Origin of the sequence: Bacillus sp. RIT 809 (assembly GCF_016892495.1) — a bacterium.
In the GTDB taxonomy this organism is placed as follows: domain Bacteria; phylum Bacillota; class Bacilli; order Bacillales; family Bacillaceae_G; genus Bacillus_A; species Bacillus_A cereus_U.
Genome location: NZ_JAFEMR010000026.1, coordinates 1 through 57,671, shown reverse-complemented (window position 1 = coordinate 57,671; position 57,671 = coordinate 1). Strand labels below are relative to the sequence as shown.

Genomic DNA, 57,671 nt, shown 5'->3' with positions numbered 1-57,671 from the left:
CCTTTATCTACTTTCAGTAACGACTGATTCGCTTCTTTAAATGAACCCATTGCTGCTTTATGCTGCGTCGCTAATTGATTTAATTCATTTGAAAGGACACTTAATTGCTTCTGAGCTTCTTTTGTAATTCCTAATGTTTGCTGCACATTAGGATCATTTGCTAATTCTGGTTTTGTTTGAATGAAATTGTTCATTAACGTTTCAATTTGTTCATATCCTTTTTTCGCACCATCAATCGCTTGAGAAATACTTCCGAAATATTGATCATACGAACTTAAACCTTTTTCTAACTGAGTATACCCAGCATGAAGCTGAGAAGTTGCATTTGAAAGGGCATTGATATTTCCGTTTAATGATGCTAGCCCATCCTCTATTTGCTTCGCCCCTTGTGCCCCATTGTTTATTCCATTCGATAATTGATTTAAAGCTGTTCCTAATGCTGTTACGCCATTTTTCGCCTCATTTGTTCCATCAATTAACTTTTGAACATTTGCGAGACTATTTGAGTCATTACCACCCATTTTGTCTTTCGCATCAGTTAATCCGTCATTAATTTCTTTTATACCACCATTTGCATCTCCTAAGCCTGTATTCAATTCTCCGGCTTGTTTATTTATATATAATTCTTTAATCTTATCTCCAGTTGGACGCGTCGGTGAATATACTTCTGAAACCCCTTTAACTTTCGAAAGTTTTTCAGTTAGTTCATCTAAAGTTTGTAGAGAAGTCGCTTCATCTAGCTTTTTGTCAGATTGAATAACTAGCGTACCCGGTGAAGAGAAACCAGGCGGAAAATGCTCTTCTATTACATTAATCCCCATTTTTGATTCATACTTATTATCTACTTCAAATAAATCATTGTAATTATGCGTGTTAGAATATTTTAATACGAAAGGAATCGATATCACAAACACAATAATTAAAGCAACAAATGGTCTTGCTACCGAGTTTTTCGCAAAGAATCCCCATAAACGACTATCCTCATGTCCTTTAAATGTTTTAACTGGATAAAACATTCCTTTTCCTAATAGCACCATGAAAAATGGATTTAACGTAGTTAATACGAGTAGTAATACTGCAACACCAATTGCTACCGCTGAAGTAGATTGATATAATTTAAAACTCGCTAATGCAAGAGATGCAAAACCGATTAGTACTGCAATTCCGCTATATAAAACGGTTTTACCTGCTGATTTAAATGTTTCTTTCGTAGCTAAATACGCATTTTCTTGTTTACTTAATTCTTCTTTAAATCTCGTATATAATAAAATGTTATAGTCTGTTCCTACTCCAAACAGGACGACAACTACAAACACTTGTGTAAAGTTTGAAAATGGAAAATTAAATTGATCAACCAAATGAGCAATAATTCCCATTGAAACTAAGTACGATACCCCAACTGTAAGAAGTGAAACGATCGGAACAATTGGTGAACGAAATACAATGATTAATACTACAAGAATGAAAATGATTGAAATAACTTCTGTCTTTTGCACTCCCTCTTGAGAGGATTTAAGAAAATCATCTCCGATTAAGTCACTTCCTGTTAAGTACGTTGTAACTCCTTTCGTTTGTACTTTTTTATGAAGATTATTTACAATTTTTGGTATTTTACCATGTTTTTTATCTACCGATATTTGCGTTAAAATAGTCGTATTATCTTTAGAAACTAATTGTTTCTCCAGTTCTTTATTATCTAAATGTGAAACGACTTCCTTAATTCCTAATTGCTCTTTTTCATTTTGCAGGGCATTGATCGTTTTCGTTATTTCCTCTTTTTGCTCATTTGTTAAAGCCTTCTTACTTCCACTATTAAAGACAGCTATAATTTCATACTTTTCAGCCCCTTCTTTATCCATCTCCTTTATCATCTTGTCAGCAATACTGCTTTGTTCTGTATTAGGAATCGTAATTTGCCCTTTTTCTTTCACTAACTTATCCATATTAGGCATCGTTACGACCATTGTAATAGTAATAACTACCCATAATAGAAAAGATAAACTTCTCCAACTTTTTAATTTGCTCATATGAATCATCTCCTACTTTTAGAATTTCATGTTGCATTCGGAATGAACGTTCATTCCTATTATTCTATTAAATTATTTTTAAATCTATTTACCTACCTCTATCGGAATGAATATTCATTCCTTTAGTTGTACAGATATATCATCTCCTGTTCTCATTTTATAAATCTATTTCGGAATGAATGTTCATTCCTATCCTTATAGAGCTATAGAATCAAATGATTCTAATAGCATTCCAAGAGCTTTCTTCCAATTCTTTTACTAATTGTTTTGAGTATTCTAATTGCCCTGTTGCCATTACTTTAGTTAATTTTTCTAGCGGTTGATATACAATAATAATTAAAGCAACTGGAGGCAATGGACGGAGCAAACCTTTTGCGATTCCATCTTCTATAATATTCATAAAGAAGCCTATAAAATCGTCAAATATTTTGTTACTCTGTTCATCAAGAAAATAACTATCACAGTGAGAATTTGTAAAAAGAAAAGCATCCACATTGTTTCTCGCAAATTCAAATAAACGGTTATAAATATGACTAAACTGTTCACGAATATTTGCTTCAACAGGAAAATCAGTTTTTATTGTTTCAGATAGCTGTAGCATGCTTTTTGAAAATAATGAGTTAACGAGTGCCTCTTTATTTTCAAAATAGCGATAAATAGTACCAGCGCCGACATTTGCTTTTTCAGCGATCATCGGAATTGTCGTACCATCGTAACCACGCTCTGCGAAAAGTTTTATAGCAGCATCAAAAATATCCTCTTGCTTATTTTTAGCCATTTTTCTCACCTCAATTTTCAGGAATGAAAATTCATTCCGTTTATAATTATAAATTACATGAATTAAAAGTCAAGGGGTTAACATTCATAATGCTTCGTTAAAAGCAGCAATGTACTATAACTAATTATGTTTAATTATAGTACATTGCTATTTACACATTAGTATGCCGCACAAAGCTTTACAAAATTAAAAGAAATCATAAATAAACGGCTTACGCACCGGCACTACATTCTCAAATGCACGTATCTCCTCTTCGCTACCGCTTATTAAGTCTATTTCATTTAATTCTAGCGGTCGCTTGTAACCAAACATAATAGTAGATAACGCATTAATATCGATTTGAATTCCATTTTCTTTTGCTGTTTCTTCTTTAACGATTGTTATTTCATTATTTTTAAGTTGAACCGTTACGTTATTCCACGGAGCAAATGAATCTGTAATCTGTAAGATCACTTCTTGCTGCGCATTGTTCCAATTAAACTCATATTGCTTTAAAAACTGCTCCACATCTACAATTCTACCCATAAAATATGGTTTAATTTCTGCCTTCACTCGTGGCTCTTGCAATGTGTAAAGAAGTGGTTCTGCCTCACTTAGTATCATTTCTAGATCTTTTATCATAGAATCATGTTGGCAGATGAAGTTCCAAAGACCCGTTCTTGCTTCATTATGCAGTGGAACAAATTCTTCTACTGTCATTTTAGAGTTCTCAATTTTATATAAAATGTAACCCGACGCATTTTTATTTCCATCATAGTAAACAGCCAATGTTAATTCATGATATACCGCTTGTAGCCACCATTTAGACCCTCGAACTAACATACCAGAAAAACGTTCTGCAAATGTTTCATAGATCTTCTCGACCTCTTCTGGGTGATTTTCTTTATTGAATCGTTTCACAGTACCATTCACTTGTTTTTTCATAACTAAATCGCTCTTCGTCATATGACATGTAAGGCGATTCGCACAAAGTTCCCAGCCGTATTTACGGTAAAATGAAACGGCAAATGGATGTAGCATCGATACACTATATCCATCTTTTTTCATCGTTTGAAGGGAGTGCTGAAGCAACTCTTTTACATATCCGCTTCTTCTATACTCTGGGTACGTCGCTACCCCTGCAACACCGCCCATTTTAAACTTTTCTTTTCCTATGTAAATATGAAACGGAATAAGATGAAGTTTTGCGGCTAATTCTTCACCCTCCATAATGCCGTATATTTGATGGCTTTCTTTCATTCGTGTAATTTTCTGCTCTGCCCATTCTTCATTTGCTTTATATTGAAAAGCATATTCTGATAAACGTAATGCTTCTCTAAACTTATCTTCTTTTAATTGTATAACGTTCATATATTTCTCCTCCATTCCTTGTTTGAATTGTACCATAATTCTTAATATTCCAGTACAGTGAATGAAATTATATCGACGCTTCGACAAAGAATATCGACACCTATCTTATATAAAAAAGCAGATACATTACGCATCTGCCTCTCATCAATTTATTTAGCTAATATTTGAAGCTCTTCAAAAAATGTAGGATACGATACACCTACTGCTTCTGCATCTTCAATTGTTGTTTCTCCTTCAGCAATGCAGCCAGCAATCGCAAGCATCATTCCAATGCGGTGATCACCGTGACTATGTACTGTAGTTCCTTTTAGCTTCGATTTACCGTAAATAATCATTCCATCGTCGGTCGCTTCAATGCGAGCTCCTAGTTTCGTTAGTTCAGCAACGACTGTATCGATACGATTCGTTTCTTTCACTTTTAGCTCGTGTGCATCTTTAATGACTGTAATTCCGTCTGCTTGTGTTGCTGCTAAAGCGATAATTGGAATTTCATCGATTAATCTTGGGATAATATCTCCACCAATTTCGATTCCTTTTAATGAAGATGTTTCGATTTTAATATTTGCAGCAGGTTCTGATGCATCTTCGTTAATTGGCTCCCCAGTAAACGTAGCCCCCATTTTCTCAAGAACATCAATAATACCTGTACGAGTCGGATTCATTCCTACATTTTGTAATAATAGTTTACTATTTGGAATAATTGCACCTGCTACTAAGAAAAATGCCGCAGATGATACATCACCCGGAACTTGAACGTCTGTTCCTTTTAGATTTTGTCCACCAGCTAGTTTTACAGTTTTCCCTTCGCGAGTTACTGTAACGCCAAACGCCTCAAGCATTCTTTCTGTATGATCACGCGAAACGTGAGGTTCTGTAACAGTTGTTACACCTTCAGCACGAAGACCTGCAAGTAAAATAGCTGATTTCACTTGCGCGCTTGCGACAGGTGAGGTATATTGGATCGCTTTTAAATCTCCTCCGCGTATTGTAAGCGGCGTAAACGTTCCTTCTTCTCGGCCATCAATATTTGCGCCCATTTGCTTTAGTGGATTTGTTACACGTTTCATTGGTCTTTTTGCAATAGACTCATCGCCTTGTACACAAGAAAAGAATGGTGTGTTTGCAAGTATTCCTGACATTAATCGGATCGTTGTACCAGAATTACCAACATCTAATACAGCTTTTGGTTCTTGCAAACCTTCTAATCCTTTTCCAATTACCGTAACTTCGTCTTCATTTTGCGTAATCTCTACTCCCATTTCTTTAAAACAAGAAATCGTACTTAAACAATCCGCACCAGGAAGAAATCCTTTAATTGTTGTTTTTCCATCTGCAATTGCGCCAAACATGACAGCGCGATGCGAAATTGATTTATCACCCGGGATTGTAATTGTGCCATTCAATCCATTAGTTACAGGTTGTATTTTTGTTCCCTTCACGTTCTCACCTTCTTTTTTAAATTGTTTCATACGTTTGGTATTCTTCTTTTCCTAGCGCCAGCTTTGCCTGCATGCGGTCTTCTTCTCTTTGGAAGCTAATTCTAAGCACCCCAAGCAATCCTTCGCGCGCTTCTAATATTTGCAAGTTTGTAATGCTAATTTCTTCTTCTGCTAAAATACTCGTAATATGAGCTAATGCCCCTACTTTATCTAAAACATCGACGTATAAGTCGTGATAGGCAGGAATTGCGCCTCTCTTTCGCACTGGTAAAGAGTCACGGTATTCTTTCGCATCTGCAAAATAGCTTTGTATTTCACCTGCATCTCCTTTAGAAACCGTCTTATATAACTCTTCCATTTCTGAGATCCATTCTTCTAATAGTTCCAATAAATGTCCGCGATTTTGCTTTACGATATCACTCCACATTTTCGGACTACTTGATGCGATACGCGTTATATCTTTAAATCCACCTGCCGCTAGTTGGTGAATAAGCGGGTTATCCCCTGCATGTTTCTCAACTTGTTTTACTAATCCTGCTGCGATAAGATGCGGAAAATGACTAACAATGCCAGTTACATAATCGTGTTCTTTTGTATTTAAAACGAGAAAATGCGATCCGGTTCCTTTTAGCCATTCTTTTAGCTCATCTACTTGATCAGCCTGCACGTGATTCATTGGCGTTAAAATGTAAAATGCGTTTTCGAAAAGGTGCGCCTTTGCACTTTCAACACCAGTTTTATGAGAGCCTGCCATTGGATGTCCACCGATAAAAGAAACTTTCTTTGATAATAAAGCTTCCGCTTCATTCATAATTGTCCCTTTCGTACTTCCTACATCGGTAACAATAACATCTTCTCGTAAATGAAATGATGCAAGTTTGTGTAATAACTTTTTCGTTTCTTCAACTGGAGAGGCAAAAATAATTAAATGTGCCTCCTCACATGCACGCTGTAAATCTATTGCTACTTCATCAACTACATGTAATTCTTTTGCGCGCTCTACTTGCTCTTTAAATATGTCATAGCCGGTAATCGTTACATCGTGCTCTTTTTTTATCGCTAATGCAAGTGAGCCTCCTATTAATCCTGTTCCAATTAATACTACCTTTTTACACATTTGCCTCATCTCGAGACTTACTTTTTTTATTTTCAAAGTGTTGTTTTAACACTGAAATCACTCCCTCATTTTGTTCCCTTGTTCCAATTGTAATGCGCACGCCATTTGGAAACGGCCGAATAATAAAACCAGCGTGCGCGCAAGATTCATAAATTTCTCCAGCATCATCTACTGGTAAGAAGATAAAGTTCGTTTGCGACGGATAAAACGGGATTTCATTTTCTGTACAAAAACTTTCGTACTGTTGTAATCCCTCTTTATTAACACGTACTATTTCCTCAATAAACGCTTCATCACTAAAGGCAATCGTTGCCGCTTTTTGCGCTAATGAAGATACGTTAAATGGCAAACGGACAACATTTAATTTCTCAATTAACTCTTCCTGTCCAATTGCATATCCGACGCGGAAAGAAGCTAATCCGTATGCTTTAGAAAATGTTCTAAGTACAAGAATGTTTTTATGCTTTTCCAGAAGTGGTAATATCTCTGGAAAATCTTTTGCTGTTACATATTCATAGTACGCTTCATCAATGACAATTAACGTATTTTCACTAATACCTTCAATAAATTGAGTCAATTTTCGCTCATTCACATATGTGCCTGTCGGGTTGTTCGGATTACAAATCCATACGATTTTTGTATGTTCATCAACTGCTGAAGAAACTTCGTCTAGATCATATACACCGTTATTTAAAGGAACTTCTTTCACTTTACATCCTTCAATAACCGCATGATGGCGATATTGAGGGAATGTTGCACCAGCAGTAACAATGTTATCTCCTGCTCTGAGCACTGCACGGCTTATAATTTGAATGACTTCATCGAGCCCACTACCACAAAGCACTTGTTCCATTTGCACTTGTAATTTCTCTGCAATCGTTTGACGGAGCGTTGTAGCTCCGCCATCTGGATACAATGCATGTTCCTGCCACGATTTTTGTAATTCTCCTAAAACACGAGGTGAACAGCCAAATGGATTTTCATTTGATGCTAACTTAACAAATGAATGATTCCCGTATACTTCTTTCATTTGCTCTGGTGATTTACCTGGTTTATACGGTTGTAATGATGATAATTGATCTTTTACTCGCATGTTAACCCCGCCTTTTCATTAAAATTCTTTTGCGTATTTGTTGTGTTGCGTAATGTTTTGCTTTAGTAATTTCATGCGGTCTTTTCCGAATTGTTCGACTAGTGCATCTGCAAGTTCCCACGCCACAACAGCTTCAGCTACAACACCGGCTGCAGGTACTGCACAGCTATCAGATCTTTCAATACTCGCTTGGAACGCTTCTTTCGTATCAATATCTACGCTTGCTAACGGTTTATATAATGTAGGAATTGGCTTCATTACACCTCTTACTACAATTGGCATACCTGTTGTCATACCGCCTTCTAAACCACCCGCATTATTTGTTTTTCTCGTGTATCCTTTTTCTTCATCCCATATAATTTCATCGTGCACTTTACTTCCCGGCTGTCTTGCCGCTTCAAAACCAATTCCGATTTCAGCACCTTTAAACGCATTCACGCTCATAATAGCCCCGGCAAGTTTTGCATCTAATTTACGGTCGTAATGAACATAGCTACCAACTCCAATTGGCATACCTTCTGCAATTACCTCAACAATGCCACCGATTGAATCTCCGCTACTTTTCGCATCATCAATCGCATCCATCATCTCTTGTTCTACTTCTTTATCTAAACATCGAACAGGTGAGTTTTCAGTAATCGTTTGAATTTCTTCTATCGGCAACTGAGTAATAGGCTTCGCTTTTACACCGCCAATTTCAAGAACATGTCCTGCGATTTCCACACCTAGTTCTTTCAAAATTTGTTTCGCAACTGCACCAGCCGCAACTCTAACAGTCGTTTCTCTTGCAGAAGAGCGCTCTAATACGTTTCTTATATCACGATGACCGTATTTAATGGCCCCGTTTAAATCCGCATGTCCTGGACGTGGTTTTGTAATCGTACGCTTCATTTCTTTACTTTCTTGCTCTGAAATTGGTTCTGCACCCATTACTTTCGTCCAATGTTTGAAATCATCATTTTTTACGATTAACGTAATCGGTGAGCCAAGTGTCATCCCGTGACGTACACCACTTACAATTTCAACTGTATCTGTTTCAATTTGCATGCGTCTTCCGCGCCCATGCCCTTTTTGTCTTCTTAATAATTCTTTATTAATATGTTCCGCTGTTAATGTTAAACCTGCTGGTACACCTTCTAAAATAACTGTTAACTGCGGCCCATGTGATTCTCCAGCTGTAATGTATCTCATTTCTCTTGCCCCTTTACTATTTTTTTGTACAAAAAAGTCCCTACTGAGCGCTCAGTAGGGACGATGTTTATCGCGGTACCACCCTAGTTGTAGACTTCTTTCGTCTACCTCTCTTCTTCTTTAACGATCGTTTGACCGTCTTTCTCTCCAAAAGTTGGCGGGAAAGATGCTCCAAGGCTGTAATTCATGCTTATCTTTGTACTGATTTACACCGACCATCAGCTCTCTTTAACAGTGAGATAAGCACTACTGTTTTCCTCTTCAGCGCATATATGATATGGAATTAAGATAATTTATTTTTGAAACCTTTTAACTCATCCATGAATCTATGGAATTCTGGAATGTCCATTTGTTGCGCAGAATCTGATAACGCAACTGCTGGGTCCGGATGTACTTCCGCCATTACTGCATCTGCTCCAATTGCAAGTGCCGCTTTCGCTGTTGGTAATAATAAATCTCTACGTCCAGTTGAATGCGTTACGTCAACGATAACTGGTAAATGTGTTTCTTTCTTTAAAATCGGTACTGCTGAAATATCTAATGTGTTACGTGTCGCTCTTTCGTATGTGCGAATACCGCGCTCACAAAGAATAATTTGGTCATTACCTTGTGCAATGATGTATTCCGCTGCATTAATGAACTCATCAATTGTTGCTGCTAATCCACGTTTTAGTAATACTGGCTTATTAACTTTACCTACAGCTCGTAGTAAATCGAAGTTTTGCATGTTACGTGCTCCAACTTGAATTACATCAACGTATTCTAGCGCCATTTCTACGTCATTCGGATTTAAAATTTCACTAATAATCGCTAAGTCGAACTCATCTGCTACTTGGCGTAAAATTTGTAAACCTTCTACTCCTAAACCTTGGAAATCGTATGGAGATGTTCTCGGTTTGAAAGCACCGCCGCGCATTAATTTAAGTCCTTGATCTTTCATCGCTTGCCCTACTTGGCGAACTTGCTCTAAACTTTCTACCGCACAAGGTCCCATAATGAACGTTTGTGTTCCGTTTCCAATCAATTCACCTTTCACATTAACGATTGTATTTTCTTTTTTCTTTTTACGTGAAACTAGTAATGCTTTACGGTTATCATCTTCTTGCAATTCTAAGCTTGCTTTGAAAATCGTTTTGAAAATATGTTGAACCGTTGACGTTTCGAATGGTCCTTCGTTATGCTCTGCAAGCATATCAAGCACTTCACGCTCACGTACTGGATCGAAGCGTTTCGTACCTTGTACTTGTTTTTGCTCTCCAATTTTTTGAACGATTTCACCGCGTTTGTTTAAAAGGTGTAATAGTTGTAAGTTAATTTCATCTACCTGTTTACGTAATTGATCTAATTCATGATTTGCCATTTGGAAATCCTCCTCTAATGTTTTAAAAGTATAGTAAGAGAATGTAAAATTCTCTATTTTCTGAACTGATAAATTATACAATTTCTTCGTGGAATCGATACCTCTTCTTATTTTAAACTAATAATTACCATAAAGACACTATCTACTAGTTAAAAATCACTTTTTTTGTACAAAAAATCCCTACTGATTCAATCAGTAGGGACGATATTTATCGCGGTACCACCCTAGTTGTAGACTTCTTTCGTCTACCTCTCTTCATTGTTAACGATCAATATGACCGTCTTTCCCTTCATAAAGACAATAGTATCTTTACTACGAAAAAGATGCTCCAGGACTGTAATTCGCTCTTGTTTTTGTACTGGTTCGCACCAACCACCAGCTCTCTGTTACAGGGAAACAACAACTACTCCTTTTCCTTTCAACGCATATATATTTTATTTTCAAGTTGGACCATTAAAATACAAAAAGTCCCTACTGAATAAATCAGTAGGGACGATATTTATCGCGGTACCACCCTAGTTGTAGACTAACTTTCCGTCTACCTCTCTTCACTGTTAACGATCATTTGACCGCTCTTTCTTCATAAAGACAATACTATCTTTACTACGAAAAAGATGCTCCAAGACTGTAATTCATGATTATCCCTGTACTGGTTCACACCAACCACCAGCTCTCTGTTACAGTAAGACTAACCACTACTGTGATCTCTTCATTGCACTTTGTTTATTCAAATGTTTTTGAAATTGAATAAGTATGATTCGTATTATAGAACGCTTTTCAAAACACTGTCAATAACTTTTTATTTTTTTTAAAAAAATTCCACTTCTGCCCTATAATTCCCCTTGTAAATTCCCCATTACAATTCCGATACGAATCATCTCATTTTCAATTAAGTTTAATACATGTTTTTCTACTTCATACTGGATTAATAGTTCTTTTATTTGTATGATTTCATTTTCAAGTAAATCAGCTTCTTGACGTGTTTGAAGTAAAATGAAAAACACATTTGCATACTGTTCTTTATACGCTTTCATGCTATCCTTCTTTTCAAGCATCTCAATAAATAACTGTTTCATTTCCTCTTGATTGCATTGCCCTTCTACACCTAGAAATTTACTCGAAATCATACAAAGCCCTTTTTCTAAAATCTCATCCATACATAATACAATACGTAAAAGCATCATATATTCTCTCGTTGATATTACGCCCATTTTCGGACGTTCTCTTAAAAATACATGTAGCCACGCTGTCCAAAATTTTTGTTGTTCTTTTCCGCTTAACGTTTTTACGTAGTAGCATACATACTGCATAAATTTAATTTTATTCTCTTCGTTTTCTTGCATTAAAAGTGGATATAACCAATCTGTTTTTTGCTCCCAATACAGCACACATTTAATAAATACAAAACTAAGCCATTTTAAAAACGCTTCTCTCGTATACGGATGTAGCAGCTCTAAATGCTCTACCGCATATTTAATATATCTCTTCATCTCTGTAAATAAAGGTACATTAATTTGCGTATAACATAATCCCGCCCACGCATACTTGGTCAACTCATTTTCTTTCTTTAAATCTAAGTAAGGTAATACATATTTTCGGCACCATTGCTTCTCAATATGGTATAAAAACGTAATATCTGCTGTTAAACGGGCTAACATAAAGTTCGTTCTTTCCGAAGTAACCCTTACCTGTTCCTCAAATAAAAATAAATATTCATACACATTACGATCATATAAGTGATCGTATGATAACAGTTTTAGTAATACAGCGGTCATCTTCCCAACAGGATGCTGTATAGACTCATTGTAAAACTCTTGTTTTCCAATTTTAAAATCCGTTTCCCCTCTCATAACTTGTGGAAATACTGAAAAAGCAAAGCGTTTTATAACCCGTATACTATTCTCTTCTAGCTCTTCTAATCGATTGCTAATTTCATATAGAAAACTACTAATTAACCAATGAAAAGTAGTATTTCTAACAAACTTCTGCAATAATGGAATGATCCTTTGAATCTGCTCACTCGTTAAATTCCTATTATTTCTCCACTCTCTAATACAAACAAACCAAACTTCATTACTAATTTCATGTACGCCTACTAGTTGATAAGCAAACGAAATACTCCACTCTACATTTAATTTACATGCTTTTGATAACATCTCTACAAAATGGCGTTGTTCAAAAACACCATCTTGAGAGAACTGCCGAACTTGCTTCATTATTTCATCGTCTTTCAGCTGTAGTAATCCATCAGCTGTTACATTACAAGTTATGCTTTGTTCAATATATTCTTTCTTTGGAACACTGTATCGATCAGAAGAAAAATGAGGGTGCTTCTGTTTCATTAATTCATATCCTTCTATCGTGCATCGACTATTCGAATCACATGCAAATAATGTATCTAGAACGAGACAAGCATCAAACGCCCTCTCTTCTGCAAGATGTTCTAATACAGTTTGAATAATTTCCTCTTTTGTTTCTTCTAAAGCATCTGCATAATAATTCTTTAAAAGTTGAAACACTTCATGTTTATATGTGACATCTAGCAGAAGACCTTCATGTAGTAACCACTTCAGTTTGGCATCCGCAGTAACGAATACATTTTTACTCATTGCTTCAATCGCAATTCGCTTTTGAAGTACACTATCTGTTTCTATCATTTCTGTAATATAATAATTCGCTTTTTTCTCATTGTTTTCACATAAATATGTAAGACACTCTTTTACAATTTGAATTAAAAACGTAAAATCATTTTGCTGTAACTCCTGCTCTGAAATTTCTCTATCTCTTCTTTTCAGTGCATTTTGTCTTAATGACAATAGTTGTATTTTTTCTAACCCCGTAACCATAATTGGATTTGCGTAGTAAGTAATATGTGGTCTCATTTTCTCTTTCCAAATTCGCTCCACATGAGAAAAAATAGGCATTGGTATACGACTCGATTCCTCGAGTTCAATCGACTCTTGCGTATCATTTCCCCATCTTCTTACACGCTTCAATTTTAGTTTTCCATCTAAAATAAACGTTAACAACAACAAGCCAATTTCTTTATGCTCAGGGAAAGAACATTTTTGCAATAAGTATGAAATCATTTCAATAGAGCTACTATCTTTTTCTGCCGTTTCTAATACAAGCAATGCCCATTTTGCAAATAACAAAGGATCCATTGTTTCCTTCGTTTCGTTCAAATAAGTACAAATTGTTCGCCACAATAACGGGGATATTTTAGAGTGATTTTTAAAAATCAATTGAAATAGTTCTTTTTGATGACTAAATAGAAATTGCTCCACTAACCATTCTGCAAGCAATTCATCTACTTCATCATAATTTGCTGTAAGCAAAAATAAATTTCGTAATTTCCCTTCCGCTTCAAGCCATTCTACCCATTCGTAATCACGAGCAAATTCAACGAAGTACCGAACGGTTTCAATTTTTTTTATTGACTGTTTTATATAGGATAATTGCTCCTGCTCCACTGATGGAGGTACGGTTACAATATCACGAATACGCATTCTTTTCGTAATATAATTATCCCCCATTAATTCCGCCCACCGCTTCACCGCTTTCACAAGTGCCTGATGATTATTTGCTTTATTCGGATACACAATCGGTCTTATCCCTAAATGCTCCCAATGATATGTATTATCCCCTTGTGCGACGAAAGCATAACGCCTTGTACTCGGTGGTAAGCCTGTTGCTAAATATTTCATTACAGGATCATTATGACTATACCCAACGAATAAAACAGTGTAATTTGAAAATAAATCAACTAAAAATCGTCTCGCCCATCCTTCTGTTAAGTAAGCCCTTCCAAAATCACCATCCGTTAAAATTAAAGCTTCTTTCTCTTGTTCTATATTCCCATGTATGTAAGCCAACCCTTTAAACGCTCTCCCTGTCGGTAAAGCAGGTGCATAATAAATATTCAGCTCTCTATTCATTTCTGTAATTACAGACGTAAAATGTTGATCAAAGTTTGTCGTTACAATTCGAACATCCGTATCTAACGGAAACAACCTTGGAATTGCGTAGTGTAATGGATTTGGTTTTGATTTTTCTATATTGACGAGGTCTCTTGCAACTTGATGCACATCTTTCGTTTTCGCAATTTTACCGAGATAATAATCGTGGGGTTCTGTCATCTCACGCCTTTCGACATATAAAGCTTTCGAAATTTCATCAACTAAATCATCGAAATTCGGTAAGTTTGATTTCCCCTTCATAGAAACTCCTGCTCCAACGAATAATACTAACTTCCCTTGTTCAAGGTGATCGATTAACTCATCTGGAATTTCTACTTCTGAAGTAATCCACATCCCGGATTCCCCCTTACCTAAAAATATCATACGCTCTCATTTTACTATAACATTTTTTAGTTGTTTTTTTAATATTTAGACAAAATTTCAATGTGATAAAGTTTTATATAAATTAAACCGTTCCAATGTATGAACTCCTGAATTTATTGTAAAACTATGTATAAATGGGAGGTGTAAATATTGAGTGATATTACTGTAATACTTATTAAATTTATATCATGCATCATCGCTTTTAGTATCGGACTAGCTCTATTTTTCCCAGCAACGCTCGTCCAAATCATTTCTTTTAGTCTCTTCGTCACAATCGTTTCTTATATGTTTGTTGATAAAATTATTTTAAATCGAATTGGCAATTCCGCTGCCATTATGACGGATTTCTTACTTACGTATTTAAGCGTTTGGATTTTCGGTAATATTTTATTAGACAACTACATGCAAATTGCATGGGGCAGTATCCTTTCTGCCATCGTCTTTACATTATCAGAAGTAATCGTCCATCGCTTTTCTAATTCCCACTCAAGGCACAACAATGATAACATTCGAATTAATCGCCGGTTTGCATATGGTACGGAGTTTGCTGAAGAACAGAATGTGTTGGATAAAGATAAGAAGAAATAAAGCCATAATTACTGGTGCAAAAAAGGAGCTGTCTCATCAGTCGAATTTTTGACGATGTGGCGCTCCTTTTTGTTTTTTTATGATATCAATACGGTGAATGAAATTATATTAATGATTTTTTGAATATATCAACGATTCGACAAGGAATATCGATTTATCGACAATGTTTTACGGCCTATCCGCAAATAAAAAACTGCCTCCATTTAGAGACAGCCACTTCAATACTTACGCTTCTACTTTTAAATCTTTTAACGCAATAACATCCGCAAATGCTCCAAACACTGCGTTATGATGCTTCACAATATCTTCAGCACGCAATACATCTGTATCAAACGTACTATGCGCATCACTCACTAATGTTACTTTATATCCTTCACTAAACGCTCTGCGCGTTGTCGTATCAACACAGTACTCTGTTTGCATTCCTGAAATAATAACATGCTCAATCCCTTTTTCTTGTAACACTTCGTTTAAGCTCGTCTTATGGAATGAATCTGGCGTCGTCTTTTCAACGATATTGTCCCCCTCTTGCGGAGCAATCGCCGCATGCACTTTCCAACCATCTGTCCCTTTTTCTAAAGGATGATCTTTTGGCCCGTTATGTTGTACATAAATAACCGGAATACCATTTGAACGACATCCCCCAATAAGCTCTTGCAACGTTTCTAAAAACTTTTCCCCATTATGTACTGGGATTCCTGCTGTATACATACCCGCTTGCACATCAATAACTAGTAATGCCTTTTTCATTTCACACAGCTCCCTTTATTTTTATAAGCCCCTGCATATTTATCCCGCATTAACGGGCAGTAAGACTCCCACCTCAAAATTCAGCTGTAAAGCAAAGAAGTTAGGTGGGAGATCAACTGCTGGTAAAAGCCCGATTGGTTAGGGTTGATTAAAGTTTCACTTTATTATAATTGTTTAAATTCCACCATCCAACAATCTTCTAATTTCCCTTCATGCAGTTCATGTTCCTTTAAAATCTTCACTTTTTTAAATCCGCATTTTTCATAACACTTTATCGCACGTTCATTATTTACTCTTGGGTCCATTGCGATTGCTTCCGCTCCTAAACTCTCTATAATGTATGTAATGGCTGCTTGAACGAGATTTGTTCCAATTCCTTTTCCCCAAAAGAGTGGTTCACCGATAAATTGGTCCATTCCCCATACATTTTGTGATTCCTCATATCCATATAACGCTTTCCATTCAGAATCAACAGGGTACATTTGTATGTAACCAATCGGCATTTCATCAAATTCTACTAAACATCTTTTTTCATTACTGTTTGGATGATGTATAAAATGCTCGAGTACCTTTTCTACAGATTGCGGATTATCTCTTCCTTCGTAATACTGTAAAACTTCTGGATTTGTTAACCATTTTGAAATGATAGGTGCATCGTCTTTTGTTACATATCTAACTAATAATTGTCCATTTTGGAATAACATAGGTCCCCTCCTTATTAGTTACTCTTATAATAACTTTTCTATATGTAGATAGTAAATTTTTAAAACAGCTTTACTTGCATAATCCCACAATAAGAAATTATTCTGTTCAACTTATACTGAGTATCATAAACTATTACTTAACTAACTAAAAGAATGTTTCCCATAATGAAGTTCTTTTGTAACAAGACCTAAAAAACTAAAACAATTTGGAGATGAGACTTTGAAATCAACATTAATCATCCTTCGGGGAAACTCCGCAAGCGGCAAGACAACTATCGCAAAAGAACTACAAGAACATTTTGGCCAAGGTACATTACTAGTCTCTCAAGATGTCGTGCGCAGAGATATGTTAAAAGTTCACGACACAATAGGAAACCTATCTCATGATTTAATGTTTGAGATTACGAAGTACGGAAAAGGAAAATGCGAATTTGTTATTTTAGAAGGAATACTAAACAGTCGTAGGTACGGTGATATGTTAAGAGAATTAATATATTTTTTTGAAGGAAACGCTTATACATATTATTTTGACTTATCACTTGAAGAAACGATTAAACGTCATAATACGAGAGAAAAACGACTTGAATTTGGAGAAGATTTATTGAGTAAATGGTATAACCCGCACGATACAATTGCAGTTGATAAAGAAACTGTTTTTACAGATGATTTCACGCAAAAAGATATATTTCATGCGATTGTTAATGATGTGACGCATCAAAAATAAGACTGACAGAATGAGTCAGTCTTATTTTCATTATGTTCCTTGTATTTCAGTTTTGATAACTGAACAATCTTTACATAAGTAATAATATATATTCATTTTAAATTTAAATACCAATAAATCGCAACTTCATCATTTTGCTCATTTATCCCTTTATAAACAAGAAAATCAAATCCCCCTATTACAAATCCACATTTCTCATAAAACTTACACGCTGTCACATTATTATTTTGTGTTTCAAGCATAACGCCTGGCATATTACCATCTTTTGCCCACTGCTTTGCTTGCTCTATTAATCTTCTACCAATTCCAAGTGCTCGGTATTCTATGTCCACCTTGATATCTTCTATATAAGCATAGCGATTCCAATTCTTTTTCAATATCATAACTCCTACGATTTGGTTATGTAAAAGTGCTATGTAAATTATTTGATTAGGATTATTTATATATTCATTGTACGCTAGCTCTTCATCGTCATCATACCTATCTTCTAAATAACTTTTTTCATAGCTAGGTACTTTTTCGACTGTATATTCTATTTTGTTATTTATTTTTGAAACAGAAAGAACTAACCGGGCATTTACTGTAAAACTATCATCAATTTCAGGTAAATAGTTTAAATCATTTATTTCTAATTTTCTAATCAAAAGGCTCATTATTTATACTCCTTTAAGTATAAGTATTAACTTTTCATCCCCCTCTACCTTATACTAAATAGTTGTCGCAATTCCTGCCACAAATAAACTTATTATTGCTAAAAATGGCGTTCCGACTATCGCTCCTCTTAAGTGAAATATATAGTCTTTATACCCTTTCATCTCTTCTGTACTAGGAATAACAACAAATCTTGGAGTAATCCAGCAAAATATAAGCCAATCAATTATAAATAAATCTACTAAATTGAAAGTCATTACAATCCCAAAAGTATGTAAATAGGCCTCAATATACAATAATTTTTCATGTTGATGTAGTATATACGTAGAAACTAAAGGCGTTCCGAAGAGAATAATATTGTAAATAATTCCGAAATAATACGTTTGCTTTTTTTCATTTATCGATTTTGGCAAAACTACTTTTTGAATATCTTTCGGATAATCATTTAGCCAAAGACGAGGATTATAATATAAAGACCCTAATGTCATAATAGATAGTATAAAAGACATAGAAATGCCGACAATCATCATTTGTTCAATTTGCCCCACAAATTAGTCCCTCCTTATTTGCAATTGTTACGTACGTAATTCACTTAATTAGACATTGTATGCATGTTGTGACCTGAAAATTAACAAACTCCTTTAGTAAAATCATTATCATTTGATTTCTCCTAACGCCCATTCTTATTTCTTGCAATATGGTTGCAAATTTAATACAGTGAACATCTAATTAGTGTCATTCACCTTCTCTAATTATTTCAGAGTAAATATTTATTAATTTACATAAAGATAGGATCGGTGAAACGAATGAAAATCGAACATATAGCAATTTGGGTATATAACTTAGAATTAATGCGTACTTTTTATACGAAGTATTTCAACGGCAAAGCAAACTCTTTATATCATAACGAAGCAAAACAATTTGAATCTTATTTTATTACGTTCGAATCTGGAGCAAGGCTTGAACTTATGCGTAAAAAAGGTATAGAAAACGAACCTAACCTTAATATAACTGGCTATGCACATATGGCATTCTCTGTCGGTAGTGAAGAACGTGTAAATGAATTAACTTCAACATTAAAAGATGAGGGTTATCCTTTATTAAATGGACCACGTTTCACTGGAGATGGTTATTACGAAAGTGTAATAAGTGATCCTGAAGGTAATCAAATTGAAATTACGATTTAACTTATCTTTTTCTTTTCTGAAGAACAAATGAAAATTAGTTTGGAGGAATCATATGCATAAGCTACATTTCAAAAAATTTGAAACAACAGACTTTAATCAATACTTTCAGCTCGTATCAAACGAAAAAGTGATGGCACAAATTACTGAACGCGCCATTCCTTTAGAGGAAGCACAAAACGACTATAAAAAATTATTAATGCGCAATGGAAAACATAAACTGTATGGATCTTATAAAGTTTATAACAGTGCAACAAATGAATTTATCGGACTTGGACATATAACAGTAAATGAGGATGATTTTAAAGAAGCTGAACTTGGTTATATGATATTGCCGGAGCACTGGGGAAAAAGATATGGTAGTTGTATCGCAAGAGAATTAATTGAAATAGCGAAGCAGACAGATGTAAACGTACTAAAGGCAATTATCGATCCAAACAATATCCCCTCTCGAAAAATATTAATAAACATCGGTTTTACATCTGAGAAAGTTTGTGAGATTGATGGATTACCTGGGGAGATATTGAGTAAATATATTTAACTATGTAAAAAAGCAATGCTACATTTGAACTAACAGTAGCATTGCTTTTATCTTTTATTATTATAAAAGTCCCATTTTCACTTTAATACGAACTAAATCATTATTTCTTTATCTCATCTACTACACTTTGAACTAAAGAGATAAGAGCTTGCTTTGTATCCTCATCTGTAACTTTTGCATCATCACTAAATTTAGTGCGCACAGATGGGATTAATAGCGAACCATTTTGAACGACAATTGTATCTAGCATACCTAGCGTAAGTAATAATGATTCATGAGCTTTATCCCCTCCAGCAATCGACGGTGAAGCTGTTATAATAGCAACTGGCTTTTTATAAAGTTCCGCTGATGAAACAAGCCACTCTAATGCATTTTTTAAAACTCCTGGTATACCTTTTGCGTACTCTGGTGTACAAATAATAAGTGCATGAGCTTCACTTAATGTCTTTCGAAATTCTTCAACAACAACCGGTGCTCCAACTCGATCTACATCCGGATTAAAATGAGGAAATTCCTCTATTCCATTATAAATAGTGTAATCTATACCTTCTGGAATAAATGCTGCTAAAGTTTTTAATATGTTTGTGTTGGATGATCCTTCCTTAATACTTCCTGAAATCGCTATGATTTTTTTGTGTATACTCATATGATCCCCTCCTACAAACATCATACTTATGCAGCCATAGAAAAATCAAAAATATTGAACTATTTAACAAGCTGTACATTCATCAATTTTTTTTACATAATAATATTATGGTTTATTTTTAACCTTTTATAAAATAGGTAAGGAAACTCCATATTTGTTATCCTATTTGAGAACGGACAAATCATGTTTGTAAATGGTTTTCACGACTATTATGAATGTTGGTCAGCTGGGGTCCAATGTGAGGATTTGCTTGTAGTTGCTGCACCTGTTATCAAAGGTGCAAAATGGGTCGTGACGCAATGGATGAGAAGAAGAGCATTGTTGTAACAATTAAATTTGCCGACTTTATCATTTTAACCGAGAAGACCCCGTCTCTAAACCAAGTGGATAGTTCAATTCCAATCTACAATTGAAGTTTTTTTGTGAAATTCATTGAAAACATACAAACAGCCATCATTTCATGGAATGATGGCTGTTTCTGTTTACCATTATACATAATCTTAACTTGATGACTGCGTTATTTATAACAGCCAAGCAACCTCCCTACTATACAATAGAAAACATCATATACACTCCAACAACGAAGAAAACGGCTAATGTCTTAATTATCGTAATACCAAAAATCTCTTTATAAGCTTCCCGGTGCGTTAATCCTGTAACCGCAAGTAAGGTTATAACTGCCCCGTTATGAGGTAAAGTATCCATACCTCCTGCTGCCATTGCAATTACACGATGCAGCACATCTAACGGAATATCAAAGTTCGCTGCCGCTTCAATATATTTATCTGCCATTAAACCTAATGTAATACTCATTCCACCCGAACCTGATCCCGTCAGGCCGCACAAAATATTCGTCATGACCGCTCCGCTAATTAAAGGGTTTGAAAATGTACCTGTCAAAGAATTTTGAATCATGACAAATCCGGGTAAAGCTGCTATAACGGCACCAAATCCATACTCGGCTGCAGTGTTCATGGCAGCTAAGATTGAACCACTTACGCCCACGCTTGTAATAGATTGAAACTGTTCTTTTACCGCTTGGAAGTTTAATAATATAGCAGCAAGTATTCCGATAAGAAGTGCCATTTCCACTGACCAAATACCTACGACTTGTCCCATATCAATCGCTCCGTACTCCTTCAAACCTATAGATGCAAAATCAAATCCCTTTGTATACCAAACTGGGATGAATTCTGTAAAGACTTTATTCATCACTCCGACCAGTATAAGCGGAAGAAAAGCTACCCAATAACTAGCTGGAATAACCTCGCTGGAAACAATAGGCGCTTGCACCAATTGCGCACTAGTTGTGGCAGCCAGTTCAGAAGTGGCACCGCTTTTTCCGAAGTACCCCTCTCCCTTAGCGGCAGCCTTCTTCCTGCACCTTTCCAAATACATCATGCCACATATAAAGATAAACAGTGCTCCGATAATCCCTAATGTAGGAGCTGCATAAATATCTGTTTTAAAGAACGTAGTTGGAATAACATTTTGGATTTGAGGTGATCCAGGAAGTGAATCCATCGAAAACGTGAATGCACTGAATGCAATTGTCGCTGGAATGAGACGTTTCGGAATATCCGCCTCGCGAAATAATTGCGCCGCAAACGGATAAATCGCAAATACTGCGACAAATAAACTGACACCACTGTATGTAAGAATCGCTCCCATTAACACGATGGAAAGCATAGCTCTTTTCACGCCTATAAAATGGATGATAATTTTCGCGATTTTTTCTGCTATTCCAGTGATTTCTACCACTTTACCGAATATCGCTCCAAGCAAAAATACAGGAAAATATAATTTTATGAATCCGACCATCTTCGCCATAAAAACATTAGAAAAGAATGGTAAAACATTCGCCGGTTCCGTTAAAAATACAGCCAACAAAGCACATAACGGAGCGAATAAAATGACTGAGAATCCTCGGTAAGCTACAAATATAAGCAAGCCAAGCGATAGCAATACAATCAATAAATCCATAACCGCATTCCCCCTCAATAAAATAGATTCTCTTAAATTTACTTTACACCCTTTTATATTTATATATATTATTGCAACACCTGCCAAAGGCAGGCATTACTTTTTGTTATTTTATTTATGATGAAAAAGCGGTACCCTCTTTTCTATAAAAGACTCCACTCCCTCTCTTACATCACTCGTTTGAAATACATGGCCGAAATTCTCAGCTTCTATTTTTAGCCCGTCCTCAAGAGAAGAAGATAATCCCTTATTGATAGATTGCTTCATCAAAGATAAAGCAGGAAGGGAAAATTGAGCCATCTTCGCGGCTAGTTCCTTCGCCTTATTCAGCGCTTCGCCACGCGGAACAACATGATTCACCAAACCAACTCGCCAAGCTACCTCGGCAGTGAACGGTTCACCAGTGAACATCATTTCTTTCGCACTTGCAGTTCCTATCAATCGAGGCAAACGTTGCGTGCCTCCCGCACCTGGAAACAATCCTAACTTCACCTCTGGAAGTCCGATTTGGGCATGTTCTTCTATAATCCGTAAATCACATGATAAGGCTAATTCACACCCGCCCCCAAGCGCTAATCCGTTAATAGCAGCGATTACAGGCTTCGACAATCTTTCTATTTTATTTAATGGATTCTGAAGCCACAATGATTTTCCCTCTGCATATTCATTCCCTTTCCCAATCCATTCCGGAAATGACTTGATGTCTCCTCCTGCAACGAAGGCCTTTTCTCCAGCGCCAGTTAGAAGTACAGCAATTACTTCATCATCCCGTTCGATTTCATCGACCACCACCGTCAGTTGCTCAACCACAGCACCGCTCAATACATTCACAGGAGGATTATCAATGATGATTGTCGCGATTCCTTTTTCTTTGGACCATGTAACAACCCGCTTATTTTCCAATTCAATCCCTTCTTTCCAATATGTAATGAGATAAAAAGCAAACTGTTTTACTCCCCTTCAGCACATCAACTCGTTCTTTTAATTACATAGCCGACCTGTTCGCGATCCCAAGCAGTACTGATTCCTTCCTCCTTCAGCTTGAACTTCTGAATCCGTTCCGTCGCGGTTTTTGGGAAAGTTTCACTGAACTGAACATATCGCGGCACCATGAAGTAAGCCATACGTTCTTGACACCAATCTATAATCTCTTCATGGGACATCGTTTCTCCTTTCTTTACAATCACATATAATTTGACATCCTCTTCTCCCACTTCCGATGGAACACCGATGGCCGCTGATTCAAGTACTTTCGGGTGATTATTCACTACCTTTTCGATTTCCCAAGAGGAGATATTTTCTCCACGCCTCCGGATACACTGTTTGATTCGATCGCAAAAATATAAGTAACCTTCCTCGTCTAGATAACCGCGATCTCCTGTATGGAACCATCCCTCCTTCATCGCCTCTTCTGTTTTATCCCGCATTTTATAGTAGCCTTCCATGAATGCTTGTCCCTGTAAGGAACGTATAAAAATCTCTCCAATTTCACCAGTCCGCGCTTCATTTCCATCCTCATTGACAATCTTCGTCTCTACGTAAGAATAAGGCTTTCCAATAGAAGGCGGCTTATTGGCATTCAATGGATTCGTTACACAAAAACCCGTCGTTTCCGTTAATCCGTAACCTTCTACAATCTGGACGCCAAACCTCTCCTCAAACGGCTTCCAAAATTCCTTAGGCGTAGCAGCACAAGCCGTCACCCTTACAAAATTTTCATTATCGTTTTCCTTTTCTGGTTGCTTGCAGAGAATAGGAATCATAGATCCTAAAGAATTAAAAATGGTTGCGCCATGACCACGAATTTCATCCCAAAATCTAGAAGCACTAAACCGCTTGCCAAGAGCAATTGTCGCATTGGAAGAAATAGCACCGAGTACTGTATGGGCCTGGGCGTTAATATGGAATAACGGCAGCGCTGTAAATAAAATATCTTTCGAACTTGCGCCAACCATATAGGTGGCAAATGACTGCGCAGAATTTACATAGGCAGAATGACTTAACATGACCCCTTTAGGTAATCCAGTCGTTCCAGAGGTATAAAGAATACTGTTAATAGAAGAGGAGGAAACAAATTCAGTTGGAAGGTGATGATTATTTGTATTCAGTACATCTTTCAATTCGATTACCAGCGGTTCTTTACCATCGTTCAAAATGATTGCGCTTTCATCATTTCCGTAAACGACAATTTGAATGTCCCTTTGTATAAATGGCAAACAAGAAGCAATTTGAGGAACAAATTCCTTATCAACGATAATCAGCTTGCAATCAGAGTGAGATAAAATATACTGTAGGCCCTCTCCTTTTAAATGCACATTCAGAGGCACTGCAATTGCTCCCATAAAAGATAAAGCAAACCATACATCCAGATATTCAGGAGCGTTATGAAGCATAATACAAACCTTATCCCCTTTTTGAATACCGAGCTCACAAAATCCCGCTGCAGCTTTTGTAATTCGATGATAGAGCTCCTCATACGTAACTCTTTGTTCTTCAAATTGTAAATAGACCTTACTTGGTGTTTTTTCAATACTTTGCATAATAAAATGTGGCAAACTGTGATTTTCCAGCATTGAATTCCATCCCTTCTTGCTATAATCTTTTTTATTTATATAGCAAGAAACATGCCAAAAATCGACTCATTCTCTATTCCCTTATTCCTTCAGGGATATACCCAAGTCTCCCTTACATGTCCACCTTCACATGTCGCATTTGCGCTACAAATGATTACGATCATGTCGCATCTATAAGAAAGTGTCGCAAAAAAGAGACAGTATGTATTACTGCAAACCAAACAAAAAAAGGGCCTGTTTGCCCTTTGCTTCCTTTCACGAAATTCCATATTTTTCTATTTTACGATATAAGCTAGCCCGATGAATCCCTAAAAGCTTGGCTGCCTCTTTTATATTTCCAGCTGTCTTTTCCAAAGCCCTTGTAATCGCCCGTTTTTCAGCCGATTCCACTTCCTCCTGCAGTGAATAACTCATCTCATTCTTCTCTTGATCCACCGCAAATATTTCATGATATAACTCTTCTTCCAAATCTTTTTTCCGCAAATATACAGGAAGATGATGCACTTGAATAATCATTCCTTCTATAACATTCATCGCTCGTTCTAACACATTCTCTAGCTCCCTAATATTGCCTGGCCAATCATACTCCATGAATATATCCCTTACTCTCTCATCCAATGAAAGAACGCTACTACCCAGCTCCCCATTCAATTTCCGAATTAAAAATTCCATTATATGTATCATATCTTCCTTTCTCTCTCGTAACGGAGGAATATCGATCGCAAACACATTCAACCTATAATATAAATCCTCCCTAAATTCCCCTCTTTGCACCATTTCACGAAGATTTCGATGTGTCGCCGCAATGAAACGGACATCAATCTTTTGAATTTTCGTACCACCAATTCTTTCAATCTCTTTCTCTTGCAACACACGCAGCAACTTCACCTGCATGTCCAAAGACATATCACCGATTTCATCTAAAAACAACGTTCCCTTATGGGCCAACTCAATCTTCCCAGGCTTACCACCTTTTTTCGCTCCTGTAAAAGCCCCCTCTTCGTATCCAAATAATTCAGCCTCCAAAAGATCCCTCGGAATCGCAGCACAATTCAAACGAATAAATGAACCCCTAGCACGCGGACTTGCACGATGTACCGCATGCGCAAAGAGCTCCTTCCCTGTACCGCTCTCTCCTCTTATCAAAACAGTAGACCGACTTTTAGAAACCTTCAAGGCCATCGTTTTAACTTCTTTCATTTTCGCACTCTCTCCTATAATACTTTGAAAGGACAACCTACCTTCTTGCAACCGCTGTAATTCAGTTTGATAGTAAGATAACTTTGATTCCATTGCACTAATCTGATCCCCCAAAGCTTTAAACTGCTGTATATCATGAAACATAATTTTACCAATCGCACCAATAACCTCACCGTCCTTAACAATAGGTATGCGAGTTGCGATAATATTCCGATTACTTATACGCTGGATATGCCCAATTTCCACCTGTCCCGTCTTCACGATAATATGCATCCTCGTATTCTCAACAACCTCCGTACAATGCTTACCTATCGCTTCCTTTGGATCATCAATCCCTAAAAATTGTGCATAAGAACCACTTAAAAAATTGACAATCCCTTGTTCATTTACCCCTAGAATACACTCCGACAGTAAATTCAAGGCATTTTCATACCGACTGATGATACTTTCCAAGGACTGTATACTTTTTTCCTTGTTTTCCAAAATGGCAATTGATCCATCTTCTTTCCCGCTCTGATATACACGGGATTCATTCATAATCAATACTTGGTTGCCCACCTTACACTCGTACTTGTACAAACTATCATTTTGATTCACTACTAGCTTTTTACGATCAGGAATAATCGTTGATATATGCTTACCTATTATTTCATTTTCTTTTTTATGTAACATGCTGCAGAATGGTTGGTTGCTGAATGTGATGATTCCATCATGACTTATGACAGCAATTCCGTTATTCATTACCTGAAGAGCCTGGCTTGTTAACTGCAAATTCATTCTTTCATCCATATGCATTTGGAAGCCCCTCCTATCAAATTGTGCTCTTTCTCGCATGTATTATATATTCATTTTAAACATTTACTTTCCTTCGGCTCTTCCGTTTGAAGTAATAATTTCTTGAACCAGTAATATAGCTGATTAACCGGTAGGTTCTTTTTTGACACCTGTCAGGTTTTAATAATCCAATTTCTTTAATCCTTGGATGTAAGAAGATGAATCTCATGGGCTATTTACAACTTGTAGGTGAGGAATATTTGACGCTTATCTTAGATACCTAATGAGTTTTATGAAAAGTAAAAAACAGTTGATGGAGTGTCTTCCATCAGCTATTTTAATTACGAATTTTGGTGATGAAACCCATAATTATTAGATTTACTTTAGCATAGCTTCTTATCCCCCAATCCCCAACTAAACCATCTCCCATGCCCTTCCGTTTCCCCAACAGTTTCACAATATTCGTTTCCGTTAATATAATAATCAATATGAAGGTCCCGGTCCCACATATTGTTATATAGGTGGAATACATCACGTTTTGCACCGATTTCTTTAATTTGTTTTTCTAGCGCATGTTTTACTTGCTTAGGTATTTGATTTGCGACGTGTGTATGGAAAATGCAGATAACAGCATCTTCACTTATTTGTTCAATAATAGATGGCAACAGCTCTACACCGTCTCCTTCTATTAATCGGACGGATTCATTTTTAACTAAAGATGCTGCTTGATCGAACAGTTCAAGTCTTGCTTTATGTTCTGGCCAAATAAGCGCGCGTAACCATAAATAATCTTCTTCATCATTTAAATTATTCACATGTAAATCTAGTCCGATTCTTTCTAGAACAGGTGGACTATGTTTTAGAAAGTGCGGTACATTCTCCCCTCTTATTTCAGAGGTTAAATTGACATTCGAATTTATATTTCCATACACTTCATCCGTTCCGTATGAATAACGATATTGATCCCAAAACAGTTGTAACCCTGCACTTGTACCAATCTCAATTAATGCTAACGGTTTGTTCACTTTGTTAAATATGTAACAGAAACTTGGATATAAATAGGCACATCGTCTTACTTCATTCGTTTGAACAAGTTTCGTTTGTAATAAAGAGATAATTTCTTCTCGATATACACGGCAAAAATCTTTAAATTGGTAAAAGGCATTTTCAAAATTTATATCAGCATTTTCAACTAAACTTTGATAATACTTTTTTAAACTGTGCTCTTTTCCTTTTAACAATAAATAATGGACCGCACCTAATAATAAGTTCGGGATTGGCTGACCAGGTTGTGCATTGAAAGCTAACGTAAGAACTTCCTCATCTTCAGAAATTTTTATTGATAAGTATTCGTATAAAGGACTCGATCCTTTACATTCATTCACAGAAAAATCCCGAAATAAGTTTACGACTTGTTCTTTTGTAAGCATTGGTATCCCTCCTGTTTTATTTTCAGAATAATCTTATCATTTATTTGTTATTTACTCTATTTTTTCAAATTAGATGTTACAAAAATAGAATTTTACTAGTTTCCAAAGATAAAACATAAAAATAGAAGTTTTTTTGGGATAACATCAAAATGGAATTCTTCTCCAAATTCCGCTTTACTACTATGCTTTTTACCCTTATGACAGAAGAATTCTATGAAATAAAACGTTAAATAGTTTAAAATTATCAGATAACACTAGATATTTTAGTCTATTAATTATTATAATAGACTATGAGATGGTTATATAATTGAGACAAAAAAGGTAAATACCTAGGTGGGGCCTAGGCGGTGTTTTCTTTTTACGGCTTAGATATAAAAACACCTACTCTTTTTTGCCAATATAGGGGATGGAGAGATTATCATGAGCAACATGCAGCAAAAAACAGACGTTATCTTAATTGGCGCTGGAATTATGAGCGCAACGTTAGGATCATTACTTAAAGAATTGGCACCTGAATGGGAAATTAAAGTATTTGAAAAACTCGCTAATGCCGGAGAAGAAAGTTCTAACGAATGGAATAATGCTGGTACAGGACATTCTGCGCTATGTGAGCTTAACTATACGTCCGAAAAATCTGACGGGTCTATAGATATTGGTAAAGCTGTAAAAGTAAATGAGCAATTTCAACTTTCAAGACAATTTTGGGCGTATCTTGTTAAGAGAAACTTAATTCGTAATCCACAAGATTTTATTATGCCACTACCTCATATGAGTTTGGTGCAAGGAGAAAAAAATGTGGAGTTTCTAAAAAATCGTTTTGAAGCGCTTTCAAAAAACGCTCTATTCCAAGGAATGGAATTTTCTGATGCTCCTGATACATTAAAAAAATGGCTTCCACTCATTATGGAAGGTCGTAACTCTAATGAACCGATGGCTGCAACGAAAATTGATTCTGGAACAGATGTTAACTTTGGTGCGTTAACACGCATGTTGTTTGATTACTTAAAAACTAAAAATGTCGAACTAAACTACAAACACAGTGTTGAAAATATTAAACGTGCGAAGAACGGTTTGTGGGAAGTGAAAGTACACGATATGAATAGTGGTAAAATCGAACACCATACTGCAAAGTTCGTCTTTATCGGCGGCGGTGGTGGTAGTCTACCTCTACTTCAGAAGACTGGTATTCCTGAATCAAAACATATTGGAGGATTCCCAGTAAGTGGACTATTTATGGTATGTAAAAACCAAAAAGTTGTAGAGCAGCATCATGCAAAAGTATACGGAAAAGCTAAAGTTGGCGCTCCGCCAATGTCTGTACCTCACCTTGATACAAGATATATAGACAACAAAAAATCTTTACTGTTTGGACCATTTGCAGGCTTCTCACCTAAATTCTTAAAAACTGGCTCAAACCTTGATTTAATTGGATCTGTAAAACCGAATAACGTCTTAACGATGTTAGCAGCCGGTTTAAAAGAAATGGGATTAACAAAATACTTAATCCAACAAGTTATGTTATCACACGAAAAGCGTATGGAAGAATTACGTGAGTTTATTCCGAACGCTAAAAGTGAAGATTGGGATACTGTCGTTGCTGGACAACGTGTGCAAGTAATTAAAGATACTGATGCAGGTGGTAAAGGAACACTTCAATTTGGTACAGAAGTTGTTAGTGCAAATGACGGATCAATCGCTGCGTTACTTGGCGCTTCTCCAGGTGCTTCTACTGCGGTTCACGTTATGCTTGAAGTATTAGAAAAATGCTTCCCAGAACGTATACTAGCATGGGAGCCAAAAATAAAAGAAATGATCCCTTCTTATGGCGTATCACTAACGGAAAATCCAAGACTGTTCCAAGAGCTTCACGCTTCAACAGGACGCACACTTGGGTTAAATGAAAAAGAAGCTGTTCACAATTAATGAATAGATTAAAAAAACGACAAAATAAAAACGTCCGATATATTCGGACGTTTTTATTTTCTACTAGAAATTATACTTATCGATATTATCTTTCGTAAATACAACTCGTTCAGGTAATACGATAATACCATTTCCTTCTGCCTCATAGTCATACCCTTGAATAGAGTTCGGCTCTACTTTCACTTTTCCAATTCCTTTTACTTCAAAGCTATCCCCGACTTTTAACTTCTTCCCTTTTACAACAATTTCATTTGCAACATAAGTTGCTAGTGCACCTTGTTGTTTTACATCCCATAATCCAAATTGTTGTACTGTTCCTCGTTTCACATAATCACGCATAACGTTCGGTGTCGAAAACCCCGTTACGACTACTTTCTTATCCATTTTCAAATTCTCAGCTGCTTGTGCCATTGCTGGTAGTGCTGTTGCATCTGGACATATTACTGCGTTAATATCTGGATACGTTTTTAAAATACTCTCTCCAACTGATAAAGATTTTTGCGCATTATTTTCACCGTATTGCGTCGTTACAATTTCCCAATTCGGATATTTCTCTTTAATAATCTCTTTCGCCTTCGTTACCCACTGATTTTGATCTGTTACAGTCGGGCTTGAATAAAAGAATGCTACTTTTCCTTTATCTCCAATTTGCTTAGAAGTCATTTCAATTAATAAGTTTGCAAGTTGATCTGGTGTACCTTGGCTAATATAAAACGAACGGTCTTTCGGATTCACATCAGAATCCCACGTTAATACTGTCATCCCTTTTTTCTTTGCACGTTGTAATGATTGCGAGAGACCATCAACTGACGTAGATGAAACCATAATTGCATCATAGTTTTGGTTAATAAAATTGTTTATATATTTTACTTGCCCTGATACACTTGCCTCAGACGGTCCATCGTACTTCACTTGTACACCTAACTTATCTCCCATCTCTTTTGCACCTTCACCACCTGATGTGAAGAAACCAACTCCCGTTAATTTCGGAATGAACGCAAATTTTACATCATCTGCTTTTTTCTTATCCGCAGTTTGGCTAGAACAAGCAATTAAACCGATTAAACAAATACACATAATAATAACAATCCCCAGTTTTCTCTTCATGACATTTCCCCCTTATGCAAATTCCTTCTTTTCCCCGTAGTGAATCGTTGTAATTTGAAATGTCTCATAGTAACAGAAACAATAAGGATAATACCTATTACTACATTAGATTGTTCATTCGTTAAGCCCGTCATTTGCAAACCGTACTGCATGAGTCCTATAAAAACACTCGCTAGTACTGTCCCAATAATACTCCCTTTTCCGCCTGTAATTAGTGTGCCGCCTAATACAACTGCCGTAATAACTGGCAAAATGGTTTCACTTCCAATATCAGCACGAGCAGAACCGAAATACGCTGTTAAGAAAGCTCCTCCTAATCCACCTCCTAACCCAGAAAGTACGTAAGCAGTAATCACTACTTTCTTCGTTCGAATTCCGGAATATTTCGCCGTACTTTCATTTGCGCCAGTTAATTTTGCGTGGCGACCGTATGTTGTACGGTGAAACAATATCGTAAATACTATCGTTAAAATGACAAGGAGCCATAATAAATTAGGTATACCGATAAAACTACCATTTGCCAGTTGCACATACGAATCTGGTAAACCACTTATTCCTTCATAGCCCGCTGCACCCGAACCACCTGAAATAACAAGGGCGATTCCTGCATATAAAAACATCGTTCCAAGTGTAACGACAAGAGGTTCTACATCTGTCATTTTTATAATAAGTCCATTTAATCCGCCCGCTATGCAACTTATTACGAGCGCAATGATAACGGCTAACAGTATAGGCATGCCATTCATCCAAAGTACTCCGATAAGAATCGAAGTAAGCCCCATAATAGATCCTACTGAAACATCAATTCCGCCAGTTACAATGACAAATGTCATCGGAATAGCCGCGATTGAAATAATGAGGAAATCGTTCATACTAAAAAGGAGGTTACTAATGTTTAAGAAATCACTATTTATGAAACTAAAGAGAATGAATTCTACGAGAAGCAATATGAGAAGAACCCCTTCCCATCTATACAAGCTACGTATTCCCCTCATAGATTCACCCTCCTTTCTTCTAATTGCCGGAGTTTCTTCCATTTTTTTAAGACACTATCTAATATGATGATGAGTAAAAGTAAAAATCCTGAAATAGCACTATTCCAAAATGCAGGTATTTTTAAAAAGACGAGTGAACTGCTTATCACTTCTAAGAAGAATGCACCTAATGCCGCTCCAAATATAGAACCTGTTCCTCCTTTTAAATGAATACCACCTAAAACAGCAGCAGCGATAACTTGCAATTCTATCCCTGTACCTGTTTGATTTGGAACGAATCCAATATTCATTACGAATATACATCCAGCGAACCCAGCGCTTATGCCTGATATGATAAACGCGTATATTTTCACTTTATCTACATGTATTCCAATAAGCCTTGCACCATCTTCATTATCACCGACCGCATAAAAATATCTTCCAATTTGAACTTTCATTAAAAAGAAATATAGCAGCAGTAATATGATAAGAACGGTCCATACCGTTATCGGAATCCCTAACATCATAATAGAAGAAATTTGTTTATACTCATTCGGAATATCTTCAATCCACTTTCCGCCCGTAAATATTAACATTACGCCTCTAATAATCCCGAGCATTCCTAATGTCATAATGATAGCTGGCACCCTAAATTTCGTAACGCCAATTCCGTTTACCATACCAATAAGGGCGCTAAGTATAATTGCCGCAAATATTGAAATAAAGGCACTGTATCCATCTGTTAACAACATCCCGCAAACCGCAGCGCTTAATCCCATAATAGATCCTACTGATACATCTATATTTTTCGTAAACAATACGAAAGATTGACCAATTGCCAAAACAACTAAAATAACGCTTGATTTCATAATTAAAGATAAAGAGCTAAACTGAACAAAACTAGGATTCATTACTCCAACGAAGGCTATGTAAAGAAGTAATAAAATAATAATAGACGTCTCATGCATTTTAAATAAACGGTTCACTCCGTTACACCTCCCTTTCCTCCGTACGCAAGGCGTGTAACTTCATCAATACAAATTTCCTTCTTCTCCAAATGAGAGACGAATTCTCCGTTTCTCATCACATAAACACGATTCGCTAATTGAACGATTTCTTCCATATCTGAAGAAATTAATATGATCGCAAGTCCCTCTCTCTTCAAACTTTGTATCGTTTCGTATACTTCTAGTCTTGCTTTCGCATCAATACCACGGGTCGGTTCATCAAGAATAATCACTTTCGGATTACATGCAAGATATTTCGCTAACACGACCTTCTGTTGGTTCCCACCTGATAAAGACGTCATTTTCTCATTCATATGAGGGACAACAATTCTAAACTGTTTTATATACAACTCTGATAAAGCGCTTTCTTTTTTGTTATTTAAAAAGAAGCTACTCATACTGTTTAAAGATGCAGCTGTTATATTTTCTTTCACAGACGCAATTGAAAAAATGCCATTCCCTGCCCGGTCCTCCGGTACATACACCATACCTTCCTTTATTCGCTTATGTACCGAATACTTCGTAATGGATTTTCCCTCTAATAAAACAGAACCTGATTTCAAAGGCATTAATCCAAATATTGATTCAGCTAATTCAGTCCTACCTGATCCGACGATACCTGCAATCCCGACAACTTCTCCAGCATGTACAGTTAATGATACATTTTGAAACGCATAACTAGACGCATTCGTGACATCTAATACTTTTTCCGAATGCTCTATTTCTTCTTGCGTGATTTTTTTCTTCTCCTCAAGTTTATAACCTTTCGGTAATAACCCCTCCATTAGCATGTCATATGTATAGCTTGATACATCCCCTTGACTTACAATCATTCCGTCACGCAAAATTGCTACTTTATTCGCAATTTCAAAGATTTCTGGAAAACGATGCGTAATGTAAATCATGCCAATTCCTTTTTCTTTTAAACTTTTCATCAACACAAAAAGACTCTTAATTTCGTGAGTTGTTAATGTCGATGTTGGCTCATCTAAAATAAGAATCTCAGCTTCCCTTATTAATCCCCTCAATATTTCTACTAATTGTTGCTGGGCAATGGATAACGATAACCCTAGCTCATGAAGTTGAATGTTCCAACCTAAGCCTTCTAGCAACTTATTAATTTTATTTCGAAGTTCTTTCTTTTTCGCTTTCATTCCGATACAAATGTTCTCTTCAATTGTCATATGCGGAAAGATGAGTGGCTCTTGTGGTATTAAATATATGCCATGTTGATGTGCTTCTGCTGTGTTTGAAAACTGTTGTATTTCCCCTTTCACATACATCTTGCCAGCATCGTATGAATACAAACCCGTTAATATTTTCATTAATGTTGATTTCCCGGCACCATTTCCTCCGACTAAAGCGTATACATCTCCACGCTCTAATTGTAAATTGACTTCTTTTAATACGAGTTGACCTGAAAAAGATTTACTCATTTTTGTAACTTCTAATAAGGGCACGTTCTCCACATGTTGTCACCTGCCTTTATGCAGAACATTTTTTGAGAAAATGATTTTTTGTTCTACTTGTTTTGTAGCATTGTATATTTATTTTTTCATATCTAGAACACTTTTTTCACTGGACTATTTTATCGCTTCAACTGGAATAAACAAAATAACGAACACATATGTTTAAGCAGTGGTCAATTGTTGAAAGGGATGAAGAGTATGTCACAGCTCAACTTTGAAGACAATTTGTTAACAAAAGTAGCTTGGTACTATTATAAAGATCAATTAACCCAGCAAGAAATTGCTTCACTTCTTCACATTTCAAGAAATAAAGTCGTTCGGTTGTTAGATAAAGCACGGACGGAAGGTGTCGTCACATTTCACGTAAAAGGTACTGGTTTGCACTGTTTAAGCATCGAACGTGACCTTATGAAAAAATTCCATCTAAAAGATGCTTTCGTTATTCCAACGCCAACTGAGGATTATGCATTTTCACTCGGAAAAGCTGCCGCACAATATTTAGAAACTCATCTGCAACAAGGAGATTTACTTGGGATTGGCTGGGGAGAGACGATAAGTAAAATGCTAGAAAACATTCATTTTGATAGCTCTATGAATCTTTCAATCGTTACTCTTACAGGAGGCGTAAATCACTATATTCCAAGAAATCAAAGCTATTTAAACTACATGCAAGGTGACCTCCATATTATTCCTACCCCTTTTCTTACATCTACAAACGAAATGACGCAAATTATTCTATCCGAACCAAGCGTGAAAGATATGCTTCACGTCGCTTCACTCGCTCATACAGCAGTAGTTGGCATTGGAAGCTTATCTCAAGACGCCACAATTGTGAAAGAAGAAAAACTAACGCTACGTGAAATGACTTATATACGTAGTCAAAACGGGGCCGGAGATATTTTAGGGCAATTTTATAATACTAACGGAAAACAATTAGAACTTCCTCATCATAATCGTCTTATCGGCACACCACTCTCTGTTCTTCAAAATATGAAACATGTCGTTGGTGTAGCTGGCGGTACGGAAAAGATAGATGCAATTTACGGCGCCTTAAAAGGAAAGTTCATTCATACATTAATTACGGATGAAGAAACTGCCCTCTCCTTATTAAGAAAGGAAGGTGACTCTTAATGTCTACTCTATTAGCTTACGACGCTGGTACAGGGAGCATTCGAGCAGTTCTTTTTGATTTAAACGGTAATCAACTTGCCGTTAGTCAAAAAGAGTGGGTTCATAAATCAGATAGTCGTTACCCTGGTTCTATGAATTTTGATGTAACAGAAAACTGGCAGCTCGTTCAAAAATGTACGAAAGAGGTTCTTCAAAAAAGTAATACGTCCCCCTCTTCTATTAAAGGTATTAGTGCAACGAGTATGCGTGAAGGCTTTGTTTTATACGATAAAAACGGGCAAGAAATATGGGCTTGTGCAAATGTTGATGGCCGCGCATCAGCGGAAGTTAGTGAGCTAAAACAAATTCGTTCCGAAATTGAAGAAGATTTATATAAAAAATCCGGTCAAACTTTTTCGTTAGGTGCTTTACCTCGCTTACTTTGGATTAAAAAACATGAACCAGACGTGTACAAAAACATTCATTCCTTTACGATGTTAAACGATTGGATTTTATATAAATTGTGCGGCGCACTGCAAATTGATTCTTCAAATGGATGTACGTCCGGTATATTTGATTTACAAAATAGAGCTTGGGATAACTGGGTTGCTGAGCAATGCGGTCTTACTCTAGCCTTTTCTCCAAAAGTAAATGAAGCTGGGACAGTTATCGGGAATATCACAAAACGAAGTGCTGAATTAACAGGATTACATGAAGGAACACCAGTCGTTGCTGGCGGCGGAGATGCACAAATGGCATCGCTCGGAACTGGAGTTGTAAAGCCTGAACAAACATTTATATGCGGGGGCAGTTTTTGGCAACAAGAAGTAAATATAACAAAACCAGAAACTGATCCAAATGCGGCGATTCGTGTAAATTGCCACGTCATCCCTAACCTATGGCAATACGAAACAATCGCTTTCTTCCCTGGCCTTGTTATGAGATGGTTTCGAGATGCTTTTTGCCAAGAAGAAAAAAGGCTCGCTGAAAAACTCGGTGTAGATGCTTATGAATTACTAGAAGAACAAGCAAAAGAAGTACCTGTAGGTTCACATGGCATAATCCCCACTTTTTCAAATGTAATGAATTATATTTCTTGGCGACATGCTGCACCATCCTTTTTAAATTTAAGTTTAGATGCTGAAAAATGCGGTAAGAAAGAAATGTTCCGCGCAATTGAAGAGAATGCCGCCTTCGTTACACTCGGCAACTTGAAATTAATAGAAGCTCTCACAGGTAATTTCCCTTCTGAAGTAACCTTTGCTGGCGGCGCTGCTAAAGGTAAACTTTGGCCACAAATACTAGCAGATGTCCTCGGAATCCCTGTTAAAGTACCCGTTGTAAAAGAAGCCGCTGCTTTAGGTACGGCAATTGCCGCTGGAGTTGGCGTAGGCATTTTTGAATCGATGGAAGAAACTGCCGAACAATTTGTACAGTGGGAAAACACATTTAAGCCAAACGCTGAAAATCATGAGCTTTATAAAGGATTCTATGAAACATGGAAAACAGTGTATGCTAGCCAACTTTCTTTAGCTGATAAAGGCCTCACATCACATATGTGGATTGCCCCAGGTGCGCTGTAACACATTACATAAAGGAGTGATTTCTATGCTTAAAGTGAATGAGGATGATTTCACCTATCGCTTCGGTGATAACGGGCCTAAATATTTAATACAAGGTCCAAATATCGATCTTGGCCTAGTCGTTATTCAGCCTGGGCAAGAGTTTCAAAATCACTATCATACAACGTGCGAAGAAGTCTTCTATGCGTTAGAAGGCGAAATAGATTTCTATGTGAATAACGAGAGAGTTCCGATCAAACAAGGTGATGTCTTGCAAGTTCGACCTCATGAATCTCATTATCTTATTAACCATTCCGATAAGCCTTTTAAAGCTGTTTTTATAAAGTCACCACATTTACCAAATAAAGATACTGTACAAACTGAAAATCCAACATTAACGAAGGAGTGATTCCTAATGACTTGGGGATTTAAAAATCGATTAAATACAATTTTACCTGACGGCAGAGCAGTTATGTTAGCGATAGATCACGGCTACTTTTTAGGACCGATTCACGGACTTGAACAACCGTTAGAAACAGTTAAAAACTTGCTTCCATATACAGACTCCCTCTTTTTAACACGAGGTGTACTCAGCTCCTGTATACCTGAAAACTGCAGCACACCGATGGTTATGCGTGTATCAGGCGGGGCAACTGTAGTCGGCAAAGATTTAGCGAATGAAACAATTGTTACACCTGTGAAAGAAGCAGTAAAACAAAACGCAATTGGCGTCGGCGTTTCTGTCTTTGTCGGATCAGACTATGAAACACAAACTGTTTCAAATCTCGCAAATGTAGTATCTGAAGCTCACGATTACGGCCTGCCAGTACTCGGTATTACCGCCGTTGCGAAAGAATTACAAAAACGTGAAGCTCGCTTTCTAGCACTCGCCTCCCGCGTATGTGTTGAAATGGGAGCTGACATTATTAAAACATATTACTGCGAAGGATTCGAAAAAATCACAAGCACATGCCCTGCCCCAGTCGTAATCGCGGGCGGCCCAAAACTAGATTCAATTGAAGACGCATTAAACATTACGTACAATGCGCTGCAAGAAGGCGCAATCGGAGTAGACATGGGCCGAAACATATGGCAATCCGAACATCCAGCTGCGATGATTCAAGCAATTCATGGCATTGTGAAAAATAGATTGAATGTGAAAGAGGCGCTGGAACTATATAATGATGTGAAAAATTAATGTGAAAATGACAGACTATATATTATAACCGGTTCGGTTCAGGGGTGTAAAACTTGTTTTGACACTCAAAATACACAAAGAAAAGGATGGCAAGTGCCATCCTTTTTGACATACATTGAACTTTTATTGTTTTCAAGTTACCTTCTTCGACTAACGAGCCAGAAATTTTAATCAACCTTTAACTTTATAGCTTTTGTAGCAATAAAAGCTTTAATATGCTTATCTAATATCCTTGTTCCACCAAAATCATCCTCATAAAAACCCATTATAACAAAACCAGCTTCAATTTGACCTTGGATTTGATCTTCTAGAGTATGTGCGTATTCTATTGTTTGATTTGAATTAATGTAATCTTGAACTTCATCCTCTGGTAAATAATCCAATGTTGATGAAGGTATTGAATGTTTAACATCCAAAATACCTTTTTGTTCTTGATTGTCATCAAAAATCCATAGTAAAGGATTTGTAAATCCAGAAATAAGAATACCTTTATTCTTTAAAACCCTTGAAATCTCATTCCATACAAGATGAACATCTTTTACAAACAAATTAGAAACAGGATTTACGACAATATCAAAATATCCATCTTCAAAATCACTAAGGTCTGACATATCTCCTTGTACTGTTTTTAAAGTTAATCCATCCCGTTCCGCTACCTTTTCATCTTGTTCCAATTGCTTCTTAGATATATCAGTAACTGTTACATCTGCTCCAGCAGCAGCCAGCACTGGTGCTTGTTGCCCTCCACCTGATGCTAAACAAAGTATCTTTAATCCCTCTAATGACTTTGGAAACCAATCTCTAGGAACTGATTTTTCTGTGGTGACTGTGATTTCCCATTCACCTGATTTACTTTTTTCAATAACCTCACTACTTACAGGTTGAGTGTATCTCGAACCTTCTTCAACCTTCTTATCCCATGCATTACTGTTTTGTTGTGTAGTATCCATTATAATGATTCCTCCTAACTATCTAGTTGCATTTTAATTGTGACATTATTAACTATTTACACCCTTTTTCTATTAACCTGCCGATAGTTAATAAATGGTTTTCTATATTTATTTTAACACATAAACACCCTATTTTTCGCAATATTTCAATTAATTGATAATACATACGATTGTTGGTCAGAAGGTAGTGTCGGCACAGATGGACATATGAGTCACTATTTTGTTGTATCTCCTGCCCTTCTTGATAATCTATCTGGAATAAGTTTATGATTCAAAGACCGAATTATTCCATTAACAAAAGATCAAGCTGTGCTTGAATTTGAAATTCGATTAGATTAATAAATAAACTGTCCCATAAGTCGAATTTCTGACTAAGTGACGCTTCTATTTTGCTTTCGTGTTCCATTATAAAAGTGTGTTAAATGGAAATAAGCCCCTTTCTAAACTTGATAAGGGGCTACATATACACCTTCAAACAATTACTCTTGATGAATGCTATTTAGTTTTGAAACTTTCTTACCATCTCTATAATCAAGGCAAGAAACTTCAATTAATAGGCCATTAAATACTGAAAAATAGAAACCATAACTACTACCTCTCATCGAATAAGGTTCCTTGTCTATTTCAATGCCGCCGGCTACTAAACGATTATATGCTTGATCAACTTCACTTGAAGTTTCCACTAAAAAACCAATATGAAAAGCTTCCGGATATGTAACGTCGTTTTTCCCCTTGAATGCTTTTGGATCACTTAATACAAGTATAAATCCACTCTCATCACTCATCACTACAAGAGCCTTTCCCTTTTGTTCCAAAAATTGAAAATCAAAAAATGTTTCAAAGAAATGTCTAGCTTCTGATAAATCATCAACACATAGGTTTAAATGATTCAACTTCATTCACTCATCTCCTTTTATACAGAAATTATATAGACTCATATTGATAACACTTAAATGTTTAAAGAAAGGTATTCAAGTGTTCAGTCTAAGACTATTTTTTAATAGTCTAATACTTTTCCCTATAGTCTAGAACGTTTTTTAAAATGCAACATTTAGAATACAGTTAATGAAATTATATGAACAATTCGACATGGAATATCGATTTACCTATAAAAGTTGACAATTATTATGGTCATACTATCTATTCTCCAAATTGAGTAAAACCCACTCAATCAAGAAAACTGCTGAAGAAACCCGCTCTGTCGTATCCCCTAAAAACACTTTATTAATCAACTCATCAAAATTACTTGGTCTATTAGATAGCGTCTGCATATACTTCAAAACAGATCCCGCTGGAGGTGCTGGATTATTATTAATAGCCCATATTCCTTCTATAATGGTCCAAGTTGATGTATGAATTATGTAGGAAGCTTTTAGCTCATCATTTACTTTCAATGCAGATTGAATTTTTATTAGTGAACTATTTAACCAATGTGAAATGCCTTCTACTTTATCGCTAGAAACACGGTAGTTTTCAAATTCATATTTAGCTATTTCCTTTAACTTTTTCAATTCACCGCTTTTATCAAACAAAATTTCCCCTTCTAAAAAAGAGTATACTTCCATCGGATTGTTTTTGAAGTTTAATTGTATTTGATTAAAATCAGCATACTTGTATTCGACTAAAATACCTTTTCTTGTTTCAGAATGAAATTCCTTCTTTTGTCCGCCCTCTAAAAGTATATAAAAGTCCAAATCGAATTCAAGATATGCATCGCCTCTTGCGACAGATCCGATAAGCATTAATCCACTTACTTTATGCATTGATAGGCATTCATTTAAGATTGTTTGTACTAATATTTTATGTCGTTCATGAATAATAGATAATTGGGCTTCTAACATTTGTAACCTCCAAGCATTTTATTACGGGAGTTATTCGTTGCTTTATCATATTTTAATTCTGTTATACCTTTAGCCCACTTCCTACTTATTCAACAATTGTCAGTTCATATACAATTTCGTCTTCACTACTTTTTGTTTTATCTTGAATCGTTACAATATCTCCAGCTTTTATTTTCGAAGCATTCACCACTTTTACCATCTCTGGTGGAACATACCCTCCATTGTTCTCTTTATTTAGTGGAAACCACTTTACTGACTTATTAGTTGCTTCTAAAATTTTATATTTAATTGTACCATCATACTTTATTTCACCTGCAAGATCTTTTACTAATGTAGGTGTATACTTATCCCCTTCTTTTTCCAAAGAGATATGATCACCTATATCTAGGCTACCGTTTCTTATAGGTGCCTTCCATTTTGTTGGGTTTAAATTACTTAAACTTACTTTCACGCTACCTTCTTTATTTGAGCTAGAATCTTTTAGAGATATTTCATAATGATTCATATCAATAATTATATAATCTTTCTGCTCTTCTACTTTTATACTGTTTTCACGTTTTTCTGCATGTTTAGATGCTTCTTCTTTCACATTATTATCACTACACGCTGATAATAATGTAGTTGCTAAAGCAGCCATCAATAACATTTTTTTCACTTTATTTACCTCCATTTATAACTAAAAAAATAAACATATCTAACATCCATATTTTACTATAAATCAAAAAGAGAGGATATCTGTTTTATTAAAAAACAAATATCCTCTCTTTTTGATTATATATTACGACTTCTGATAAGCCGATTTCGATGATTTCACATAATAAACCCCGTGCTCAACCTTAATGATATGATCTGGTTTTGGCTTACCGCGGCCCGCTCTATGTCCAGCTAAGTGCTCTTCACTCGTTTCCCAGTTCTTCCATGCTTCTTCCGATTCCCAGCGAATCATAACTACTACTTCTTCATCTCCGCGTCTCACTTTTTTCACGAGAACACTTAAGTCGATGAAGCCTTCAAATTTTTCAATAATGCCTTCTCCTGTAAAACGCTCTACAACTATATCTGATGTACCTTCTTTTACTGTAAATGTCTTCGTTTCGATAAACATATATTCCACTCCCTCTTTGTAATACGAATACTAGTATTCTTCTATTATAATTGATTATGATAATTATTTTCAATTATAAAGTTTCAAATCTTTAGAATTATGCTGACTTCTCCTCAATCGCCTCATCTAAAAATTTGAAATACGGAAGCAATATTCCTATTAAAGAAGTGACACATATAATCGAGCCAATGATAAAGTATAGTACTCTCACTCCCCACATTTCACTCAGTATTCCCCCTAATAACACACCTAATGGCATTGCCGATCGTATGAAAAATAATCGCACTGAAAATACTTTTCCTATCATATTATTTGGGACAGTTTGTTGGCATATCGTCGTATTATGAACATTGAAAAATGAAATACAAATACCTGCAATTACTTCAATAATTACCGCAATTATAATACTGTGATTGAACCCTAAAGAAATGTATGTAAGGCCACCTATAAACAATCCTCCAAGCATAAGTATTCGCCGGCTTTTATATGTTACTTTTCCGACTAATATTGATCCAACTACATAGCCAAGTGGGAAACCTGCCATGAAGTAACCGTACTCCGCATATCCCGCTGACAGCTCATCTTTTATATAAGGTAGGTTTGTAACCATCGTTACCCCAACTCCAAATTGAACGAAAGTAAGAAATATACCGAGCCAAACGATTATTGGTTTTGTGAAAAAGTATGTAAAACCATGAAGAAACTGTTCTAGCCACGTTTTTCTCAATTCTTGTTTTACTCTTTTTTCTTTTATGAAAAGTAACAATCCTCCACTAATGAATAGACAAACACATACGAACAACATTGTTAATTCGATTCCAATAAATTTAATGACGATACCACCTATTACTGGCGCGAGAAACATCATAAGACGAGTCATTCCATCAATATACGCATTCGCGTCTTGAAGCTGCTCTTTATTCACAACAGTTGGTGTAATCGCTTGGCTCGCAGGGGTATAAAGAGGCGTAATGAGACCAACTATAATTTGGACAACGTAAATGTGCCAAACTTCTATACTGCTAGTAACTAGCATCACCAAAGGCAGTAAGAAAACAGATGCCCGCATCCATTGCGAAAAAATCATAATCCACTTTCGGCTCCATTTATCAATAAATGGGCCACTTATAAGTTGCAGTATGAGAGAAGGAATTAGATATAGTAACCACATACTGCTTAATGCTGTTTTCGATCCTGTTAACTCATATACAAGAATTGAATTACATAACGTCCCGAAAGCCCCGCCTAATTCTGAAATTGCACTACCAATCCACATATAAAAGAATGAACGGTTTTTCAATACACTTTTCACTATAGCTCACCAACTTTTCTATTAAATTCCTCCCTTTATGTACATTCTCGTTGTATATTATCTATTCAAAAATGCATCTAATTCTTTCGCTAAAGACTGCACTGCTTTCTTTCTCAATACATATTTTCCGTCTTGAATATCTACTAACTTTGCTGAACGTAACAATTTCAAATGATGATGTACTGTCGATTTTCCTAGTTGTAATCTTTCCGTTATTTCTTGCAGCGTACGCTCTTGTTCAAATAGTAGTTTTACAATACGAAGCCTTGCCTCGTCCCCGAGCGCCTTATGTTTATGAACTAAAAAATAACTCGGCTCATACGGATCTTCTGGATGTATACTTTCATTTGCGACTGGATAATGAAACACTTTCGTATCTTCAATATCAGCTTCTATATTCCACGGTCTGTATGTAATTTGCGGGATAAGAAGTACGTGATGAACACTTGGCTCTGGCATATATGTAACGCCACCTGTTGCCCACTCTACAAACTCTTCCGGTTGCATCTTTTTATTCATTTCATTTTTCGCTTCATAATCTCGCTTTAATATAGAGAGCAGTTGCTCCTCTTCTTTCTTAATAACACCCTCATACCATCCTGTCATAACATTAATTAAATGCCTCTTTAATAACTGGACGTCTACATTACATATAAACTCAATATACGTAGAGAAAAACTGATGTTCATACGTTAACTCCATTAATTCTTGTACCGCTGAAATTTCTCCGCTAGATGCTAAACGTCTTTTTTCTTGATGTATTTCTCCTAGAAACGGTAAGCACACATATTTAAAATCTACTTCCGATAACGAATTGATATTATGAACAAACTGAGATAAATCCATAAAATCTCCATCATACAGTAACTGTAGCAATGCTTTCCACGTATTATGCTTCTCGACAAATTGCAAATGCTCTATCATTTCATGAGGTAAAGATTTTCTAATTTCTTCCCATTCGCTTTGAGATTTTTCAAGCGTGTCGATTAACCTCTTATGCGTAATTGCCGCAATGCCAAGTGCACATTCGAAAAGTATCGAATACTTCATTTGAACGTTGTACGTTTCCCTCTTTCTACTCGTCACGTGAAAGACTTCCATTTTATCCCCACCTTATTTGCTATGTATTGAATTCTATATTTATCGAATTATACCTTCTAAATTTTTAGAATTTTAAAACTTTCTAAAACTTTATATTGCTACAAATTTTTAAATTTAAGCTATAGTTAATTTTCTTGTTCAACTATGAGGCAGGTTTATTGAAGAGAAAGGAGAATTTATTGCATTTAAAAAATGATTTAGAAAGCATAAGTTTATTTCTACAATTACTACAACGACGCCATATTATTCTTTTAGAAACTTCCAAACATCAATCAGATGATAAGTAGGTCCGTTTTTACCTACTTTCTCTAACACTTATTGTTGGTCTATCTCATAGTTAAGGAGGCTATACGAATGGGTAAAAAAGAAATGTTGCAAAATGGAGTCAAGCAAGTTTTTTACGAAGAAGAATGGTACCCACCGATATCAGAAGCGTTAAAGAATCTTACCGCTGCCCAAGCATGTTGGCACCCAGAAGGAAAGGCCAGTAATACGATTTGGGAAAATGCAAACCATTTACTAATCTTTAAAGAGCGCTTACTTTCCCGCTTACATCAAGATGACACATTTGTTGCTCCACAAAATAATGATGACACGTTTGTCCAAGGTGGACCTAATGATGATGAAGCGTGGCAACAAACAGTGAAGCGAACGCTTCAAGTACATGATGCCTTGCAATCTTCATTAACATCCCTTCAAGAAGCAGAACTGGATCAACCAAGTCCGTCTCTACCAGTTTGGCAACAATATCTGAATATCCTTTTGCACGATGCTTATCATACAGGACAAATTATACAACTTCGTAAACTCCAAGGTTCATGGCCATCGCATCGTTCATATTTATAAACAATGATTAAAGATGATAGACCAGCATATGATTCTATATTTAGCAGAATAAGTACAAAAAAAGGCAAATGAGATTCTAACTCTCATTTACCTTTTTTGCATGTTGGAGAAACGTCCTACATAGATAAAATAAAACTTTAATCAGTGGGATTTTGTCCATCCCCCACTGATTATCAACCAAAACCAATCGGACATTTCTGGGCCATTATCTCCCACCTCACTTCCTCGCATTCGCCGAGTTTTAAGGTAGGAGTCTTACCGCCCATTAATACGGGATAAAAATTCATTCACACTTATTAATTCATCTGCGCATCGTTTAATAGCCCAATTATTTCACTCAACATTTCTTCTGTAAAAGCACCTGCGCTAAAGTTCACTAATGCTCGTAATGGCATATAGTTTAGCATAGCATCCATCATTTCAGAGGCATCACTATCCCCTTCAGTCATACTACCAAACGGACTGTCTTTTAATGCTTTTTCCATAAGCCCTTTTGCTATTGGTGCTAAAATTGGATCCGTAAATATGTCCCCAAGTAACGTATTACGATGCACTGGTTTTTGAATTATAGTCGTTGATTGAACATACATGCTATCCTGTAAAACGATCTCTTTTGAAGACTTTCCTACTAAAATTTCAAATTCACCTGTTTCAACATGCCAGTCCTTTAATTCAACATTATAATAAGCAAATGATCTTTTATTTAAAGTAAAGCTAACCGTTTTTTCTTCTCCCGGCTGCAATTCTACTTTTTCAAATCCTTTTAGCTCTTTTTCAGGACGAGTCATACTGCTTTCAACATCTTTTATATAAAGCTGAACAATTTCTTTCCCTGCTCTACTACCAGTATTTTTCACGTTCACACTGATAGAAACAGTGTCCGTATCCGTTATCTCTTTCTTATTTATTGAAAGATTACTATACTCAAAATTTGTATAGCTTAAACCAAAACCAAATGGGAACAACGGTTCAATATTTTTCGCATCGTAATAACGGTATCCGACGAACACACCTTCTTTGTATTCTACTTTGTCACCTTCACCAGGGAAGTTTAAGTAAGAAGGATTATCGCTTAACACTTTCGGGAATGTTTCCGCTAATTTCCCGCTTGGATTCGCATCACCAAATAATAAATCAGCAATCGCTCCGCCTAATGCTTGTCCACCTAAATAGCCTTCAAGTATTCCTTTTACTTTACCTATCCATGGCATTTCAATTGGAGCACCGTTACTTAAAACTACAACGATATTACTTTGAACTTCAGCAATAGCCTCAATTAATTGCACGTGATTTTCTGGCATCTGTAAATGTTTTCGATCAAAGCCTTCAGATTCATAACGATCTGGAAGTCCAACGAAAAGGACCGCTGTATCTGCTCGCTCTGCTATTTTTTTCGCTTCATTAACCATGCTTTCATTTACATCATCACTGGCAATGTCATAGCCTTGGGCAAATAATATGTTCGTTTTTTCACCTGATACAGTTTCAATTTCTTCAAGAATACTTTCAAGATTTGTTGGATTAATATGAGAGCTTCCGCCGCCTTGAAAACGTGGTTGCTTTGCAAATCCTCCAATTACTGCTACCGTTCCCTCTTTTTTCAGCGGAAGAATTGCATCTTCATTTTGTAACATAACCATACTTTCACTTGCAACTTCTCTTGCAAGCTGATGATGCGCATCCTTACTATACACAGCGTTTTCTAATTGGTTATCATAAGCTTTAAAAATAATGTCAAGAAGACGCTCTGCTGCTTGATCAAGTTTTTCTACAGATAGCTCACCACAGTTAACTGCATCAACAATTTTCTTCTCACCAATTCCAAAGCTTGAAGGCATTTCTAACTCCAAGCCGTTCGCTAAACTTGCAACACGCTCATTTACCGCACCCCAATCAGAAACGACAAAACCTTCAAATCCCCATTCATCTTTTAAAATATCATTTAATAAATAGTTATTTTCCGAAGCGTATTCGCCATTTACCTTGTTGTAAGCGCTCATTACTGTCCAAGGCTGTGCTTCCTTAATGACATCTTCAAAGCTAGCAAGATAAATTTCACGCAATGTTCTTTCATCGACAATTGCATCTACAGACATTCTGCGATGCTCCTGATTATTAGCAGCGAAATGTTTTAATGACGTTCCAACCCCTTGACTTTGTACGCCTTTAACATGGTTTGCAGCCATTTGTGATGATAAATATGGATCCTCTGAAAAATATTCAAAGTTTCTTCCGCATAACGGCGAACGTTTTATGTTTGCACCTGGTCCAAGGAGAACACCTACATTTTCAGCCTGACATTCTTCTCCTAATGCAACTCCTACTTGTTTTATTAATTCTTTATTCCATGTACTCGCTAATCCTACTGCTGAAGGGAAACAAGTCGCTGGAATACTGTTATAAATCCCTAAGTGATCTGCTCCCTCTGCCTGTTTTCTAAGCCCGTGTGGTCCATCAGTTACCATAATTGAAGGAATTTCTAATCGCTCAATCCCTTTTGTATTCCAAAAGTCTAATCCAGAACATAGGCTTGCCTTTTCTTCTAATGTCATTTGTGAAATGATTTTCTTAATATCTCTTTTCATGATAGCCCTCCTAAAAAATAATTAAGTAAACGCTTTCTTAATGTTATTATAGTTATTATTTTTTAGATATTATGGTATATTTTTTAGAATACTTGTAAAAATTTTAGCTGATTTTTAAAGAATAGAGGTTACAATAATGAGTTGCTCCAAACTAGAGGATTTATATTATATTTGTAAACTAATCTTTGACGTACATAAAACACCTATCTATTTTCTTAATAACAAAGGAGATTTAGTATTTGAAATCTCGTCCAATATTCAGCATAACCCTATGTATTCTTCAAAAGAGGCGATACTTAATGAACTATTTAAGGAACAGCCCCCCTTTACTTTTCCGTCATTAGAAGAGACAGCCTTTCTTGAAAATTTTTTCGCAATTAATCTGCGTTTGAACGACCAAATTAGTGGGAATATCATTGTTGGACCCGTCCTTTATTCCAGGCTATCAGAAACATCAATTAAAGGTATCGTTAATGATCTTCAACTAAAAATAGACAAAGAAGAAATGATTCGATATTATCGTTCTCTACCCGTATTAAATAATTTGAGTTTTTTAAATATAAGTTTAGTGCTTTATTACATGCTGTATCAAAAACAGTTGAACATAGCAGATGTTCTGCAAAAAAACATGCTTGTAAAAAAGGTGGAATTTAAAATTGAACAGCCCGAAATACATATATCGGAGCAACGACAAAGTACATTAACTCATATCGATCCACTAGCTGAGAGGAAAATATTTGAGTGTATTAAGCAAGGGAAAAAGGAGGATTTAATTAAAAATCTAAGGAGATTACCTGAATCAGGAGAGCTTGGGGTGTTATCAAAGACAAGTCACCTGCGAAGCCAAAAAAATTCTGCCATTGCAGCTATTACACTTGCAACTAGATCTGCTATAGAAGGAGGACTTTTCCCTGAAATCGCATATACTCTTAGTGATTTATTTATACAAAAACTCGAAGAAATACATAAAAATGAAGCCATTTCCCCTTTTTTGGAGAATGCTTTACTTGAGTTTGCAGAACGTGTCAAAAATGGGACTATAAAAAAACATTCCAAACCTATAAACGAATGCCAAAATTATATATTTACTCATCTTTATGGTGATATTACGCTAACTATCCTTGCAGAAATAGTCACATTAAACCCTAGTTATCTATCTTCCCTTTTCAAAAAAGAAGTTGGAATTTCTCTAAATGAATATATTCAGCGTGCCAAAGTAGATGAGTCAAAAAAGTTAATGACTTATACGAGACATTCTATATCCGAAATTTCTACATTATTAAATTTTCACGACCAAAGTCATTTTACAAAGATCTTTAAAAAACATACTGGTATTTCACCTAAACAATTTAAAAATGGATGCAGCTATTAATTGTCCTTCGTTCTACCAATAGATTTATTTTGTTGCTTTACATTATTAATAAATATCCTTTATACAGCGAAAAAACATTAATTTTTAGTACATAAATTGAAATAGATTGATCCCAACATAATTTACATTCTTCATAACTTCTGATCATAATCCAAATTTGGAAGAATAGAGGCTTTTTTATATACAAATAATAAGCCTCAAGGAGTTGTTGACATGCATTTCATATTAAATATGTTAGGGATTTTTGTTGTAATATTAATCGTTTTTCTATGTTCGCCTAATAAAAAACAAATAAAATGGAGACCAATCGTTATTCTAATAATATTGGAGCTTTTTATTACGTGGTTTATGTTAGGCACCAAATTGGGCAGTATTATCATTAATAAAATTGCGTCATTTTTCAGTTGGCTACTTTCATGTGCGAATGAAGGTATTCGATTTGCATTTCCTTCAGCTATGGAAAATCAAACAGTTGATTTCTTCTTTAGCGCCTTACTTCCTATCATTTTTGTTATCACTTTTTTTGATATCCTTTCTTATTTTGGAGTCTTAACTTGGATTATTGATAAAGTAGGTGCAATTATTTCAAAGATTTCTCGTTTACCAAAGTTAGAAAGCTTCTTTTCCATTCAAATGATGTTTTTAGGAAATACGGAAGCACTTGCAGTTGTTCGTGATCAATTATCTGTGTTAAAAGAAAATCGTTTATTGACTTTTGGAATTATGAGTATGAGTAGTGTCAGCGGATCCATTCTTGGTGCTTATCTATCAATGGTTCCAGCAACATATATTTTCAGCGCTATTCCTTTAAACTGTATTAACGCATTAATTTTAGCCAATGTTTTAAATCCTATTGAAGTTACTAAAGAAGAAGATGTTATTTATAAACCTTCAAAAAATGAAAAAAAAGATTTCTTTTCTACTATTTCTAACAGTATGTTAGTCGGAATGAATATGGTTATCGTTATTTTAGCTATGGTAATTGGATATGTAGCTTTAACAGCATGTTTAAATGGTATTTTAAGCTTTTTTATAACAGGTTTAACAATTCAAAAAATCTTCTCGATTATCTTTAGTCCCTTTGCTTTTTTACTCGGTTTAACAGGCAAAGATGCTATGTATGTAGCTGAATTAATGGGGATAAAAATCACAACGAATGAATTTGTTGCAATGATGGATTTAAAATCAAACTTAAAGTCTTTACAACCGCATACGATTGCGGTTGCAACAACATTTCTAGCTTCTTTTGCAAACTTTAGTACAGTAGGTATGATTTATGGAACTTACAATTCATTATTTGGCGGGGAAAAATCATCCATAATCGGTAAGAATGTTTGGAAGCTTCTTGTTAGCGGAATGGCTGTTTCCTTATTAAGTGCTATGCTTGTGGGGCTTTTTGTGTGGTAAATGAATAACTGTAATAAGATGAAGACACTTAAACTGAATTGGGTGTCTTCATCTTATTACTTGTTCTTTTATAATTTTTATCTTCGAATTTGTCCATTTCCACGAATCACATATTTTGTGGAAGTCAATGCAGGTAGCCCCATTGGTCCCCTTACGTGTAGTTTTTGCGTACTGATGCCAATTTCTGCGCCGAAGCCGAATTCAGATCCATCTGTAAAACGAGTCGATGCATTATGGTAGAGTGCTGCGGCATCAACAGATGTGAAAAACTTGCTGACATTTTCCTCGTTCTCTGTAATAATCGCTTCGGAATGCATGGATCCATACGTATTTATATGATGAATCGCTTCTTCTACAGTGGAAACCACTTTAACTGCCAGCGTGAGAGATAAAAATTCCGTTTCCCAGTCTTCTTCCGAAGCTAATGCAATAGAAGAATCAATTGCCAATGCTTTATTATCACCACGTAGCTCCACGCCTCTTTCTTTCAAGGAAGAAAATAGCTCGCTACCAAATTGCTGCGCCCAATTCTCATGAAGTATAATCGTTTCAATTGCATTACATACAGATGGACGCTGCGTTTTTGCGTTTATAATAATATCAAATGCCATTTGTTTATCCGCTGTTTCATCAATGAAAATATGACAATTTCCCGCACCTGTTTCAAGTACTGGAACAGATGCTTCTCTCACTACAGTATCTATTAACTGCTTCCCGCCTCTTGGGATAAGAACATCCAAGTACTCATTCAATGTAAACAACTGCTTTGCACTATCGCGCGTTGTATCTTCTATGAGCTGTACACTTTCTGAAGACAAGCTTGTTTGTTTGAGCGCCCGGTGAATCACGCTAACGATGGCTTTGTTAGAATGAATAGCAGAAGAACTACCACGTAGTATTACTGCGTTTCCTGTTTTTAAGCAAATTGTAGCAGCATCCACTGTTACATTCGGCCTTGCCTCGTAAATCATCCCGACAACACCAAGTGGTACGCGCATCTCCTGAATAGATAATCCATTTGGTCGTTCCCATGCACTTACGCATTCTCCAACAGGATCACGTAAATCAATTAGTTGCTTAATACCTTCAGTCATATCAATGATACGCTGTTCATTCAGCATAAGACGATCAAGAAGAGAGTCAGAAAATCCTTTTGCCTTACCTTCTTCGATATCCTGTTTGTTTTCCTCTAAAATATAAGCTGTTTCTACTATCAGCTGATCAGCAATCGCAGCAAGTGCTTCGTTTTTTTGATCTGTAGATTTAAGCACAAGTTCTCTAGCAACCTGTTTCGCTTTTTTCCCCTTTGCCAACACTTCATTCATTTTTATTTCCTCCTTTTTTAAGGTTAATCAGTATAAAATCCGAGATCTTTTTAACGCTAGTAATGCACTATCGAATTAGAACGGTCTCTATTCTTAAAATGAAACCCAATGATCTCTATGGATGACTTCATAGCTATGCCTTTCGCCTCTTGCTTGAATATCTTGGCTTTGCATACCTTTTAGATCCCTTAGTTCCTCTGCACTGTATCTGCATTGTCCTTTTCCTATTACGCGCCCTTGTTGTGTGATTACCTCCACAACTTCGCCGACTTTGAAAAATCCTGACACATTAGTAACACCAGCAGGAAGAAGACTCTTTCCATGTTGAATGATGGCAGTGGCTGCCCCGGCATCTACTTCAATTTGTCCGCTAACAAGCGAATGTAGTGCGATCCATTGCTTGTTCATCTTAATCACTTTTTGAGGAGCATTCCCTATATATGTTCCATCACCTTTGCCCTTCATAACATCTAAAAACTTCTCCTGTCCACATCCCGTTCCGATAAATACACTCACTCCAAGAGATAGTGCCGTCTTTGCAGCATCGATTTTTGATTTCATACCGCCAGTCCCAAGTTTTGAGCCAGCATCTCCTGCAAGAGAAGCAATTTCTTCCGTTACCTCAGGAAGGAAATGATATTTTTTCGCATCCGCATTTTTCTGAGGATTTTTGTCATATAAACCGTTCACATCGGTAAAAATCATGAGCATATCTGCCGAAACAAGTCCGCTTACTAAAGCTGACAGCATATCATTATCACCGAACGTCAGCTCTTCTAAAGAAATGGAATCATTTTCATTGATTATAGGAAGAGCTGAACGGTTTAGTAGCTCTCCTAAAGTAGCGTAAGCGTTACTGTATTGTTCTTTTCTAGAAAAATCATTTCTCGTTAGTAAAAGTTGTGCAGTAACAATACCATATTTACGGAATTCCTCCGTGTATGCCTGCATTAATAAACTTTGTCCGACAGCGGCAGCAGCCTGTTTCCCTTTAATTGTCACAGGTCTGCTAGGATACCCTAGAGCAGAAAAACCTGCAGCGACCGCCCCAGATGTAATCAACAAAACTTCATGTCCTTCCTCTTTCAATCGTGCCAATGCAGCAATGTGATCTGAAAGCTGTTCTTTACAGATGCCTCCATGACTCGCTGCCAAGGAACTACTCCCAATCTTTACAACAATTCTTTGCTTTCTCACTTTTTTATCCCCCAAGTCTAAAATCAAAGTTTTTCATAAATTACACTTCTATCCATACAGTGTGCATCGATTTCTATCCTCATCAATGCTGCATCTATAGTATTAAAGGGCAAAATAAAAATGACCGCTTCGCCCTTAATAAAATAAAAAGGACGAAACGGTCATTGTTCCGCGGTACCACCTTAATTGATATACATAGATATCCACTTGGCGCCTATAACGCAGGCGTACGCCTAAACTTTCATTTAAGACTCAGGGATAGGTTCGATACATTCTATACGAGGAATCTTTCAGCCGGTGAATTCCACTCTCTTTCGCAAGAAGACATATGTACTATTTCCCTTCAACGATTTTCAATTTAATTTTTTATATTATGCTATATAGTTCCTTTTTGTGTCAAGAGGTATTTTGCAAAATGAATATGATGACAAGTTTCTTGTATGAGATTACGGACATACCGGATGATAGTGAAAATTGATATAACTATACTCATATTCATAAACATAAAATCTTTTAAAAAATCTCTCCTGTCATTCATGCGATTAATAACATATATTGTTCTCCATACCAAGGTATATAAAGTGAAACTTTAATCAGTGGGGGTTTTGTTCATCCCCCACTGATTATTAGCCCTCACCAATCGGGCGTTTACGGGCAGTTGATCTCCCACCTGAATTTTGAGGTGGTAGTTTTACTGCCCACAAATAGCAGGATAACATAAAATCTTTAAATATAATGCGTGTACTTACATAATGTCGAATATAATTTTTTTTATATTTTGTATTGCAAAAAGGCACACACTCTCTTAAAATGTTTCTTTATATTGCATGGAGATATAATCATTATTTCAGAATAACAATATCAGACCGATATAATTTATGATAAAAGGAGCCAGATTGAGTTATTATGAACAAACAAATTGGATTCATCGGATGCGGAAATATGGGGATGGCTATAATTGGCGGAATGCTAAACAAAAATATAGTGTCTTCAAATAAAATCATTTGTTCAGATTTAAACACTACGAATTTAAAAAATGCCAGTGAAAAATACGGGCTAACTACAACTACTGACAACAATGAAGTAGCTAAAAATGCTGATATTTTAATTTTATCAATTAAACCAGACCTATACGCATCAATAATTAACGAAATAAAAGAAGTGATAAAAAACGATGTTATCGTCGTAACGATCGCTGCAGGAAAAAGCATTAAAAGTACTGAGAATGCCTTTGATAAAAAATTAAAGGTTGTAAGAGTAATGCCTAATACACCTGCTCTTGTTGGAGAAGGAATGTCTGCGCTATGCCCTAATGAAATGGTGACAGAAAAAGATTTAGAAGATGTACTAAACATTTTCAATAGTTTTGGTCAAACAGAGATCGTAAGTGAAAAATTAATGGATGTTGTAACATCTGTAAGTGGTTCTTCGCCAGCATATGTATATATGCTTATAGAAGCGATGGCAGATGCAGCTGTATTAGATGGTATGCCAAGAAATCAAGCATATAAATTCGCAGCTCAAGCTGTGTTAGGCTCTGCAAAAATGGTGCTAGAAACAGGAATACATCCAGGTGAATTGAAAGATATGGTTTGTTCCCCTGGCGGAACAACTATAGAAGCTGTAGCAATATTAGAGGAAAAAGGCTTACGAACAGCAATCATTTCAGCTATGCAGCGTTGTACGCAAAAGTCTGTTGAACTATCTAGGCAAACTAAAGAGTAAAAACTGTAAAAGAGATCACTTTAGCTGAATACACATATCTTTAAATAGTTTTAGACTATATGCACATTTCATTTACATACTCCTCCTTTTTCACCAGTAACTGAACGGACAAATTCAAGGATAATTGAGTTTGTCCGTTTTGTATTTTGTTATTCTAAAATAATTAATCTGTTCTTATTATCATTTATTTCATGGCGTAATACCCTTTTATTATTAAGGTAACATCATTTTCATATGTATTTGCTGCAGATTGTATTAAGTTTTAAATCATACGTTTCTTGTAAGACATGATGCATACCAGATGAAATATACTCAGAGACTAAGCATAATATCTATTGAAAAAAGTAATATCAATCGCCTCAAATTGTTAACATAATATTTTTATCGTCTTCTTATATTAATACCTACTATTTCCTAATCCACCTCCATTACAATTTGAATCATTTAAGTTTGCTGTTTATCCGGCATTTACCATTTAAACAAAAACTCCCCTTAAATCGAAAATGATTAAGGGGAGTCAGTTATATGTGGTGAAGTTATAGTTCTGATTTTACTGGAATAGAAACATTGTTTTTCACTAAATTTTTAACGTCTTTAAAGCTAACAAAATTGTTACTTTGTTCATCCCATAGACGGAAACGAATTGAACGCAAACTTGTAGCAAGAGTAATCGTTGGTACATTTTTTAAAGGAAGCGTATTATTGTGTGCCTCTTCTAGTTTATAGTTAGGTACTCTTGGACTTAAATGGTGAACATGATGAAATCCAATATTACCAGTTAGAAATTGCAGGATTTTGGGAAGTTTATAAAATGAACTTCCTTCTACTGCCGCTTTCACATATTCCCACTCTTTATCTTCTTCAAAATAAGAATCCTCGAATGTGTGCTGTACGTAAAACAGCCAAATACCTATTGAACCTGCTATTAAGAATATGGAACCATGTACTAAAAGAAACGATTGCCATCCAATTGCCCAGCAAAGTAATCCTACTAAAGCAACAATTAAAACATTCGTCAAATAGGTGTTCATGCGTTCCTTCTTTCTAGCACCTTTTCGGTTAAATCTATTTTTAAGTAGGAAAACATAAATCGGACCTAATCCAAACATAACGAATGGATTGCGATATAAACGATATGCTAAACGGAGTCTAAATGGCGCTGCCAAATATTCATTCACTGTAAGGGTCCAAATATCTCCTGTACCTCGCTTATCCAAATTACCACTTGTAGCGTGATGAACGGAATGCTCATGCCCCCATTGATCAAACGGGAATAAAGTTAAAACACCCATACATGTCCCTACTATTCTATTTACACGACGACTTTTAAAAAAAGAATGATGGGTACAATCATGAAAAATAATGAAAACCCGTGTCATAAATCCAGCGGCTAACAGAGATGGAACTAATGCTAACCAATAAGAAACGGACAGGCTTTTATAAGCAAGGTACCATAAGATAATAAATGGCACTACCGTATTGATGATTTGCCAAACACTTTTTTTTGCCGTTGATTTTTCAAAAGGAGCAACTTGTTTTTTTAAATTTTTAGTATTTTGTAATGTCATTTTTTCTAATTCCTTTCCTTTATGTTGCTAATTCGTATTATAACACATTATTAGTAGTAGGTGTTATACGCAGGTATAATAAATATTTTATACTATGAAAATCTCTTTTTTCTTACTCATTCCTTACAAATTGCTTACGTCCAAAATAGCTTCTATTATAGGATAGAAGGAGCATTTGTGCCGGAAATTCCGAAGTTTTTCCCAATAAATATATTAATTAAAAAGAAACACAGAGTTTTTTTCCCTTCTGTACTGCCCCGTTTCCACAATAAGAAGTGAGCTGTCCCATAAGTCGGTGACACCGACTTTGATATGCTCCTCTTAGTTTCACCTTATTCTATCGATGAACGTAATGTTCACTTGTTGCAACTGATTTTACCGGAACTGGATCTATTTCATGAAACAAATCAAATTACATTTCAAATAAAAAACTAGTCTATTTTGAAAACTTCCTTCACTTTTATTTCACTGTTATTCTATATAAAATATAAAAATTTAATGTCCGTTTATTTAATTTTAAATCTATGATATATTCAAAATA

The 57,671-nt window shown here is 35.9% G+C and carries 47 protein-coding genes, 1 pseudogene and 4 other annotated features (1 of these 52 running past the window's edge); of the genes and pseudogenes, 14 read left to right on the top strand and 34 right to left on the bottom strand.

Going from position 1 to position 57,671, the window contains the following annotated elements; all coding sequences use genetic code 11:
* The 9 genes from JTF23_RS22715 to JTF23_RS22675 form a co-directional block, all read right to left on the bottom strand.
* On the bottom strand, positions 1–2,027 hold the 5' portion of the coding sequence (locus JTF23_RS22715) for an MMPL family transporter (RefSeq protein WP_204209815.1). 1,090 nt of this gene lie to the left of the window's left edge; the window shows 2,027 of its 3,117 coding nt (coding positions 1–2,027); its start codon is at positions 2,025–2,027; the stop codon falls past the left edge of the window.
* Positions 2,028–2,238: 211 nt separating this feature from the next.
* Positions 2,239–2,805, bottom strand: coding sequence for a TetR/AcrR family transcriptional regulator (locus JTF23_RS22710; protein ID WP_204209814.1), 567 nt, complete (start codon positions 2,803–2,805; stop codon positions 2,239–2,241).
* 186 nt (positions 2,806–2,991) lie between these two features.
* The gene (locus tag JTF23_RS22705) at positions 2,992–4,155 is read right to left on the bottom strand and encodes a GNAT family N-acetyltransferase (protein ID WP_204209813.1); all 1,164 of its coding nucleotides are present in this window, start codon (positions 4,153–4,155) and stop codon (positions 2,992–2,994) included.
* A 149-nt stretch (positions 4,156–4,304) separates the two neighbouring features.
* Positions 4,305–5,594, bottom strand: a complete 1,290-nt coding sequence (gene aroA / locus JTF23_RS22700; RefSeq protein ID WP_204209820.1) for a 3-phosphoshikimate 1-carboxyvinyltransferase — start codon at positions 5,592–5,594, stop codon at positions 4,305–4,307.
* A 16-nt stretch (positions 5,595–5,610) separates the two neighbouring features.
* Positions 5,611–6,711 (bottom strand): prephenate dehydrogenase, encoded by a 1,101-nt coding sequence (gene tyrA, locus JTF23_RS22695; RefSeq protein WP_204209812.1) that lies wholly within the window; start codon positions 6,709–6,711, stop codon positions 5,611–5,613.
* The gene (hisC, locus tag JTF23_RS22690; protein WP_204209811.1) at positions 6,704–7,804 is read right to left on the bottom strand and encodes a histidinol-phosphate transaminase; all 1,101 of its coding nucleotides are present in this window, start codon (positions 7,802–7,804) and stop codon (positions 6,704–6,706) included. Before hisC ends, tyrA begins: the two co-directional genes overlap by 8 nt.
* Positions 7,805–7,822: 18 nt before the next feature.
* Positions 7,823–8,995 carry a chorismate synthase gene (gene aroC / locus JTF23_RS22685; RefSeq protein ID WP_204209810.1) on the bottom strand — a complete coding sequence of 391 codons (1,173 nt, stop codon included), beginning with the start codon at positions 8,993–8,995 and terminating at the stop codon, positions 7,823–7,825.
* Positions 8,996–9,048: 53 nt separating this feature from the next.
* Positions 9,049–9,269, bottom strand: a binding site (T-box leader).
* Positions 9,270–9,278: 9 nt separating this feature from the next.
* Positions 9,279–10,355, bottom strand: coding sequence for a bifunctional 3-deoxy-7-phosphoheptulonate synthase/chorismate mutase (locus tag JTF23_RS22680; RefSeq protein ID WP_002161401.1), 1,077 nt, complete (start codon positions 10,353–10,355; stop codon positions 9,279–9,281).
* 194 nt (positions 10,356–10,549) lie between these two features.
* Positions 10,550–10,786 (bottom strand) — a binding site (T-box leader).
* A gap of 54 nt (positions 10,787–10,840) precedes the next feature.
* Positions 10,841–11,077, bottom strand: a binding site (T-box leader).
* Between the two features lie 108 nt (positions 11,078–11,185).
* Positions 11,186–14,698 carry a DUF4020 domain-containing protein gene (locus tag JTF23_RS22675; protein WP_204209809.1) on the bottom strand — a complete coding sequence of 1,171 codons (3,513 nt, stop codon included), beginning with the start codon at positions 14,696–14,698 and terminating at the stop codon, positions 11,186–11,188.
* A gap of 150 nt (positions 14,699–14,848) precedes the next feature.
* Between JTF23_RS22675 and JTF23_RS22670 the strand changes: the two genes are divergently transcribed.
* Complete coding sequence (locus JTF23_RS22670; RefSeq protein WP_002110461.1) at positions 14,849–15,286, top strand: YndM family protein; 438 nt, start codon at positions 14,849–14,851, stop codon at positions 15,284–15,286.
* A gap of 225 nt (positions 15,287–15,511) precedes the next feature.
* Here JTF23_RS22670 and JTF23_RS22665 read toward each other — a convergent pair whose 3' ends face one another.
* Positions 15,512–16,036 carry a cysteine hydrolase family protein gene (locus JTF23_RS22665; RefSeq protein ID WP_204209808.1) on the bottom strand — a complete coding sequence of 175 codons (525 nt, stop codon included), beginning with the start codon at positions 16,034–16,036 and terminating at the stop codon, positions 15,512–15,514.
* A 164-nt stretch (positions 16,037–16,200) separates the two neighbouring features.
* The gene (locus JTF23_RS22660; protein ID WP_204209807.1) at positions 16,201–16,740 is read right to left on the bottom strand and encodes a GNAT family N-acetyltransferase; all 540 of its coding nucleotides are present in this window, start codon (positions 16,738–16,740) and stop codon (positions 16,201–16,203) included.
* A gap of 220 nt (positions 16,741–16,960) precedes the next feature.
* Here JTF23_RS22660 and JTF23_RS22655 point away from each other — a divergent pair, with 220 nt between their 5' ends.
* Positions 16,961–17,464, top strand: coding sequence for a kinase (locus JTF23_RS22655; RefSeq protein WP_204209806.1), 504 nt, complete (start codon positions 16,961–16,963; stop codon positions 17,462–17,464).
* Positions 17,465–17,556: 92 nt separating this feature from the next.
* On the opposite strand, the gene satA is transcribed toward JTF23_RS22655, so the two are convergent.
* Both satA and JTF23_RS22645 read right to left on the bottom strand, forming a co-directional pair.
* Positions 17,557–18,117 carry a GNAT family N-acetyltransferase gene (gene satA, locus JTF23_RS22650; RefSeq protein ID WP_204209805.1) on the bottom strand — a complete coding sequence of 187 codons (561 nt, stop codon included), beginning with the start codon at positions 18,115–18,117 and terminating at the stop codon, positions 17,557–17,559.
* Between the two features lie 54 nt (positions 18,118–18,171).
* On the bottom strand, positions 18,172–18,663 hold the full coding sequence (locus tag JTF23_RS22645; protein ID WP_204209804.1) for a nitroreductase: 492 nt from the start codon (positions 18,661–18,663) through the stop codon (positions 18,172–18,174).
* Positions 18,664–18,921: 258 nt separating this feature from the next.
* On the opposite strand from JTF23_RS22645, the gene JTF23_RS22640 reads away from it, so the two are divergent.
* Positions 18,922–19,302: a VOC family protein gene (locus JTF23_RS22640; protein ID WP_204209803.1), complete on the top strand. Its 381-nt coding sequence runs from the start codon at positions 18,922–18,924 to the stop codon at positions 19,300–19,302.
* A gap of 52 nt (positions 19,303–19,354) precedes the next feature.
* Positions 19,355–19,840, top strand: a complete 486-nt coding sequence (locus tag JTF23_RS22635; protein WP_204209802.1) for a GNAT family N-acetyltransferase — start codon at positions 19,355–19,357, stop codon at positions 19,838–19,840.
* A 100-nt stretch (positions 19,841–19,940) separates the two neighbouring features.
* Here JTF23_RS22635 and JTF23_RS22630 read toward each other — a convergent pair whose 3' ends face one another.
* From JTF23_RS22630 to JTF23_RS22605, 6 genes are all read right to left on the bottom strand, one after another.
* Positions 19,941–20,486: an NADPH-dependent FMN reductase gene (locus JTF23_RS22630; RefSeq protein ID WP_204209801.1), complete on the bottom strand. Its 546-nt coding sequence runs from the start codon at positions 20,484–20,486 to the stop codon at positions 19,941–19,943.
* Positions 20,487–21,032: 546 nt separating this feature from the next.
* Positions 21,033–22,469 (bottom strand): GntP family permease, encoded by a 1,437-nt coding sequence (locus tag JTF23_RS22625; RefSeq protein ID WP_204209800.1) that lies wholly within the window; start codon positions 22,467–22,469, stop codon positions 21,033–21,035.
* 111 nt (positions 22,470–22,580) lie between these two features.
* Positions 22,581–23,372 carry an enoyl-CoA hydratase gene (locus tag JTF23_RS22620; protein ID WP_204209799.1) on the bottom strand — a complete coding sequence of 264 codons (792 nt, stop codon included), beginning with the start codon at positions 23,370–23,372 and terminating at the stop codon, positions 22,581–22,583.
* Between the two features lie 65 nt (positions 23,373–23,437).
* Complete coding sequence (locus JTF23_RS22615; RefSeq protein WP_204209798.1) at positions 23,438–25,042, bottom strand: ATP-dependent acyl-CoA ligase; 1,605 nt, start codon at positions 25,040–25,042, stop codon at positions 23,438–23,440.
* A gap of 255 nt (positions 25,043–25,297) precedes the next feature.
* A complete protein-coding gene (locus JTF23_RS22610; RefSeq protein WP_204209797.1) occupies positions 25,298–27,037 on the bottom strand; it encodes a sigma 54-interacting transcriptional regulator in 1,740 nt (579 codons plus the stop codon).
* Positions 27,038–27,399: 362 nt separating this feature from the next.
* Positions 27,400–28,446: a DUF2332 domain-containing protein gene (locus JTF23_RS22605; RefSeq protein WP_204209796.1), complete on the bottom strand. Its 1,047-nt coding sequence runs from the start codon at positions 28,444–28,446 to the stop codon at positions 27,400–27,402.
* Between the two features lie 420 nt (positions 28,447–28,866).
* Between JTF23_RS22605 and JTF23_RS22600 the strand changes: the two genes are divergently transcribed.
* Positions 28,867–30,369, top strand: a complete 1,503-nt coding sequence (locus JTF23_RS22600; RefSeq protein WP_204209795.1) for a malate:quinone oxidoreductase — start codon at positions 28,867–28,869, stop codon at positions 30,367–30,369.
* Between the two features lie 63 nt (positions 30,370–30,432).
* Here the strand turns inward: JTF23_RS22600 and lsrB are convergent, their stop codons facing one another.
* Genes lsrB through JTF23_RS22580 form a run of 4 tightly spaced genes read right to left on the bottom strand, consistent with a single transcriptional unit; the run spans position 30,433 to position 34,926 of the window.
* Positions 30,433–31,476 carry an autoinducer 2 ABC transporter substrate-binding protein LsrB gene (gene lsrB / locus JTF23_RS22595; RefSeq protein WP_002110487.1) on the bottom strand — a complete coding sequence of 348 codons (1,044 nt, stop codon included), beginning with the start codon at positions 31,474–31,476 and terminating at the stop codon, positions 30,433–30,435.
* Positions 31,473–32,471 (bottom strand): ABC transporter permease, encoded by a 999-nt coding sequence (locus JTF23_RS22590; RefSeq protein ID WP_204209794.1) that lies wholly within the window; start codon positions 32,469–32,471, stop codon positions 31,473–31,475. Before JTF23_RS22590 ends, lsrB begins: the two co-directional genes overlap by 4 nt.
* Positions 32,468–33,436, bottom strand: a complete 969-nt coding sequence (locus JTF23_RS22585) for an ABC transporter permease subunit (protein ID WP_002110490.1) — start codon at positions 33,434–33,436, stop codon at positions 32,468–32,470. Before JTF23_RS22585 ends, JTF23_RS22590 begins: the two co-directional genes overlap by 4 nt.
* Positions 33,433–34,926, bottom strand: coding sequence for a sugar ABC transporter ATP-binding protein (locus JTF23_RS22580; protein WP_204209793.1), 1,494 nt, complete (start codon positions 34,924–34,926; stop codon positions 33,433–33,435). Before JTF23_RS22580 ends, JTF23_RS22585 begins: the two co-directional genes overlap by 4 nt.
* Positions 34,927–35,124: 198 nt before the next feature.
* Between JTF23_RS22580 and JTF23_RS22575 the strand changes: the two genes are divergently transcribed.
* The 4 genes from JTF23_RS22575 to lsrF are packed head-to-tail and all read left to right on the top strand — an operon-like array spanning position 35,125 to position 38,796.
* On the top strand, positions 35,125–36,057 hold the full coding sequence (locus JTF23_RS22575) for a sugar-binding transcriptional regulator (RefSeq protein WP_199692884.1): 933 nt from the start codon (positions 35,125–35,127) through the stop codon (positions 36,055–36,057).
* A complete protein-coding gene (lsrK, locus tag JTF23_RS22570) occupies positions 36,057–37,619 on the top strand; it encodes an autoinducer-2 kinase (RefSeq protein WP_204209792.1) in 1,563 nt (520 codons plus the stop codon). The genes JTF23_RS22575 and lsrK overlap by 1 nt, the downstream gene beginning before the upstream one ends.
* Positions 37,620–37,644: 25 nt before the next feature.
* On the top strand, positions 37,645–38,007 hold the full coding sequence (locus JTF23_RS22565; protein WP_000921867.1) for a cupin domain-containing protein: 363 nt from the start codon (positions 37,645–37,647) through the stop codon (positions 38,005–38,007).
* A gap of 6 nt (positions 38,008–38,013) precedes the next feature.
* Positions 38,014–38,796 (top strand): 3-hydroxy-5-phosphonooxypentane-2,4-dione thiolase, encoded by a 783-nt coding sequence (gene lsrF, locus JTF23_RS22560; RefSeq protein ID WP_002084866.1) that lies wholly within the window; start codon positions 38,014–38,016, stop codon positions 38,794–38,796.
* A 167-nt stretch (positions 38,797–38,963) separates the two neighbouring features.
* Here the strand turns inward: lsrF and JTF23_RS22555 are convergent, their stop codons facing one another.
* Positions 38,964–39,746, bottom strand: coding sequence for a class I SAM-dependent methyltransferase (locus JTF23_RS22555; protein WP_204209791.1), 783 nt, complete (start codon positions 39,744–39,746; stop codon positions 38,964–38,966).
* Between the two features lie 138 nt (positions 39,747–39,884).
* On the opposite strand from JTF23_RS22555, the pseudogene JTF23_RS27990 reads away from it, so the two are divergent.
* Positions 39,885–40,085 (top strand): annotated as a pseudogene (locus JTF23_RS27990) (hypothetical protein); the annotation flags it as partial.
* 140 nt (positions 40,086–40,225) lie between these two features.
* Here JTF23_RS27990 and JTF23_RS22550 read toward each other — a convergent pair.
* The 6 genes from JTF23_RS22550 to JTF23_RS22525 all read right to left on the bottom strand — a co-directional run bounded on the left by JTF23_RS22550 (position 40,226) and on the right by JTF23_RS22525 (position 45,105).
* Complete coding sequence (locus JTF23_RS22550) at positions 40,226–40,645, bottom strand: VOC family protein (protein WP_204209790.1); 420 nt, start codon at positions 40,643–40,645, stop codon at positions 40,226–40,228.
* Positions 40,646–40,882: 237 nt separating this feature from the next.
* Entirely contained in the window at positions 40,883–41,587 is a 705-nt protein-coding gene (locus JTF23_RS22545; RefSeq protein WP_204209789.1) for a nucleotidyltransferase domain-containing protein, read from the bottom strand.
* Between the two features lie 85 nt (positions 41,588–41,672).
* Entirely contained in the window at positions 41,673–42,257 is a 585-nt protein-coding gene (locus JTF23_RS22540; RefSeq protein ID WP_204209788.1) for a hypothetical protein, read from the bottom strand.
* Between the two features lie 108 nt (positions 42,258–42,365).
* Positions 42,366–42,692: an antibiotic biosynthesis monooxygenase family protein gene (locus JTF23_RS22535; RefSeq protein WP_204209787.1), complete on the bottom strand. Its 327-nt coding sequence runs from the start codon at positions 42,690–42,692 to the stop codon at positions 42,366–42,368.
* A gap of 97 nt (positions 42,693–42,789) precedes the next feature.
* Positions 42,790–44,004, bottom strand: a complete 1,215-nt coding sequence (locus tag JTF23_RS22530; protein ID WP_204209786.1) for an MFS transporter — start codon at positions 44,002–44,004, stop codon at positions 42,790–42,792.
* Between the two features lie 57 nt (positions 44,005–44,061).
* On the bottom strand, positions 44,062–45,105 hold the full coding sequence (locus JTF23_RS22525) for an ArsR/SmtB family transcription factor (RefSeq protein WP_204209785.1): 1,044 nt from the start codon (positions 45,103–45,105) through the stop codon (positions 44,062–44,064).
* Positions 45,106–45,459: 354 nt separating this feature from the next.
* Here JTF23_RS22525 and JTF23_RS22520 point away from each other — a divergent pair, with 354 nt between their 5' ends.
* Positions 45,460–45,951: a DinB family protein gene (locus tag JTF23_RS22520; protein WP_002161370.1), complete on the top strand. Its 492-nt coding sequence runs from the start codon at positions 45,460–45,462 to the stop codon at positions 45,949–45,951.
* Between the two features lie 296 nt (positions 45,952–46,247).
* Here JTF23_RS22520 and JTF23_RS22515 read toward each other — a convergent pair whose 3' ends face one another.
* Positions 46,248–48,536: a glycoside hydrolase family 3 C-terminal domain-containing protein gene (locus JTF23_RS22515; RefSeq protein WP_204209784.1), complete on the bottom strand. Its 2,289-nt coding sequence runs from the start codon at positions 48,534–48,536 to the stop codon at positions 46,248–46,250.
* A 136-nt stretch (positions 48,537–48,672) separates the two neighbouring features.
* Between JTF23_RS22515 and JTF23_RS22510 the strand changes: the two genes are divergently transcribed.
* Together JTF23_RS22510 and JTF23_RS22505 are read left to right on the top strand one after the other, a co-directional pair.
* Positions 48,673–49,908, top strand: a complete 1,236-nt coding sequence (locus JTF23_RS22510; protein WP_002161367.1) for a helix-turn-helix domain-containing protein — start codon at positions 48,673–48,675, stop codon at positions 49,906–49,908.
* A 213-nt stretch (positions 49,909–50,121) separates the two neighbouring features.
* Positions 50,122–51,315 (top strand): nucleoside transporter C-terminal domain-containing protein, encoded by a 1,194-nt coding sequence (locus tag JTF23_RS22505; RefSeq protein ID WP_016105199.1) that lies wholly within the window; start codon positions 50,122–50,124, stop codon positions 51,313–51,315.
* 77 nt (positions 51,316–51,392) lie between these two features.
* Here JTF23_RS22505 and JTF23_RS22500 read toward each other — a convergent pair whose 3' ends face one another.
* Positions 51,393–52,640: a glutamate-5-semialdehyde dehydrogenase gene (locus tag JTF23_RS22500; protein WP_204209783.1), complete on the bottom strand. Its 1,248-nt coding sequence runs from the start codon at positions 52,638–52,640 to the stop codon at positions 51,393–51,395.
* Between the two features lie 93 nt (positions 52,641–52,733).
* Positions 52,734–53,837 (bottom strand): glutamate 5-kinase, encoded by a 1,104-nt coding sequence (gene proB, locus JTF23_RS22495; protein ID WP_204209782.1) that lies wholly within the window; start codon positions 53,835–53,837, stop codon positions 52,734–52,736.
* 145 nt (positions 53,838–53,982) lie between these two features.
* Positions 53,983–54,193, bottom strand: a binding site (T-box leader).
* Positions 54,194–54,743: 550 nt separating this feature from the next.
* On the opposite strand from proB, the gene proC reads away from it, so the two are divergent.
* Complete coding sequence (gene proC / locus JTF23_RS22490; protein ID WP_204209780.1) at positions 54,744–55,562, top strand: pyrroline-5-carboxylate reductase; 819 nt, start codon at positions 54,744–54,746, stop codon at positions 55,560–55,562.
* Between the two features lie 536 nt (positions 55,563–56,098).
* Here proC and desA read toward each other — a convergent pair.
* Positions 56,099–57,130: a Delta(5) desaturase DesA gene (gene desA / locus JTF23_RS22485; RefSeq protein WP_204209779.1), complete on the bottom strand. Its 1,032-nt coding sequence runs from the start codon at positions 57,128–57,130 to the stop codon at positions 56,099–56,101.
* Positions 57,131–57,671 lie beyond the last annotated feature (541 nt).

Coding starts and splice junctions, on each gene's coding strand:
- JTF23_RS22610 (WP_204209797.1), bottom strand. CDS start 27,037: ATGCATATGGATGAAAGAATGAATTTGCAGTTAACAAGCCAGGCTCTT.
- JTF23_RS22510 (WP_002161367.1), top strand. CDS start 48,673: ATGAGTTGCTCCAAACTAGAGGATTTATATTATATTTGTAAACTAATC.
- lsrF (WP_002084866.1), top strand. CDS start 38,014: ATGACTTGGGGATTTAAAAATCGATTAAATACAATTTTACCTGACGGC.
- desA (WP_204209779.1), bottom strand. CDS start 57,130: ATGACATTACAAAATACTAAAAATTTAAAAAAACAAGTTGCTCCTTTT.
- JTF23_RS22600 (WP_204209795.1), top strand. CDS start 28,867: ATGAGCAACATGCAGCAAAAAACAGACGTTATCTTAATTGGCGCTGGA.
- JTF23_RS22535 (WP_204209787.1), bottom strand. CDS start 42,692: ATGTTTATCGAAACGAAGACATTTACAGTAAAAGAAGGTACATCAGAT.
- JTF23_RS22665 (WP_204209808.1), bottom strand. CDS start 16,036: ATGAAAAAGGCATTACTAGTTATTGATGTGCAAGCGGGTATGTATACA.
- tyrA (WP_204209812.1), bottom strand. CDS start 6,711: ATGTGTAAAAAGGTAGTATTAATTGGAACAGGATTAATAGGAGGCTCA.
- JTF23_RS22680 (WP_002161401.1), bottom strand. CDS start 10,355: ATGGCAAATCATGAATTAGATCAATTACGTAAACAGGTAGATGAAATT.
- JTF23_RS22550 (WP_204209790.1), bottom strand. CDS start 40,645: ATGAAGTTGAATCATTTAAACCTATGTGTTGATGATTTATCAGAAGCT.
- JTF23_RS22630 (WP_204209801.1), bottom strand. CDS start 20,486: ATGAGTATACACAAAAAAATCATAGCGATTTCAGGAAGTATTAAGGAA.
- lsrB (WP_002110487.1), bottom strand. CDS start 31,476: ATGAAGAGAAAACTGGGGATTGTTATTATTATGTGTATTTGTTTAATC.
- aroC (WP_204209810.1), bottom strand. CDS start 8,995: ATGAGATACATTACAGCTGGAGAATCACATGGGCCGCAGTTAACAGTT.
- JTF23_RS22555 (WP_204209791.1), bottom strand. CDS start 39,746: ATGGATACTACACAACAAAACAGTAATGCATGGGATAAGAAGGTTGAA.
- JTF23_RS22500 (WP_204209783.1), bottom strand. CDS start 52,640: ATGAATGAAGTGTTGGCAAAGGGGAAAAAAGCGAAACAGGTTGCTAGA.
- JTF23_RS22705 (WP_204209813.1), bottom strand. CDS start 4,155: ATGAACGTTATACAATTAAAAGAAGATAAGTTTAGAGAAGCATTACGT.
- JTF23_RS22625 (WP_204209800.1), bottom strand. CDS start 22,469: ATGGATTTATTGATTGTATTGCTATCGCTTGGCTTGCTTATATTTGTA.
- JTF23_RS22515 (WP_204209784.1), bottom strand. CDS start 48,536: ATGAAAAGAGATATTAAGAAAATCATTTCACAAATGACATTAGAAGAA.
- satA (WP_204209805.1), bottom strand. CDS start 18,117: ATGAGCCTTTTGATTAGAAAATTAGAAATAAATGATTTAAACTATTTA.
- JTF23_RS22605 (WP_204209796.1), bottom strand. CDS start 28,446: ATGCTTACAAAAGAACAAGTCGTAAACTTATTTCGGGATTTTTCTGTG.
- JTF23_RS22545 (WP_204209789.1), bottom strand. CDS start 41,587: ATGTTAGAAGCCCAATTATCTATTATTCATGAACGACATAAAATATTA.
- JTF23_RS22575 (WP_199692884.1), top strand. CDS start 35,125: ATGTCACAGCTCAACTTTGAAGACAATTTGTTAACAAAAGTAGCTTGG.
- JTF23_RS22660 (WP_204209807.1), bottom strand. CDS start 16,740: ATGTTATTCCAAAATGGACAATTATTAGTTAGATATGTAACAAAAGAC.
- JTF23_RS22540 (WP_204209788.1), bottom strand. CDS start 42,257: ATGGAGGTAAATAAAGTGAAAAAAATGTTATTGATGGCTGCTTTAGCA.
- lsrK (WP_204209792.1), top strand. CDS start 36,057: ATGTCTACTCTATTAGCTTACGACGCTGGTACAGGGAGCATTCGAGCA.
- JTF23_RS22520 (WP_002161370.1), top strand. CDS start 45,460: ATGGGTAAAAAAGAAATGTTGCAAAATGGAGTCAAGCAAGTTTTTTAC.
- JTF23_RS22675 (WP_204209809.1), bottom strand. CDS start 14,698: ATGATATTTTTAGGTAAGGGGGAATCCGGGATGTGGATTACTTCAGAA.
- JTF23_RS22505 (WP_016105199.1), top strand. CDS start 50,122: ATGCATTTCATATTAAATATGTTAGGGATTTTTGTTGTAATATTAATC.
- proC (WP_204209780.1), top strand. CDS start 54,744: ATGAACAAACAAATTGGATTCATCGGATGCGGAAATATGGGGATGGCT.
- hisC (WP_204209811.1), bottom strand. CDS start 7,804: ATGCGAGTAAAAGATCAATTATCATCATTACAACCGTATAAACCAGGT.
- JTF23_RS22590 (WP_204209794.1), bottom strand. CDS start 32,471: ATGAGGGGAATACGTAGCTTGTATAGATGGGAAGGGGTTCTTCTCATA.
- JTF23_RS22565 (WP_000921867.1), top strand. CDS start 37,645: ATGCTTAAAGTGAATGAGGATGATTTCACCTATCGCTTCGGTGATAAC.
- JTF23_RS22640 (WP_204209803.1), top strand. CDS start 18,922: ATGAAAATCGAACATATAGCAATTTGGGTATATAACTTAGAATTAATG.
- JTF23_RS22615 (WP_204209798.1), bottom strand. CDS start 25,042: ATGCTGGAAAATCACAGTTTGCCACATTTTATTATGCAAAGTATTGAA.
- JTF23_RS22710 (WP_204209814.1), bottom strand. CDS start 2,805: ATGGCTAAAAATAAGCAAGAGGATATTTTTGATGCTGCTATAAAACTT.
- JTF23_RS22525 (WP_204209785.1), bottom strand. CDS start 45,105: ATGGAAGTCTTTCACGTGACGAGTAGAAAGAGGGAAACGTACAACGTT.
- JTF23_RS22635 (WP_204209802.1), top strand. CDS start 19,355: ATGCATAAGCTACATTTCAAAAAATTTGAAACAACAGACTTTAATCAA.